The sequence below is a fragment of the Neobacillus sp. DFD-2R genome (genome assembly GCF_057747865.1).
Map to the genome: position 1 here is coordinate 5,020,001 of NZ_CM173228.1, position 57,671 is coordinate 5,077,671.

Here is a 57,671-nt window from a genome sequence, read left to right on the forward strand (position 1 = left end):
CCACGGTTGAGCCGTGGGCTTTCACATCAGACTTAAAGGACCGCCTGCGCGCGCTTTACGCCCAATAATTCCGGACAACGCTTGCCACCTACGTATTACCGCGGCTGCTGGCACGTAGTTAGCCGTGGCTTTCTGGTTAGGTACCGTCAAGGTACCGGCAGTTACTCCGGTACTTGTTCTTCCCTAACAACAGAGCTTTACGACCCGAAGGCCTTCATCGCTCACGCGGCGTTGCTCCGTCAGACTTTCGTCCATTGCGGAAGATTCCCTACTGCTGCCTCCCGTAGGAGTCTGGGCCGTGTCTCAGTCCCAGTGTGGCCGATCACCCTCTCAGGTCGGCTACGCATCGTCGCCTTGGTGAGCCGTTACCTCACCAACTAGCTAATGCGCCGCGGGCCCATCTGTAAGTGACAGCCGAAACCGTCTTTCAGCTTTTCCTCATGTGAGGAAAAGGATTATCCGGTATTAGCTCCGGTTTCCCGAAGTTATCCCAGTCTTACAGGCAGGTTGCCCACGTGTTACTCACCCGTCCGCCGCTAACCTTCAGGAGCAAGCTCCTAAAGATTCGCTCGACTTGCATGTATTAGGCACGCCGCCAGCGTTCGTCCTGAGCCAGGATCAAACTCTCCAAGAAAGTTGATTAGCTCATTTGTTACGTTGGCTTAGCTTCACTTTCTTACGAAAGATCCACTAATAGTTATTGTTTGTTTGCACGATTTTGTTTGTTTAGTTTTCAAAGAACAAAGCTGCTAATTAAAATAGCGACAAAAACTATCATATCACATTGCTTCTTATATATCAACTGAAAATTACTTTCTTTTGAAAAGATATTTTTAACTGATGTACTTTTTGAAGCAACTTTTACATGATAACACCGTTGGTGTTTCAATGCAATATAAAGTTTTTATTTTTTCTCCAAAAGGAGATTTTAAAGACAGAGAATAGCTTCTTTGTCTTTCGCCTGGCAACGTCCTACTCTCACAGGGACAAAGTCCCAACTACCATCGGCGCTGAGAAGCTTAACTTCCGTGTTCGGTATGGGAACGGGTGTGACCTTCTCGCCATTGCTGCCAGACTATTTTCTTTGAGGTTTCATTCCCTCAAAACTGGATAATGCAGAAGAAGTTTGGTAAAAACGAGTTCACCTTGTTCATATAAATATGACTTGGTTAAGTCCTCGAACGATTAGTATCAGTCAGCTCCACACGTCACCGCGCTTCCACCTCTGACCTATCAACCTGATCATCTTTCAGGGTTCTTACTAGCTTGACGCTATGGGAAATCTCATCTTGAGGGGGGCTTCATGCTTAGATGCTTTCAGCACTTATCCCGTCCGCACATAGCTACCCAGCGATGCCTTTGGCAAGACAACTGGTACACCAGCGGTGCGTCCATCCCGGTCCTCTCGTACTAAGGACAGCTCCTCTCAAATTTCCTGCGCCCACGACGGATAGGGACCGAACTGTCTCACGACGTTCTGAACCCAGCTCGCGTACCGCTTTAATGGGCGAACAGCCCAACCCTTGGGACCGACTACAGCCCCAGGATGCGATGAGCCGACATCGAGGTGCCAAACCTCCCCGTCGATGTGGACTCTTGGGGGAGATAAGCCTGTTATCCCCGGGGTAGCTTTTATCCGTTGAGCGATGGCCCTTCCATGCGGAACCACCGGATCACTAAGCCCGACTTTCGTCCCTGCTCGACTTGTAGGTCTCGCAGTCAAGCTCCCTTGTGCCTTTACACTCTACGAATGATTTCCAACCATTCTGAGGGAACCTTTGGGCGCCTCCGTTACTCTTTAGGAGGCGACCGCCCCAGTCAAACTGCCCACCTGACACTGTCTCCCACCCCGATGAGGGGTGCGGGTTAGAATTTCAATACAGCCAGGGTAGTATCCCACCGACGCCTCCACCGAAGCTAGCGCTCCGGCTTCTACGGCTCCTACCTATCCTGTACAAGCTGTACCAAAATTCAATATCAGGCTACAGTAAAGCTCCACGGGGTCTTTCCGTCCTGTCGCGGGTAACCTGCATCTTCACAGGTACTATAATTTCACCGAGTCTCTCGTTGAGACAGTGCCCAGATCGTTACGCCTTTCGTGCGGGTCGGAACTTACCCGACAAGGAATTTCGCTACCTTAGGACCGTTATAGTTACGGCCGCCGTTTACTGGGGCTTCGATTCAGAGCTTCGCTTGCGCTAACCCCTCCTCTTAACCTTCCAGCACCGGGCAGGCGTCAGCCCCTATACTTCGCCTTGCGGCTTCGCAGAGACCTGTGTTTTTGCTAAACAGTCGCCTGGGCCTATTCACTGCGGCTCTTCGAGGCTATTCACCCCAAAGAGCACCCCTTCTCCCGAAGTTACGGGGTCATTTTGCCGAGTTCCTTAACGAGAGTTCTCTCGCTCACCTTAGGATTCTCTCCTCGCCTACCTGTGTCGGTTTGCGGTACGGGCACCTTTTATCTCGCTAGAGGCTTTTCTTGGCAGTGTGGAATCAGGAACTTCGGTACTAAATTTCCCTCGCTGTCACAGCTCAGCCTTCACGCAAGCGGGATTTGCCTCACTTGCAGCCTAACTGCTTAGACGCGCATATCCAACAGCGCGCTTACCCTATCCTCCTGCGTCCCCCCGTTGCTCAAACGATAAAGAGGTGGTACAGGAATATCAACCTGTTGTCCATCGCCTACGCCTTTCGGCCTCGGCTTAGGTCCCGACTAACCCTGAGCGGACGAGCCTTCCTCAGGAAACCTTAGGCATTCGGTGGATGAGATTCTCACTCATCTTTCGCTACTCATACCGGCATTCTCACTTCTAAGCGCTCCACCAGTCCTTACGGTCTGACTTCAACGCCCTTAGAACGCTCTCCTACCACTGACATCGAAGATGTCAATCCACAGCTTCGGTGATACGTTTAGCCCCGGTACATTTTCGGCGCAGAGTCACTCGACCAGTGAGCTATTACGCACTCTTTAAATGGTGGCTGCTTCTAAGCCAACATCCTGGTTGTCTAAGCAACTCCACATCCTTTTCCACTTAACGTATACTTTGGGACCTTAGCTGGTGGTCTGGGCTGTTTCCCTTTTGACTACGGATCTTATCACTCGCAGTCTGACTCCCACGGATAAGTCTTTGGCATTCGGAGTTTGTCTGAATTCGGTAACCCGATGAGGGCCCCTAGTCCAAACAGTGCTCTACCTCCAAGACTCTTACTACGTGAGGCTAGCCCTAAAGCTATTTCGGAGAGAACCAGCTATCTCCAAGTTCGATTGGAATTTCTCCGCTACCCACACCTCATCCCCGCACTTTTCAACGTGCGTGGGTTCGGGCCTCCATCCAGTGTTACCTGGACTTCACCCTGGACATGGGTAGATCACCTGGTTTCGGGTCTACGACCACATACTCATTCGCCCTATTCAGACTCGCTTTCGCTGCGGCTCCGTCTCTTCAACTTAACCTTGCATGTAATCGTAACTCGCCGGTTCATTCTACAAAAGGCACGCCATCACCCATGAACGGGCTCTGACTACTTGTAGGCACACGGTTTCAGGAACTATTTCACTCCCCTTCCGGGGTGCTTTTCACCTTTCCCTCACGGTACTGGTTCACTATCGGTCACTAGGGAGTATTTAGCCTTGGGAGATGGTCCTCCCTGCTTCCGACCGGATTTCACGTGTCCGGCCGTACTCAGGATCCACTCAGGAGGGAACGAAGTTTCAACTACAGGGTTTTTACCTTCTATGACGGACCTTTCCAGATCGCTTCATCTACCCCGTTCCTTTGTAACTCCATGTTGAGTGTCCTACAACCCCAAGAGGCAAGCCTCTTGGTTTGGGCTATGTCCCGTTTCGCTCGCCGCTACTCAGGGAATCGCGTTTGCTTTCTCTTCCTCCGGGTACTTAGATGTTTCAGTTCCCCGGGTATGCCTTCCATACCCTATGTATTCAGGTAAAGATATTGCTCCATTACGAGCAATGGGTTTCCCCATTCGGAAATCTCCGGATCAAAGCTTACTTACAGCTCCCCGAAGCATATCGGTGTTAGTCCCGTCCTTCATCGGCTCCTAGTGCCAAGGCATTCACCGTGCGCCCTTTCTAACTTAACCTAAAAGGTTTAATTCTCTTACATAATAAGAGAGAAAACTAAAATGGCAAGGAAAAATTGAACTGCATTTTTCCCTATAACTCGGTTCTTACTTTGACTTCTTCTTTACGATTATCCAGTTTTCAAAGAACGAATAAAAAAAGCTTCGAGAGATTAATTGCTCTCTCAAAACTAAACAAACAAAGAACGTGTTTCAAACAAACTGTTTTGTCCGGCTCATATGTCCGGCATATATCCTTAGAAAGGAGGTGATCCAGCCGCACCTTCCGATACGGCTACCTTGTTACGACTTCACCCCAATCATCTGTCCCACCTTAGGCGGCTGGCTCCTTACGGTTACCCCACCGACTTCGGGTGTTACAAACTCTCGTGGTGTGACGGGCGGTGTGTACAAGGCCCGGGAACGTATTCACCGCGGCATGCTGATCCGCGATTACTAGCGATTCCGGCTTCATGTAGGCGAGTTGCAGCCTACAATCCGAACTGAGAATGGTTTTATGGGATTGGCTCGACCTTGCGGTTTTGCAGCCCTTTGTACCATCCATTGTAGCACGTGTGTAGCCCAGGTCATAAGGGGCATGATGATTTGACGTCATCCCCACCTTCCTCCGGTTTGTCACCGGCAGTCACCTTAGAGTGCCCAACTGAATGCTGGCAACTAAGATCAAGGGTTGCGCTCGTTGCGGGACTTAACCCAACATCTCACGACACGAGCTGACGACAACCATGCACCACCTGTCACTCTGTCCCCCGAAGGGGAAAGCCCTATCTCTAGGGGTGTCAGAGGATGTCAAGACCTGGTAAGGTTCTTCGCGTTGCTTCGAATTAAACCACATGCTCCACCGCTTGTGCGGGCCCCCGTCAATTCCTTTGAGTTTCAGCCTTGCGGCCGTACTCCCCAGGCGGAGTGCTTAATGCGTTAGCTGCAGCACTAAAGGGCGGAAACCCTCTAACACTTAGCACTCATCGTTTACGGCGTGGACTACCAGGGTATCTAATCCTGTTTGCTCCCCACGCTTTCGCGCCTCAGCGTCAGTTACAGACCAGAAAGTCGCCTTCGCCACTGGTGTTCCTCCACATCTCTACGCATTTCACCGCTACACGTGGAATTCCACTTTCCTCTTCTGCACTCAAGTCCCCCAGTTTCCAATGACCCTCCACGGTTGAGCCGTGGGCTTTCACATCAGACTTAAAGGACCGCCTGCGCGCGCTTTACGCCCAATAATTCCGGACAACGCTTGCCACCTACGTATTACCGCGGCTGCTGGCACGTAGTTAGCCGTGGCTTTCTGGTTAGGTACCGTCAAGGTACCGGCAGTTACTCCGGTACTTGTTCTTCCCTAACAACAGAGCTTTACGACCCGAAGGCCTTCATCGCTCACGCGGCGTTGCTCCGTCAGACTTTCGTCCATTGCGGAAGATTCCCTACTGCTGCCTCCCGTAGGAGTCTGGGCCGTGTCTCAGTCCCAGTGTGGCCGATCACCCTCTCAGGTCGGCTACGCATCGTCGCCTTGGTGAGCCGTTACCTCACCAACTAGCTAATGCGCCGCGGGCCCATCTGTAAGTGACAGCCGAAACCGTCTTTCAGCTTTTCCTCATGTGAGGAAAAGGATTATCCAGTATTAGCTCCGGTTTCCCGAAGTTATCCCAGTCTTACAGGCAGGTTGCCCACGTGTTACTCACCCGTCCGCCGCTAACCTTCAGGAGTAAACTCCTAAAGATTCGCTCGACTTGCATGTATTAGGCACGCCGCCAGCGTTCGTCCTGAGCCAGGATCAAACTCTCCAAGAAAGTTGATTAGCTCATTTGTTACGTTGGCTTAGCTTCACTTTCTTACGTAAGTTCCACTAATAGTTATTGTTTGTTTGCACGATTTTGTTTGTTTAGTTTTCAAAGAACTATTTTTCAAGACAGAATATCAATATATCACTTTGTCTCAGAAATGTCAAATACTTTTTTTAAACTCCTTCGCTTGAAATTAGCGACAAGAAATATAATATCAAAATAAATCATCTTCGTCAACTACTTTAGCAATAAATATCAAAGAAAAAAACTTCTTTTATTAACATCCCTTAGCGGGAATTATTATATTACTATTATATATTTAGGAAGTCAATAACTTTTTGATAAAGAGTTTATTTGACTTCTTTCCATAGATAAATCTAGGGGATTCTTTTTTAAACGCCCTTCAACCCTGATTCCCGGCTTCTACCTCTTCTTTGGTTTATTACGACATTAGGTTTAATAAAATAAATGATCATTGTAGTCGCCAGTAGCCGTTCAACATCTCAAAAAAATGATTTTGATTCGTTTCAGTCAGGGTTACTAAATATGGTGTTTCTCCTTTTTCGTTTAAAACTTTCTCAGCCAGGCCCTCCCCAAACGGTTCACAGAACAACAGCTTTGTGCCGGGTAATTCTATTTTTTTACAACGTGCATTGATTGTTGAATCTATAAACTCCTCACTAGGATAAAGATTAAACAATTTCACCCACGTTTTTAAGGTTTGGTCTAAGTTATGTACAACAAAACCAACGCTCTCAAATTTTGGATTTCCTACGTTGTATGGTCCTATCAATCCTTGTTCTTCTAATTCTGAAAATCTGATCTCATCCGACTTTTCCCATTGGATAAAAAATGGCAAAGAAAGTTCATTTGCTCTATATTCAGAGAAAAGTAGAGACCATCTGATTACTTGTCCATCAGCACGAACTCGTTCACCGGGGAGTGGACCATAAACAGTAAACCCTTCTTCTTTTAACCTTTCAGCTAATTCCTCAATTTGATCTGTTCGAACTGCTATTCTTGCAGGACCTTCCCGATTTTCTTTTGATAACTGTTCAACAATTTGAGTAATCAGCCGATTATCTTCATGTTTTTCAGCAATAAACAAATTTTCAATTCCTAAAAACTCAATATAGCTTAAACCAAAATAAATTAGGGAATTATATGTTCCCCAAGATTCATGACGACCGCCAATGAAACCATGGATTCCTCTTTGTTTTAAAGGAGGAATAACATCCTCCGGCTTTTTAAAGAACCAGACTAGGTGATCAAAAGAAAATTGCATAATATTAATCCTTTCTCGTCTATTTTAGAATAGCATTGAGGGAATATTTCTTTATTTTCATTCCTCTTCTTTAAAATTAATTAGCCATGTTTTCATCCGGTTTCTTGATTACTTTTTAATTGATCGTAAATTTTTATATAGGCGGCCGCTTCTTTTACCATTCCTTTATGTTGATACATTTTACTGATTTTTTGTACAGGTGAAGGGTCCTGTGGCTTAAGTTCCATTTCCCAGTAGAAGCAATCGATGGCTTTATCGAATTGTTTAAATTCTGCATAATAATCCCCCAATTCCATCATCCGATCCGGATCCTCTAACAGTCCTAACATTTTCGTCATTTTGGGAATCACCACTGAATGAGGAAGTAATTTTTGTATAGGTGAAAGTTTTTCAAGAACAGTTTTTAGACTATGCTCTTCCAGCAGTAAAACAGCAAGTTGAAAGATTTTTTGTTCAGATTGTTTGGAATTATCTTTGTGGACTAACTGTTTAAGCATAAAGATGAAATCATCCAGATGAGATACTACAAACCCGGCATTCAAATTCCCCCACAATATATTCAGAATTGCATCATAGGCAGGGGGCAGATCATGGATAAAATTCAATAAATATAAAGCGGCTGTTTCATAACTACCTTTTTGAATCAATTTTTCAATAATTGCCTTGGGCTCAGATAACACTCGATAAGGATTGATTTTAACCTGTATTAAAATTAATATCCATTCTTCCATTGTGACTAACCGTAAAGCAATACCTGTAAACTTTTCAATCGATTCAGCTTTTTGATGCTTTTCTACTTTTTCTAACCAAAGCAATAATAAATTGTCTATACAATCTTGTTTTTCTAAGATTTCTTCTAAAAATATTCGCTTATCCGGATTCGATCTATTTTGAAAGCAATGTAATTCAATAAAAAGAGGATCCTTTTTTTGTATGGAAGGTAAACTTGAGGAATTGTAAAAATCGTGGTAAGTATTGAATTCTTTTGAATTCAGACGCTCATTTGCTGACTTAAATGTAGGTGCAAATTCACTTAAAATTTGAATAACCTGAAATGACTTAATAAAATTTCCGCTTCTTCTATAGTGAAAATAGACCTTGTCAATTATGTTTATAAGATGCTCCTTTTCAAAAAATGTGTCAAGTGTTGTAGCAATATAGGCCATTTCCTTTAGTGAATACTGCATTTGGAGTAGAGAGAGGAGTTTATTTTTATTTGGAATAGTAACGGATTTGTTGGGAATTAATGCGGTTAATATCGGATGAGGAGATTCAACAACAACACCTTCATGAAATGCTTTATTTATAAATGAACCTTCCTCTACATGGCCCAGTTTATCCCCATAAATAAAGGAATTTTTATAGTACACAAGAAAAAATCTATCATTTTCTTCTGTTCGAACATCCACTACTTTGCTCCTTGCAAATATAGCTGCTCGTGTAACAGTACCTTTTAAAATTTTCTTCTTATCTTTTATGGTAATTTCAGTTGGCATTACAAGCTCTTTATACATAAACTTTGCCCCCTATCATAATGGATAAACTGATAAAAATCATCTTTTGATAGCTTTTTTGACTTAATTATACCATAAGTCCGAAAAAAGAGTATTTGCCGGTGCCATACTAAAAGGGTTACTTAGTTGTAATAAAAAGAAGCGGTAACAATTTAAATCATTATCACAAAATCTGAATTTATAATAGTTTATGAACTATTTATGAACAATTAATACTTTGTATAAAATGTCACTGCAAAAGAAAATATTTACCTCTACAATGACATCTGATTCTAAAAATGAAAAGGGTGTTTTAATACATGTCATCTACACGATGGCTCCCTTCCCGCTACAATGCGATTTCACATGCGGATAACGGAGAGCTTATTCTTTATAACAGTTATTCGGGTGCAATTGTTTCATTTTCGATAGAGGAAAAACAAGAAGTGATGTCTGCCTTAAAAAGAGAAGGGATACTAGGAGATTTGTCAGATTTTTTACAACCTTTGGCAGATGCAGGGTTTCTTGTTCCTGAAAATATTGATGAGGAAAAAAGAGCAAGCTTTTTGCATCAATCGCTTCATCGTACGGACACGATGCATCTTGTCCTTATGCCTACGGAAGCGTGTAATTTCCGTTGTACATATTGCTACCAAACGTTTCCCCACGGAAAGATGAAGCTGGAAGTACGTGAAGGCTTAAAGAGATACATAGAGCAAAAAGCAAGTTCCTTACGGCATTTGAACATTAGCTGGTTTGGCGGAGAACCGATGTTAGCTCTTGATGTCATCCAGGACCTAAGTGAATCCATTCTCAAAACTGTGAATCAACATGATATTTCTTATACGGCAGAAATTGTCAACCAATGGATATCTTTTAACATCAGATGCCTTCCGTTCCTTACTAAACCGGAACGTTCGCCGCTATATGATTACGCTCGACGGGATGGCTGATATCCATGATTCACGCCGATTTTTAACAGGTGGCGGGAATACATTTGCTAGAATTATAGAAAACTTAAAAGCTATTCAGCAGATTAATGAAAATTATGAAATTTACATTCGCATTAATTTTGACGAAGCAAACCTAGAAGAAATCCCGAATTTCCTTACATATCTCGGCAGCCTGTTTAGTAATGATCCACGCTTCCAACTATTTTGCCGTCCGGTGGGTCGTTGGGGAGGAGCAAATGATGGCGATTTACCAATCTGCGAGAGTCGTACTGCAGAAACAAAAATTTGGGAATTTTCCGAGTTTGGACTGAACCATGGACTCAATATAAGTTCCATTATTGAATCGGCCTTGATGCCTACAGGATCTGTATGTTATGCTGCCAAACCTCACTCCTTTGCAGTTGGCGCCGATGGACAAATATATAAATGCACCTGTTCTCTTGATGAGGAATTTAACAAGATTGGCACCTTATTTTCAGATGGTTCCATGGAAATTGATTATGACAAAATGGCTCTCTGGGTTACATCTGGAGAAGAAAAAGATTTAGGATGCCAATCCTGCTTTTACCGCCCTTCGTGTCAAGGAAACCATTGTCCATTATATAGATTAAGAACAGGCAAACAACCTTGCTCGTATGAAAAAAGAAAAATAAAACGAGTCTTGCGTTTGATTTATAAACAAAATACTTAAGGGAGGAGTTGAAAAAGATGCGTATTTTGAAACCGGCTATTTCTCCGCAAATAGCAGCTAATTCGGGCAGACTATCTAAATCTGTTCCAGGCAATTTAAAATAAATTTTAAGTTTTATTGCTTTTATATTTAAACAATGAAAATAAAAAAACTGCCTTACTCTCTGAGAGTAACGGCAGCTTTTTATTTTCCGATGAAAAGGAGGCTTTTTTTATAGTATATACTTTTTCAACTTTTCCTTTGTCTCTATATCCGTAAAGCAGGCTTCAACACTATTATCGTAAATTTGTTTATAATCTTCGTAACTAATATTAAACTCGTTAAATACGATGTTACATTCATTCGCCATATTTGTATTAGATACCGTTCTGTTGTCTGTATTAACGGTTACTTTTATTCCATCCTTGTGAAAATGATAGATCGGATGTTCACTAAAATGAGTCACTGCTTTGGTTTGGACGTTACTTGTCGGGCACATTTCAAGAACAACTTGTTTTTCCTTCACTATTTTATATGCTTCAACACAATCCTTTATAAATACTCCGTGTCCTATTCGTTCAGCACCCAAAAGTTCAACTGCCTCTAATACATTTCTTCCGATTCCTGTTTCACCGGCATGTATCGTAACCCTGTAACCATATTCTCTTGCTAAGCGAATTGGTTCTACGAATTTTCTACAAAACCCTTCATCTTCTGATGCGCATAAGTCTATGGCAACCACTCCTTTTCCAAGGAATTTTTTACCCTTTTCTACGACCTCAAAAGCACTATTCGCTGACATCGTTCTCATACATGACAGAATTAAGTTTCCTTTTATATCGTATTGATCTTCTGCATCCTTCAAGCCATCTAAAACACTTTCAATTATTTCTTCAACGTCTAAACCGCTTTTAGTGTGAAGTAATGGAGCAAATCTAACCTCCATATATTTCACATTTTCCAGTGCTGCATCTTCAAAAAGTTCAAAGGTAATTCTTCTTAGACTCTCTTTTGATTGCATAACTAAATTAGGGATAGCGAACTTTTCCAAATATTCATCAAGCGATTCACATTCTAATGGAGCCGTGAGCTCTTTTTGAATCTCTTCGATCTCAAAAGAAGGTATACTGATGCCCTCTTTCTTAGCGATATCTATTATTGTTTCCGGTCTAAGACTACCGTCTAAATGGCAGTGAAGCTCAATTTTAGGTAACGTTGCAAAATTCATAATGGCCTCCTAATATAATGTTTTAAATGAAAAGCAAAAAAAAATTCCTGACTACGAAGAAAATACAAAATTCATGCATCTTCTTCGTAATCAGGAATTATTGGTTCCTGGTAGAGACCTCCAAACCATATCATTGGAGTTATACGAAATTTTTTATTTGATTACTTTTGTTAAAGGATAATAAAATTTATTTTTATTGTCAAGAGGAACACTATTTTATCAAGTTAAGGATTATAGTGTTAACACAGTGAGTACTGCAAAAAAAAAGATGCCCCCGCTTTGAGAGCATTTTTTTCATTGTGTATGAAGCTTCAATTTATTTTGATAACAATGAAAGAACAGTATCCAACACCACATTTACGCCCTTTTCGCAATCTTCCCAAGTGGTTAGTTCTTCTTCACAATGGCTTTTTCCGTTAATACTTGGAACAAATACCATGGCTGAAGGTACATAGCCGGCAATGAATTGAGCATCATGGCCCGCACCGCTAACCATTCGTTTATTTGAATATCCCAGAGATTCCGCTGATTGATCTAACGTTTTTAGAATTCCCTGATCAAACCAAACCGTATCCCGTTCCCATAATTTTGTTGTTTTTACCTCACAGCCCTCGTTTAATCCTAAATACGGGAGTCCTTGGATGAAATCTTTTACGGTGCTTACGACCTCTGTATCTTTATGTCTTGCTTCCAGTGAAAATACAACCTTATTTGGAATGACTGTGTGGATACTCGGATAAACATTTACTCTTCCAATGGTAAAGACTAACTCATTATCTAAAGAACCCAAGCGCCTGCGGATTTCATTTATTAAGTTATTAGCTGCAAAAAGGGCATCTTTTCTCATATTCATCGGGGTTGTTCCCGCATGATCCGATTCACCCGTAATTTCAATTTCATAGCATGCCATCCCTACCACGCATTCAACAACGCCGATAGACAGCGCTTCTTTTTCCAGGATTGGACCTTGTTCAATATGCAATTCCAAATAGGCTGAAGCTTCTTTTAGACGGTTCTCTTCCTTACCATTGTATCCAATGGAATGCAAAGCTTCCTCGAATGTAATTCCCTCCGAATCTTTCTTTTTTAACATGACAGATTTATCAAATTTCCCTGAGAGCACACCGGAAGCCATCATCGAAGGTTCAAATCTCGCCCCCTCTTCATTTGTCCAATTGACAATGGTAATCGGAATTTGAGGCTTAATATGATTCTCCACCAATGTTCGAACTACTTCTAAACCGGCTACGACTCCGAGTACTCCATCAAACCGGCCGCCTTTTTTTACCGTATCCAAATGGGAACCAATGACAAGAGGAGGTTTATTTTCGATACCTTCAAGTGTGGCATACATGCAGCCCATATCATCTACCTTGACTGTTAAGCCTAATTCTTCACAACAAGTACAAAAGTAATCTCTGACTAAACGATCTTCTTCTGATAATGACAACCGCGTTACCCCATTGTTTTCTGTACGGCCGAAGTTTGCAAATCGTTCAAGTTCATCTTTAAGTCTTTCCCCATTAATCAATAACTTTTGTCTTTGCATGAATAAACACTCCTTTTTATTATGGATAGGTATACTCACCAATAGAAATAAATACTTGTAGCATTTAGTTATTTCATCTGTAAGTGATTCCCTGGAGTTAGGGCAAAGAGAGCATGGCTTCGCCAAGAACTGCAAGAGCTATTCGGCCGGGGGTTTAATAGTAACGATCTATAAAGCAGTTCTTGCGTGTATTTATGTAAATATTCAGTTATTATTAATTATATAACAGTACCTACAGCTGTCATTAGACAAAACATCAAATTTTTCTCATAATTTGTTTTATAGTTTGTATGATTGCTAAAATACCCTTTAGGTTGATTATGCTTTTTACCTGCTAATCCTCCATCGACCTCACCCCATAGATAAATCCAGGGGATTCTTTTTTAAACCTTCATCAAAGCCGCCTTCTCAAGCACTTTTTGTGATCCAATGTTATCGTCGAGGAAGTCTGCGGTAACCATTTTTTACTTCTGACAAAGTAAAAGAAAAAACTCCTCAATATCGAGGAGTTAGAGCATTCCTTGGATAAAGGCTGTATTTTCTCCTTTATCTTTTATAAATTCATAGGGCAAAAAAATGTCCATTGCACGTGGACAATAGCAATCATTTGTCCACGAACGGTGCCTGTCACCAAAATCGATCAATCTTTCCAATTTACAAAGCTTTCCTTTATTAGAACCCAGCGAAGTTGATTGGTAGTTTCGACGAGATAATCAGCTTTCTGAAGTGTGCTTCCTACTCCAACTGCAAACATTCCACTTGATTTAATAGCCTCAATTCCAGCAGAAGCATCCTCAATTCCAATCGATCGTTGAGGTGCCGCTCCCAGTCCTTCACATGCCGTAAGGAAAATTTCCGGATCTGGTTTAGATTTGCTGATTTTGGCAGCATCTGCAACAAAATCAAATTCAGCTTCTAAATTTAAAGCTTTTAAAACCGTACCTGCATTTTTCGAAACAGACGCAAGTCCAATCGAAATGCCTTCTGCTTTTATATTTGCTATTAATTCAAGAATGCCAGGTAAAATAGCGGTTGGTGTTAATTCTTTCAAAAAGTGACAATAATGAAGGTTTTTCCTTTCAGCCATTACTACTTTTTCTAATAAAGTAAAGTCGTTTTGCCGATTTCCCTCTTGTAAAATTAACTCAAGGGAATCCATGCGGCTAACACCTTTTAGCCTTTCATTAAAAACCTCGTCGATTGTAATCCCCAGATCCTCCGCCAGTTGTTTCCAAGCTAAGTAATGAAAATGTGCCGTATCCGTGATTACCCCATCAAGATCGAAAACAACCGCATCGATTATCCCTTTTTCCATATTTTATTTCCCCCTTATCGTAGCAAAGATGCAATATTTCGAGCTGTTCTCTCAATATTGGCAAATGCATTACCCATGATCGTGTCGATTGGAAGGATGGCTGGAATGGTAGGAAAAATAGCGTCAATACCATAGTCATAAAGTGCTTCACTGTCAGTGCCGACACTGCCGCAAACGGCGATTACTTTCGCTTGTGGCGGAGCACATGACGCTACACCTACAGGAGCTTTTCCATATATGGTTTGCCCATCTATTTTCCCTTCTCCAACAATAACAATGTCAGCATCCTGACAAACATCCCTTACATTTAATTGGTCCAAGACCAGTTCAATGCCTTTTTTGATTGTTGCGTTTGCAAATAATAATAGCCCCGCACCCATGCCGCCACCTGCACCACTTCCTGGTATGTCCGCAACTGTTTTACCTATACTCTCGCCAGCCATTTGAAAAAACCTTCCCATTGCTTGGTCCACTTCTGCTAAACTGCTTTCAGGAAGCCCTTTTTGTGGACCATACACATAAGTGGCACCGTTTTTACCAGTCAGCGTATTTTCAACATCTGCGGCAATCGTAATTTTCACATCATCTAATTTCTTATTGTAATGGACATCTGAAATTGAAACAGCGTGAAATAAATCTTGACCAGTGCCATTTACCAATCTGCCATTAGGATCAAAAAATTGGTAACCCAGAGCAGAAGCCATTCCCATTCCGCCGTCATTCGTTGCACTGCCGCCAACTCCAATAATGAGCTCGTTTGCGCCACGATGGATGGCATAACTAATCAGCTCTCCTACACCATAAGAAGTGGTTTGAAGCGGATTACGCTGATGAGAGGGAACGAGGTGCAATCCACAAGCCTCTGCCATTTCAATATACGCCTTTTGGCCGTCACCGGAAAAAGCTATTTTTGCCTTAACCGGTTCATTTAATGGTCCCGTTACAGAAATCGTTTCAATCTTTCCACCGCAAGCGGATGCCAATGCCTGAACTGTTCCCTCACCGCCATCAGCTATAGGAAGCAAATGATACTCTGCCTCGGGAAAAAACGTCATGAAACCAGCCTTGATAGCTTTAGCCACTTGATCTGCAGCTAAACTTTCTTTAAATGAATCTGGTGCAATCACAATTTTCATTGTTTTCTCCTTGTATTATAAAGTCACTTCAATTCGGTCAGTTAAGCTGTATTTAATCCCGTTAATTTCAAGTAATAGTTCAGGTCCCGAAACCTTAGAAACTACAATTCTCTCATGCGTTAACTTAAATTCTAAACGACGCCCAAGCAAAGTTAGTGGAAAACCAAGCTCTGACCAATTTTTCGGTAAATTAGGATTGAGGATCAGATGATTATTTTTTAACGCAATATTCGCAAATCCGAATATTGTTGCTAGCCAAATTGCTCCAAGTGATGCAGCATGTAGTCCTTCATCAGATGAATGAGGATTCGAACCCAAATCGATTAAGCAGGCTTCCTGAAAAAAGCGGTAGGCCTCATCATTTTCACCACATCTTGCTGCAACAATGGCATGAATCGCTTTGCTTAGCGAAGAATCATGAATGGTATGCTTTTCATAGTAATCTAAATTTTCTGATACCACACTGTTTGGGAATAAATCCGGAAACAGATATAATAGCATGACAACATCTGCTTGTTTTAAAATTTGCATTTCATTCACTTCTTGGCGAGAATAATCCAATAATATGCCTTGGCTGCCCTGATTTTCTTTATAACGTGTCAAGTCAATTTCCGGCTTACTTAAAAATGTATCGTCCTGCGGAATAATTTGATACTCATTCGGCTGCGGTAAATATAAACGATTAAGGAATACTTGCCCTTGTTCTACCAGATGCTTATCAGCAACACCAAACTTATCCATAAAATAAAGGGCTTGTTCAACATTGTAATATGCCATAAAATTGGTATAGGCATTATTATCAATGTGCTCTGTATACTCATCAGGACCAATGACATTTTTTATTGCAAGCTGCCCATTCTCTTCAACAGCACGGCTAATCCAAAAGCGGGCCGTATCTTTAAGTAAAGCAAGCCCTTCTTGTTTCATAAATTCTTCATCACGTGTCGTTTGATAATATTGTACAACGGTGTAAGCTATATCTGCCACAATGTGATGTTCTGCTAACGCAGAAGCTACTTTTTGCCGTTTACCTGTTTTAATATTGATTGCAGCAAATTCAGGTGTTTCTTCTTCTCCTGAAAAAGCACTTTCCCATGGAAACAATGCTCCCTTATAGCCATTTCGTTCAGCCTTTTCTTTTGCTTGCTGCAAATGTAAATATCGATAGGTTAGTAGTTTCTTGGCCGTTTTTGGTTCTGTAAAAAGATGAAAAGGTGCAAGAAAAATTTCGGTATCCCAAAAAATATGCCCTTTATAACCTTCACCTGTTAATCCTTTTGCACCGATACTAAAACGCTCATCATGAGCAGGTGTCATAATCTCGATATGATAGAGGGCGAAATCCATTGCTGTTTGATCGAATTCGTTTGTAGAGGAAATTTGGACACGTTTTTGCTGCCAAAATTCCTGCCATTTCAGAGCAGACTTTTCGAGTAATGCGTTATATCCGTATGGAGCATTTAATTTTAACTCTTTAATACTAGCTGTTTCCGGGTCTTTTCCATCCTCGCCTTGATCAAGAGAGGTAAATACTGTCGCAATTTTTTCAAGGATAAATGGTGTGTTAATATTAAGGCCCTTCTTGATAGTTGTTTGCAGCTGCCTATTTTTCGCTGCAAAGGAAACGTCACTTTCAATCGAGCAATAACAACTCGCGGCAACAGCAATTGTGTGTCCGGATTCAGTTGTCTTATAAACACCCTGCATCACTTCTTCTTCAAAAACACGTACCTTTTCTTCTATTAAATGTTGTCTACCAAAGTTAGATTGTTGTGCATTGATACCCGTAACGATTTTTATCTTTGCCTTTTTATCTAAGCTGGTTACCGTCATTTTAGATGCTAATAAATGCAAGTTATTTTTAGCTGCGAATCGTTGGAAAACCAATTGAAATCGGGCACCGTCCTTGTTCTTCCAAAAAAGCTCACGTTTTATTTCCCCTGTGGCAAGGTTCAAATGGCGTTCATATGAAAGAATTTCACCATTTAACATGGAGAAGATTTCACCGTCAATTTCGATTCTCATTCCTAATAGGTCAGGTAAATTCACTAAATCAGATGTTTCGTTTTCAGTGGCTTTGTTATAAATCCCCGCCACAAACATACCACGGTTTTGTTCGATATAATCTTCCTCAAACGCGGCACGCACGCCTAGGTAACCATTTCCTAAAGTCATTAAACTAGCAAACTTATTTATATAATGTAAATCAAATTTTTTGTCGTAGATTACTTGTTCGTTTTTCATAAGGACACACTCTCACCTTTTTGAGCAGATTGATATAGAGCCTCTATTAGTTGTTGGATGATGTATCCTTGTTTTCCGTCCGCAACCATTACTTCTTTCCCTAAACACTTGTCAACAAAAGCAGCCATACTTTTTTCATGACGGTTCAAATCTGCAATTTCTCGATTTAAAAGATAGACCAGTTCGCCGCTTTCATCCGTATATATCTGTGCAGGAAAAAGAGTTGCTCCTGCTTGATCCCCACAAAATTCAACGTTCATAATGGACGTTTCTTTTATATTTAAGGCAAATGAAGTTTCTAGTTGTAATAAGCGGCCGCCTTCTAACTCAACAAATCCAAAAAGGGAATCCTCTACTTCAAATTTTGTAGGATCCCATTCTCCAAGTGTCCCCCGGGATTTCTTAGTTCCAATTTTCTGATACATTTTCGCTGTAACCTTCTTTATTTTCGGAAAACCAAGTACATATAATGCAGCATCCAACATATGGACACCTAAATCAATAAGAGGTCCGCCACCTTGTATTTCTTTATTGGTAAAACTTCCCCATCCGGGAATTCCACAACGGCGTAAAGCTTTTACCTTCACAACATAGATTTCTCCTAGAACGCCTTCATCTACATTTTCACGTAAAATTCTCACATCATCTGCAAAACGGTGGTGAAAATCATAGGCGAGTAGACAATCGTTTTTTTCAGCAGCCTCTTGCATTTTCTTTGCATCATCGGCGGAAATAGCAGGAGGCTTCTCACACATGACATCACAGCCAGCTTCCAAAGCTTGCATGACATTTTCAAAATGAAACCGATTAGGAGTGCAAACACTTACTATGTCTGGTTTTTCAATAAAATACATTTCAGCTGCATCTGTATAATAACGAGGGATACCATTACGCTCAGCAAAGTTCTTTGCATTGTCAGAGTTTGGACTCACAACGGCGACAATTTCAATTTCTTCCCGTGTTTGATAGTAAGAAACATGAACTTTTTCTGCTACTTGTCCTGCTCCAATAATTGCAACTCTCTTTTTACTCACGATGATACTTCTCCTCTCAGACTAAAGATTCTTGTAAGTGACGCAATGCTGTAACATATTCTGCTTCCGGATCGTTACCGCGAACACGGCATTCAATTGTTAAGAAACCTTCATATCCATCTTCTTTTAATTGCTTGAAATACTTTTTAAAATCGAGCGATCCGCTGCCAGGTTGATAGCGGTGGTTATCAGCCAGGTGTATATGACCAATTAAGTCCCGATTCTGATGTAAGGCTGTAGAAATGTCATCTTCTTCAATATTCATATGATAAAAATCGGCAATGATTTTGACGTTTTTTAACCCATTTTCTTCTATATATCTTCTCGCATCTGAAAGGGTGTTAATCATATGATCCTGATAGCGGTTCAACGGTTCTAAGAAAATAGTGGTTTCTGTTTCTCCTGCTACTTTATTCAAGTAAATAAGGGATTCACTAACCGCCTTTCGGTCCCCTGCTTGACTCCTTGGAGAAACCATTGGAGGCAAGCGGAAAGTAAACATTCCCCAAGCTGCCGGTACAACAATCCCTTTTCCACCGACTACCTGTAATGCTTCAAGAATTCGTTTTATTTCGGCTAAGCCGTTTAATCTTCGTTCTTCAATAAAGTCCCCTATCCAGCCGCTATAGCCACCGCAAGCTGTCGTGACCAGGATTCCCGTTTCAGCAATTGCTTCTTTTACTTCATCTAAATGATCGACTAAAAATTTGCCGTCAATTTCAAAACCTTCAAAACCCACTTTTTTTAAATATCGTAACTTCTCCTTAATATCTTCCGGAAAAAACGCTTGGTTTTGTGTACCGATTTTCATGGAATCTCCTCCTTTTTACGGATGCAAAGTCAAAATCTCTATTAAACTAAAACGAATGGACTTTAGCTTTCTTTATCCCGTAACTTACAAACATTTTATTATTAGACCGTCCTAAAGTTTTAAACTGTTATTTTTTATATTCAATTCCCATCTTTATACTTAACTCCGGATGTTGATCCACGTAATGCATATAGGCTTCAGCGCTCTCTTCAAATGAAACAATCGGATCAATTATATCTTCACAATTAAGATAGCCGTTCATTAACAATTCCCAGCATGTATCTTCAATCCGTTTACGATTCCAGCGCGGGTAATCAGGATTTGGCTCACTTGCTGCACGAGAGAAAACAATTTTTGCATTGTTGAAATGTGCCTCCCGGCCAAAATTCAATCCTGCAGGAAAAGCTTTGCCAAATGCCACATAAGAAATCGTTCCTCCATATGCAATGCCTTTTAATGCATCTTGAAGAGCTGCGGAATTACCGCTAGTTTCAATAATGGAATCAGCACCCATTTTATTTGTCAGCTTTTTCACTTCAAAACCTACATCACAAGAAGTAGGATTGAAACAAACATCCGCACCATTACGTAGAGCAATTTCACAGCGATGTGCAATTGGATCAACACCAACAACGATGCTTGCACCTGCTTTTTTCGCCAGTTGAATCGCAATTTGGCCAATCGCCCCCAAACCAACAACGACTACATAATCACCCGCACGGACATTTGCATCACGTACTCCACTCAAAGCGAACTGTGCCGGATCATAACAAACAGCGTTTTGCCATTTTGCACCAGCTGGCATTTTACGTAATCGATGGTTACTAATTGCATTTACAAAAACTGTTTCCATTATTGGACCATACGTACAAACAGTTTCTCCTAACTGGTATTGCGTTACTTCACTGCCCATTTCAACAATTTTTCCAACAACCATATTTCCTAGCTGGAATTCTCCAAAAACGATTCCAGGAGTTGCCCCCTCTTCACGAGGCATGAACATGCGCCATTCTTCTGAAAAATTCTCATCCATGAAAGGTGTTAGCCCTCTAAAGTCAATAACTTCGGTACCGTGCTTAGGTGCAGCAAACTCTACATCGATTTTTACTTCATTTGGTTGTACATGACGTTCTTCATATTCTACCAATGCAGCTACTCTTGGTTGTACAGCAACTAGTTTTTTCATCATTCATTACTTCCTCTCATTTTTTGTAGCGATTAACCTTTTACGCCGCCTTCAGTTAAGTTTCCTTTAATAAAATGCTCAGATATGGCATACATGATCACGACTGGCAGTGCTGTTACTAGCGATGCTGCCATCATTCTCCCCCAGATATAATCCGGTGTACTAAACAATGCATTTAAACCAATTGGTAAGGTAAAGTTTGCTGAATCCGATAAGAAAATGGATGCGAACAAATAATCATTCCATGCGATCATAAAAGAATAAACAAATACTGACATAATTCCAGAGATAGATAATGGGATAATAATATGAAAAATGATTTGAATTCGATTTAACCCATCAATCATTGCCGCTTCTTCAAGGTCATTTGGAATCGTATCAAAATAACTTTTTAACATAAAAATTGCTGTCGGCAATGTTTGCACGATCATTGTAATAATCAACGAGGTTTTTGTATCATATAAGCCCATACCAGAAATGATTTTAAATAAAGGTACAACTAGCAAAATGCCAGAAAACATATAAACAGTATAAAAACTAGCATTGATTGTTAAACGTCCCTTGAATTTTAATCTTGATAGGGCATAGGCTCCAAAAATCCCAATAACAACGGATAATATTGAAGCAATAAGTGACACGGTTAAACTATTATTAAAATAGGAAAGAAACGGAAAGATATCCGGATTGAAGATATCCCGATAATGCTCAAATGTCCACTCCTTCGGGAGAAAGGATGGGTTTGTTGCAACCGCCTCTTTTGGGCTTTTAAAGGAGGTCATCAGCATAATGAAAAACGGAAATAAGGAGATGATTAAAATCCCTATAAGAGCTGCATAAAACCCCATTGTCTTCGTTACTTTATTCTTTTTACTACTAGCCATTGCCATTTAAGTTCACCCGCTTTCTTGCTCCCATAATAACCAAGAAGAGAATAATAAACAGAATTACTGAAATGGATGATGCTTTACCTAGATCATTGAAGGCAAAAGCTGTTTGATATAAGTAAATTCCAAGAATATTCACTTTGTTTGTTAAAAGATAAACATCAGTAAACATATAGAACATCCAAATTGAGCGTAATGTTATAACTGTTAGTAAGACAGGCATAATGGCTGGTAATGTTACAATTTTAAATTTATCCCATGCACTTGCTCCATCTATTTCCGCTGCTTCATATAAAGTTGAATCAATTGTTTGAAGAATAGCTAGAAAAGATATGAATGCGTAAGGGAAATATCTCCAAATAGCAAAAAGCACGACTAAAATAAAACTACTAACAGGGTTATCAAACCAAAGAGGTGCTTCTTTGAACAAATGAAGAATGTCTCCTCCTATATAGTTCACAACACCATAGCCGTTATTAAACATATATTTCCAAGCAAAAATCAAGGAAATAGACGGTGTCACATATGACAGAATGATTAATGATCGGGCAGTTTTACGAAATTTGAACGGACGATTAAAGAAAATCGCAATTGCCAAACCCACTCCTGTACTTCCTACGACTGTACAAATCATGTATAAAATAGTTACACCTAATGATTTGTAAAACTCTCCATCCTTAAGAATCTCGATATAATTTTTTAATCCAACAAAAGTGGCACTTAAACGTTGATTAATAGGTTGATCAAAGAAACTGATTTGTATGTTAGATATCATTGGATATGCTACAAGCAATAATAATAAGAAAATGCTTGGAAATAAAAGTGCAATTGCTAATTTCACATCCGATTTTTCTCTCATTTTCGTTTTCATAGTACCTCCCTGTGACATAATATTGTGGAGCCCGATTCAGGATTTTGTTAATATTCCCGAAAATAATAAAGTTGTTTAAAAATATACAAACCATAAATAGTTCGTCAATTCTTTAAAACAACTCTCTACGTCCCTTCATTAATCTCTTTACGGACCTTGAACTTATTAAGTTATTTTTAAATATGGGGTACTACCAAATAGGTAATACCCCGGCTTAACCTATTTCTTTAATACTTTATCAATTGCTTGTTCAGCATTTTTCAGCTCGCTATCGACATTTTTTCCACCAACAGTGACGCTATTCACCATTTTAGGGATTGCACCTGAGCTTGTTATATCTCCCATTTTCAAGAAGTTTTTACTGTCTACTAAACCGAACACTTGAATATCATTAAAAGATGCAGCAATTTCTGAGGAAAGATCCCCAAATGCTTTTATAACTTCGTTCGCTTGATAGTTTGCATTTTCTGTAACCAGTTTGCTTACTGGCTGCGCACCGCCAGGAGACATTAATACCCAAGCTGTCATATTTTCAGGCTTTGACATAAATGTTACTAATTTCTTTGCTGCTTCTTTTTGTTTATCATCCAATCCGGAAGAAATCGTTAATGCAGATACTGTTCCAAAGACAGCCTTTGTTTTTTGAGTTGGAATTGCAAATCCAATATTTTTAGCTTTACCTTCTTCAAATACAGAAGGAAGAATATAAGTAGAATATACCGCCATTGGCACTGTTTGATTCATGAACGCATCTTTAACTTCTGTTGTATCATTAGAACCGGGCATCGTATATTGTGACAATTCCTTATAATAAGTTAAAGCTTCTTTCATTGCTGGTGTATTCATATTTAGGTTTCCATTACCATCTAAAACATTGGCATTATTTGAAAGAGCAAATTGCGAGAATGCTTGCTCAGAGAATCCTCCTTCAACGGTTGGTAAAGCAATTCCATATTTTTTATTCCCTTTATCTGTAAACGCCTTTGCAATTGCAATTACATCATCCCAATTTTTTGGTTCTTGAAGTCCTTTTGCTGCAAGCATTTCTTTGTTGTACCAAATACCTTGAACCCAACCGCTGATTGGAACTCCTGTATAACTATTACCGTTCTCCGTACGCATTAATTTTAAAGCACCATCATAGTAGTTTTTTTCGCCAACTTGATTAATAATTGTTTTTACTGCATCTTGGTCAATAAGTTTATCTTTATCCATAACTTTTGCATAATCTTGTCCTACTTCTAGCACTGCTGGTAATTTTCCTGAATTAGCTAAAGTAACGATCTTTGTATTATAAGAATCCTCTTGTACAGGAACTTGTTTTACTGTAATATCCGGGTTTTCCTTCTCGAATTTTGCCACCAATTTATTGATAACGGCTAAACGTTCTTGTTCAACTGAGGAATGCATGAACTCTATTGTTGTTTTTCCTGCAGCACTTTGTTTGTTTCCGCCGCATGCCGTTAAAGCAAATGCTAATAACAAAATAATGACTAGACTTAAGCCCTTTTTAAACATTCTTTTTTCCCCCTAATTAATTGTTTTTAACCAAACAAATTGATATGGATTTAAAGAAAGAGAGTTATCAATTACGACTTTTTCACCAGAAATAATGTTTTGGAAACTTCCTTTTAAAGTGCAATTAACTGTTTCATTTTTTAAATTGTGTACCACTAACAGGCTTTCATTATTTGAGTTCTTTCGTTTAAAAGCAAATACTTCGTTCCCAAAATCCATGACTTCCATCTCTGCATTTGGATGGAAAAGAGGTTCTGTTTTACGAATTCGGATAATAGTTGTTAATTCATTGAAAATCTTATTTCGCAGTGTCTCAGGATTCGTTAATTCTTCTTCGATTTCTAAGTAATCGTACTTTTGTCGATTGATGGACCGATTCATCCCTGTTTTAGAAACCCCTGCATAATCATTACGAGAACCAAGAATGCTCTGGATATATACAGCTGGCACCCCTGGAAGAGTTAAGAGAATGGAATGGGCAGCTAAAAAGCGTCTTACTCTGATCTCATCGTCATCAGACTGTTTATTTAATGCATCCAGGTAGGTTACATTGATTTCGTATGGGCTTTCACTGCCATCAGGGTTTTTCTTGTAGTTAACCAATGCCCCTTCTTTCTTTAAGTCCTCTACCATCGCTAGGATTTCTTCCTCAGGGATGATACCGCGAATCGGATTTAACCCAATTCCATCATGGGAAGCGAGGAAGTTGAAAAATGTTGTATCAATTCCTGTTGGAGGCAGTTGACTTGCCCACCGGGTAAGAGCGCTCCCATTACTATTGTGAATGGCATTTAGGACTAATGGAGGCAGCGGAAACTGATAAACCATATGGGCCTCATCATTTCCATTTCCGAAATAAGCAACATTATCTTTATGCGGTACATTAGTTTCTGTTATGATGACGGTTCCTTTTGCTGCTTCATCTACAACGTCACGGAATATTTTAACAATCTCATGCGTTTTTTCATGATGAATACATGTGGTTCCAACCTCTTTCCACATAAAGCCTATTGCATCCAATCGGATATATTCTGCCCCTTGCTCGAGATAAAATAGCAGGACTTCAATCATCATTAATAGAACCTGTGGATTACTAAAATTCAAATCGATTTGATCTTCACTAAATGTAGTCCAAATATGCTTTTCTTCACCATTTACCAGAGTGAATTTAGTTAACAAAGGAAGAGCTCTAGGTCTAGTGACAGCACTTATATCAATTGTCGGATCCATTTCAATGAAAAAATTCTGATATTCGGGATTGCCGTTTAAATATTCTTGAAACCATTCACTTTTTGCTGAAATATGATTACAAACATCATCAAACATAATTCTTACGGACTTAGATAAATTCTCAACTTGTTCCCAATTACCGAGCGCCGGATTTACCTCTTTGTAATCAATTACCGAAAAGCCATCGTCTGATGAATATGGATAAAATGGCAAAAGGTGAACGATATCGAATTTATCTGTTAAATATCGGTCATACATTTTCTTGAAAGTTTCTAAGGTAGGATTGTCTTTTTCTTTGAATTGATCACCATATGTAATCAACACAAGATCTTTTTCATCCCAATTTTGTTTTCTCAGCTTAAGAGGTTTCGATTTTGTAATTGCGATACGTTCCTCTATGCTTTCCCAAAGTGATTCAATATCTTGATTTCCATAGATAAATGAAAGTCTTTCTTTGATTTTTTTCATAGATTCCCCCTTGATGGTACCGCTCCCAGTGGGGTAAAAAAATATATTTCCCATTGATTGGTACCGCTCCCATAAGAGTTAAAAAAATATATAATTCTTCAAAAAATTAAATGGTACCGCTCCCACGAAGTAAATATAATATAGAAAACGCTTTCTGTCAATATACAACTATTTTAATTTTTAAAAGAAAACTAGCATTCCAATCTCACATATAAAGGCTGAAAATTATCAAGTTATGTTAATATAAAGCAAAAAATTTATATTGCTACATTTGTCATTCATCCATATAATGTATCGTATATTGCTCCCACCCAAATAAAAATGCGATTCCACTAAATATTTACTCCTTGCAAAAATTAAAATAAGAAATACAAACCGCTCATACTTAATAATTGCTCTAATGATCTTTTGACTAAATTACCAAGATTCGGAAGTGGATTCATATTAATTTATCGCGAAATAGTTTGGCTGTTTGATTAAAATAACAACCTACCATAACTAAGGGGGGAGATATATTGGTCCACACAATTTATGATATTGCACGTGTTGCAAACGTGTCGAAGTCTACTGTATCTCGTGTACTTAATAACCAAAGTAATATTTCTGAGGAAGCACGAGAACGTGTATTAAAAGCAATTGAAGAGTTAAATTACCAGCCAAGCAAATTAGCCCGAGCTCTTTCTTCAGGTTTTGATGCTATTATGGTTGTTTCGCGTTCTGCAAAAACGACCGCAAACAATCCTTTTTTCTCTGAAATACTACACAGAATATCTAAAAATGCTGAAGAAGAAAATTTTGATGTTATTTTACAAACATCAAAAAACAGTAAAGACGAACTAGAAAAATGTATTGCTAAAATAAAGGAAAAAATGATTAAGGGAATAATCATGCTTAGTTCCCCAGCGAATGAGGACTTTTTCAAACAATTAGATGTTTTTAACATTCCAATTGTTGTTATTGGAAAAGTAGATGGAGAATATAAAAATATCTTATCAGTCGATACAAATAACTACCAGGATAGTTACGATCTAACCAAATATTTAATCGATCAAGGGCATAAAGACATTGCATGTTTGCACTCACCTCTTGACTATCATGTTTCCATCGATCGTTTAGAGGGTTATAAAAACTGCTTAAAAGATCATGGTTTACCTTTAAGAAAAGAATGGATCATTAATAGCGGCTATACAGTAGATTCCGCATATGAATCAGCTAACCGTCTGCTTCTTCCTCATAACCGCCCCTCTGCTGTTTTTGCAACAGATGATTTAAAAGTTATGAGCATTTATAAATCAGCATCGAAAAATGGAATTTCAATTCCAAATGAATTATCTATCGTAGGTTACAGTAATTCGAGCATTGCGCCATTTCTGTCTCCATCATTGACTAGTATAGAAATTCCTGTCAAGAGTTTGGGGGATGTTGGGACAAAACTCCTTTTTGCTAAGATCAAAGAACGTAAAAATATGAGTAGTCGAACGATTATTCCTACTGAAAAAATTATTCAGAATTCAGTAGCTAAGAGAGCCCCTTCTGTTAAATAACCTTTACTTTAAAACAATACATTATAAAAGGATTACATTCGGCATTCTTATTTACCGAAACTGTAATCCTTTTTCTTTTTTAACTGATGATATTGCCCATTACACACGGACAAAATGAGCTATTTGTCCACGAACGGTGCCTGTCACCTTTAAGCTTCTACAATATCGTTTTGCTGGTAAACCTCTTCGTTAAATTCTCCTGTTGCTTTGCTTGTCAAGAGCCCTGCTGTCATTGCACCACTGACGTTTAAGGCGGTACGTCCCATGTCGATTAATGGCTCTACTGAGATTAGTAGAGCGACGATGGCAATTGGAAGGTTCATTACTGATAACACGATTAGGGCTGCGAAGGTTGCGCCCCCACCGACACCTGCAACGCCTAAGGAACTAATCGCTACCACTAGTATAAGTGAGATAATAAAGGAGGCACTTGTTGGATCGATGCCTGCAGCAGGGGCGACCATTACCGCTAACATCGCAGGATAAATACCCGCACAACCGTTTTGGCCAATTGTGAGACCAAATGAACCGGCAAAGTTTGCAATGCCTTCCGATACACCCAAATCTTTTGTTTGTGTTTTAATCGTTAACGGTAATGTTCCTGCACTTGTCCGAGAAGTAAAAGCGAAAGTTAATGTCGGTAAACCTTTTTTCACAAATCTAGCAGGGTTAAGGCTTGCAATGGATAAAAGCAATAAATGGACGATAAACATCACAATAAGAGCGACATAAGAGGCAATGACGAACTTCCCTAATTTGACAATCGCTGCATAATCACTTGTCGCTGTTACTCTAGTAATGATAGCAAGAATGCCATATGGTGTTAGACGAAGAATCTGGTTGACAACCCTCATGGTAATCGAATAAACCGTATCAATGATTTTTGCAAAAAATTCTCCTTGCTCAGGGTCCTTCCGTTTTACTCCCAGGTAGGCAATCCCGATAATGGTTGCAAAAATAACGACTGCAATTGTCGATGTTGGGCGGGCACCTGTTAAATCTTGAAACGGATTGCTTGGCAGCAGCTGAAGGATTTGCTGCGGAAGCGTTACATCTTTGACACTAACAACTGCTTGCTGTAATTGTTGATTACGTGCAGCTTCTGCAGAACCTTGATCTAAATGGATACCGTCAAGGCCAAATCCTAGTGCGGAACCAATTCCAATGACAGCCGCAATGGCTGTAGTACCAAGCAGAATTCCGATAACAAGGAAACTGATTTTCCCGATATTTTTGGTCAATTTTAATTTCGTAAAGGCTCCGACGATCGAAATAAAGACAAGCGGCATGACAACCATTTGCAACAGTTTCACATAACCATTACCAACAATGTTAAACCAATCGATTGAACCTGCTGTAACCTCGTGCGTTGTACCATAGATTAAATGAATAATAAATCCAAAAATGATACCTAAACCCAATGCGGTAAAAACTCGCTTTGAAAAGGACAATTGCTTTGTTTGCATCTTGTACAAACCAAAAATGAGCAAAAGTAAAACAGCAATATTCACGATGATCAAAAATGTGTTCATTATATTCCCCCCTTTTGTTATCAATTTATGAAACTTGTATGGGGGTTATTCTAGTCAGTAAGGTTGGGATTGTTAATATTTTGTAAAGCTTCACTTTTTCTTCGAACCTATTTTATTCTTGAAATACAGCGTTAGGTATCAAAGATGAATAGAAAATCTTACGTTTGATTAGTTTTTTATTTTTAAATAGTAAGCCATCAAAAAAAACTATATACCAAGCCTTTAACCACATTTAATCAAACGTTTGATTAGTAAGTTTCACCGTAACCTTCTTAACGGTGGAAAAACAAAAAAAGAGGAGGTTATCCATTTAAAGTTGATAACTCCCTCTCCATTACATTTTTCTCAGTTCTTTGTGTTTCAGGATATCCTTTGAAAAATTATTTTTTTACTTTATTATTATTGGACAATAAGCGTGGCAGCTTGGTAGTTTACAGGCAAATAATCATATTGATCTGTTGCCGAAGTAGTAATTGTTTGGGTATACCAAGTGTAATCTCCAGCTATGGTTGGGGACAGCCATTTAGAAAAAGTAAACGTAATACTTTGGTTTCCTAACAGGTTGGCCGTATCGATATACACATCATTACCTGAAAATTTCAGCTGAATTTTTAAGAGTTATATAGACTGGTTTTATCCGCCCCGAAAGCGTGCTGCCATTGTTTTTTGAATACTGACACGTCTGCCGGTGTTGCCGGGAATGCGATAAACTTTCCAATTAAATCAGGTCCCACTGTTACTGTTTGAGCACCGGCAAGGCATACATCATGTACTTGTTGAACATTTTTAAAGCTGGCCGCCAAAATTTCAGTAGCTATTCCATAGGTTTTGTATAACTCGACGATTTCTTTGACAACCTTTACACCGTTCCCTGTTAAATTATCGATTCGGTTCACATATGGTGCTACATATTTTGCCCCGGCCATTGCGGCGATAAGGGCCTGAAAAGAAGTATAAATTGTGGTTGCAAGTGTAGGAATTTTGTCCGCGGTAAGCAATTTGATTGCCTTAATGCCTTCCTCTGTTACCGTAATCTTTACAATCACATTTCCCGATAGCTGTCGGTTTATATATTTAGATTCCTCCACCATTTCTTCTGCGGTATCCCAATTACTTGAACGAATAGTTCTTTTTCGTCACCGATAATTGCTCTGATTTCTTTGAACAGCTCTAAATAAGGTCGTTTTTCTTTTACAATGATCGATGGATTGGTGGTGACACCTGCAATCGGGTAATACTCATTGTGGTATGCTATTTGATTCACATCTGCAGAATCAATATATAATCTCATCGGCTTGTCCTCCTAAAAAGCAAAATGCTTAACCTATTGTAGATTAAGCATTTTGTTTGGTTTTCTAAAAAAATTCTTATTCACTTACAATCTTTAGTCCGGCACCCAATTCAATTGCAGGTAATTTTTTGTTTTCTAAATACAATGTACCGGGTAATTCCGGAGTTGTTGCACCATCAAAGCGTAAAGTGATATGCCCTAATGTAGTGAGATTACGTTTAACGACATCGCCAACAGAAGTAATTTTGAATTTTTCATTATTGATAATAAGCATTTGCCCTGGTTGAATTTCTCCTTCTACATCGACAACATCAATACCATAACAGAAATCCTTTAAATCTTGCGGTGCTTCATTACCAAACAAAATTAACATTTTTTCTTCCAAGAAACTATCAGCTAAAGAACCTTTACTTCTAATTTGATTTTCATAAATTGTTTTCATATCATTTGGCACCGACTATTGGTTATGCCGCGCCTACCTCCAATTCAAACGTTTTGTATTCTAGTTGCTAGAGAATGTAAGAAGTTTCAAGTTTACATTATACTTAATGATATCCGGCCTTCTTACGCGTATAATCCGAAGCTTGCAAGCCAGGCAACAATGACCCTTGGAACCCCTATTAAGAATCGCGAGTAGAGAACAGATGGTACCCCAACTTCTACTGTTTCAGCCTCTGCTTCTGCAAGTCCTAGTCCTACAGGGATAAAGTCACAGGCATTTTGTGTGTTGATTGCGAACAAGGCAGGTAGAGCTAAGTTTGGAGAGATATTGCCCTTACCAATTTCAACTCCAATAAGTGTACCAATAACCTGGGCAATGACAGCACCTGGTCCAAGTAACGGAGACAAGAATGGTAAGGAACAGATAAAGCCAATTAAAAGTAGACCCCATATATTTCCTGCAAGTGGTGACATCATCTTCGCAAATACATTACCAATTCCTGACCCTTGTATAATCCCAATTAACAAGGATACAAAAGCCATAAAGGGAATAATTGTATTAATCATCGTTTGTACTGCTTCACGGCCGGCTTGATAGAATGTGCTAATTACTTTTCCTGCACCAAGACCGAATTTTGTTATGATGCTTTTATTCTTATTTGTAGCCAAAGTTTGAGAAATCTTTTTATCACTGCTGTACTTGTATTCCCTTTCCTGTTCAGGGAGTTTTTCCGCTGCTGCAGCTACATGCTCATATGCATTATCAACCAGTTGAATTTGATTGACATCAACAGCTGACACATAGATATCTTCGGTAATAAATTTAGCTAATGGGCCACTTTTACCTGTAGGCATAATATTGATGGTTGGAATCCGTTTTTGCGGATAGATTCCGCAGCGTAATGTACCGCCGCAATCAATGATTGCAACCATAATCGTTTCATCAGGAACAGAAGTTTTGAACCCATTTACAGGCTCTGCCCCGGTTAGTTCAGCAATTTTGTCAACGATAGCGGGCTTCGCGCCGCCACCTGTAATATAGACAATTTTATTTTTTTGTGCAGTCGGAATGATTGTTAACGGGCCGCCGAAGCCACCGCTTCCCTTCACAACTTTTATTGAACGATAATCAGTCATCTCATAAACCTCCCGTCTAGTTATGCAATTTTACTTCTGTTTTTAGTTTAATGCCTTGTTGTTTTTCTACCACTTTTGTTGTAAAATCGGTAATCCATCCGGCAAAGAAGTTCATTACCAAACCTACTAGGAGATAACGGACAGCGAGCTCTGCTGTGTTTAAACCAAGCTTTTCGATCCCTGCTGCGATACCAAGAAAGATAAACAATTCCCCCGGGTTTATATGTGGGAATAATCCATTGCTTGTGTGACAGAAATAAGCCCCAGATGCATAGTAGCTTGGCTTATACTTTTCTGGTAAAAACCGCCCTAATGACAACGCCATCGGATTACCCAGCATAAACGATCCAATAAATGGGAGAATTAAATATCTTAGTAGAGGGTTTTTCGCTGATGCCTTTGCCAAGCGATTAATCCTTTTCTCACCAATCAATTGGATCAAGGTATTCATCGCAACCATTAAAAGTAATACAACTGGAACGATTCCTTTCATCCAAGAAATAAAAACGTCTGCACCGGTATGAAATAATTTCATAAAACCTTGGGCAAATATGACGATAAAATCCATAACTCTCACCTCTTAATTTATTTTTTTACAGCGACAACACTTTCTGCTTTCATCATCATGCTCTTAAAGAGGCTATTCTTTTCCGGAATTTCTCCACCGCTCATGATGATCTTATAATTAGTAACGGCATCAAGAATGGCCAATTTTAATAATTTATTGCAATGTGCTACATCTATTTCTTGAAGTGTCTTAATGTTTTTATCCGTAAATCCATGCAAATCCCGGAACTGCGCCATTACTGTAACCCCTTGCATTTTCTTGGCTTTGAGGATTTCCCCGCTATTGGATACAGCAAAAAGGACAATTGTTCCAGCACGGAGCTTTCCAGGCTTCTTACCGATGGCTACTTTTCCTATTTTCCTCAGTTCTGCATACGCTTTCGAAAAATGCTTGATTTGCAAAAAACCTAATGCCATTTGAACCACAAATGCACCTGCAATAAAAATCATGATAATGTAGATTTGCATCGTGTCACTTCCTAACCTAATTTATGACCTGCTTACCTGCTCAAGGTATATTGAAAAATCTTCATATGAAGTTGTTCTAGCTAATTGCTCTACCAATTTTTTGTCAGTAGCAATGCGCATAATTTCATCGTAAATTTTCACTAATAAACTAGAATCAAAATCAGTTTGTTTTGGTATGCCTAACAAAAAGACTAACTTAATTTCTTTTTCGTCTGCAAAGATCTTTTCAGGAAATACCCCTAGCGCCAGCTCTATTTTATTGGATGCCCGGTTAATAGTGTGCGGTAAGGCAATAAATTGATCAAAAACCATTGATCCTTTTTCCGCCCTTTCTTTTAACCGTTCCTTAAAACCTTCATCAAGATAGCCTTTCTCTGTTAAGGCATCTATCATATCATTCACATTTTCGCGATAACTTTTTTTGCTATTTAATACAAAGTATTTTTCTGCACTTGTTAAAAGCTTCACGATGGAATTATGATTTCCAACATCTTTAATCTTGAACTTTTGCAGATAGGTCACTTTTTCGATTTGCCGTGATACACTATTTTCATCAAAGATTTCATTAATCCTAATAAATGGTGAATCAATTTCAAATGCTAGCTTTATGGTTGAAAAAACAATGTCATAATCGGCTAAAAGTTGTTTTGTTACCTCTGTTTCTGAAAAGAGATCAATCTTTGTATTTTGATTAAGAACTCGCTGCAATTGGATCGCGATTAATTTGGCTGTTCCTCTCCCCGTTCCGCAAATTACTGCCACCTGCTGCAAACTTCTAACTTTCACTTCATTTTGGGCGTTAAAAACCCCGAAATAGAAGGCCAAATAACCAAGTTCATCCTCAGAAGCTTTAAGGCCATAATCATTTTCAATCACTTGGCCGGCGATCTCTGCCATTTTATAGGCCACGGGATATTTCTCCTTCACATCACTAAGTAACGGATTTTTCAATCGCAGGTTAAACATCAGCCGGTTGATCATAAAGGTTAAATGGTATTGTAAATCTTGAAAAAATGATTCGTTTTCTTGAATAATGTCTCGATCAAAGCCAACCTGTTCGACAATGGCATTCAAAAGCCTCTTTATATCGTCCGTAATCGTGATATCTGCCATTGTACGATTGTTTGTCGGTGTTCTCCTACCTGCTATCGGCAGCGTAATAAATAGAATTTCGTCCTTAGGAATCGAAATAGGAAGATGACTTTCGATTGCAGCAATTATTTCTAAAGCGATATGATATTCCGGTGTATTAAATAGCTTATTATATTTCTCATTTATCTTGCTAATCCGATGATTTTTTAACAGACGGTCCAGCATAACAATTACGGATTGCATTAACCGATTCTTTGTGGAAGATTCTAAGTCATGTTGATAGGCAATCCGCAATACTTCATCTTTAATATCCTCGTCTAATGGGTATGCACTATACAAATAGTCATACACGTTATCAAGAATAAAGAAGCGTAAATCAAGTTCATTACCACTTAAATACATCCCATTATTTTGCTTACCTCGGATGGATAAATTGTATGTTTCCAGGGCCACTGCCGCTTTTTTTAATTCATTAACCAATGTCGTCCTGCCAATATTCATTTCAAAAGCCAGCTCATCCAGGGTATTCATTTCATCGCTGTTTATTAATCGGTCAATGATAAAGGCGATACGTCGTTGAGGTGAATCCAGCCTGTTTTTTTCTGAATGAATTTTTCCAATCAGGTCATCAAACAATTGCTTATCCTTAATAGCTAAGCAGTAGCCTTTACCCTTATCGTTCTCTAATTCAGCGATTCCACTTAAGTCGCTGTTAAGCTGCTTAATATAGTTGCGGATGGTTCTGGTACTAACCCCAATTGTTGATGCCAAATAATCTAATGAGCAGTAGTTTTTTTTCCCGGTCAATTCGATTATCCGGATTACCCGATCATCCATACTTAAATCAGACATTTTTTCACCACCTTCTTCGATCGAACAATTACCATAAGTAATAAGTATAACGGAAAAATAATCGAGTACGACAAAATATAATTCCAATTTAACATACTATTGAACAATTGTTTTAAAGGCATATTTCTGAGTTCAACAGCATTACTTAACCTCGGGATTTTCCACCCGAGATATTTAACGTAGTGCCGGTTATATAACTTGCTCGGTCTGAAGCAAGGTAAGAAACCAAATCGCCTATTTCCTTCAATTTCCCTTCTCTTCCAAGTGGAATCGATTTACTATAATCAGTCGATAATCCATCAACTGTAACACCTCTTGTGTATGCTAGCGCTTCATTATAGGCATCTGTTCTCAATCCTGTTGTCTCCATAATGCCTGGGGCTACTGCAACCACACGAATATTGAATTTACCTAATTCTTTCGCCCATGCACGAGTGAAAGAGATGATGGCTCCTTTTGTTGCCGAGTAACAGCTTTGACCGGCGGATCCTTCCTGGCCTGCTTCTGAAGCAATATTGATAATAACCCCGTTATTTTGTTTCACCATTTCTCTTGCGGAAGCTTGAGCACAAAGGTAAGGACCTTTTTGATTTACTGCGACCATAAAATCAAAATCCTTCTCGCTTAATTCATACTCAGGCTTTTCACCCAGGTCATCAACTAAAAGTCTAGGCAGGTTAACACCTGCATTATTTACTAGAATATCGACTTTGCCAAACAATTCAATGGTTTTAGCTACCATTTGATCGACGCTATCCTTTTTCGTTACGTCGCAATTCACATAATATGAGCCGTCAGTTTGTTGTCCTTCCTCCACATTTAAATCCGAAACCACCACAGTTGCTCCGTTATTAAGAAATTCCTTTGTAATTAGTGAACCGATACCTGAAGCACCGCCTGTCACAATGGCGATTTTCCCCTCTAATTCAAGCCAAGAGCAAGTCATAGTTATTTCCTCCTTATTTATAAAACGTTTTCAACTTATGTTTTCAGTATAAGGAGGTTTTAAGGTTAAATTAATACAGAGTTTTTCACTTCAAATTGAAAAGGGTTGCATTATTTACAAAAAAAAAGGATTGAGCAATTTTCATTGTTCAATCCTTCTTTTTTGTATTTTGTACATTCCACACGAACAAATTTCAACATTTGTCCACGAACGGTGCCTGTCACCGTAGTTGTCACCGTAGTGATCACTCTATTTCTTCTTAGCATGCTTCCTCATGTCAAATGCGACTGCGACGATGATGATGGCGCCTTTGACGATGAATTGGATGTATGGGCTTACGCCGAGGAAGGCTAGGCCGTAGTTGATGATTTGGAAAATGAGAACCCCTGTAATAACACCAGGTACTGTTCCGATACCGCCTGATAGTGATACACCACCGACCACGCACGCTGCGATGGCGTCTAGTTCGTACATGTTACCGGTGTTGTTGGTGGCACTGCCGACACGACCCGCTTCAAGCGTACCGGAGAAACCGTATAATAACCCGGCAATCATGTAAATGATAATAATGTTTTTCGCGACGTTAACACCTGAAACCTTGGCTGCTTCAGGATTGCCTCCGATAGCGTACATGTTTTTACCTAACTGTGTTTTATTCCAAATTACCCAAATAAGGATGATGGCAACAATAGCATAAAGAACAAGATACGGAATTTGGTATTGACCAATTGGAATACCTTTCTGTGCAAACGTTGTAAAACTTTGGCTCAAACCGCCAATTGGCTGTGCCCCATATGGAGGGCGATCAAAATAAATAGAAGTAAGACCATATACAGTAATCATCATCCCTAAAGTTGCGATAAATGGCGGGACGTGAAGCTTAGAGACGATCACACCATTGATTACTCCAATAAAACCTGTAGCAATCATAGCAATTAAAATTGGGACAATCAGCGGTAATTCATGCAGGTGCGGATACATTTTATACGCATAATCCGAAGCTTGCAAAAGGGAAGCTGAGACTACTGCTGCCAGTCCGACCATCCGGCCTGCCGACAAGTCTGTTCCTGCTGTTATTAAGATTCCGGCCATCCCAAGCGCAATAATAATTCGGGAAGATGATTGACTTAATATATTGATAAAGTTTGTAACAGATAGAAAGTCAGGAGAAGCGATTACGATCCCTATGACCAATAGGATTAAAAAAACATAAATTACATTATCAAAAAGCCATTTCGTTACCTTGCTTTTTTGTGAAGCTGAGTTATTCATTTTGCATCTCCTCCTAATACAAAGCTGCCAATCGCATGATTTCTTCTTGAGACGTTTTTGCCGTTTCCACGATTCCGGCTGCTTTACCATTACTCATAACTAAAATTCGGTCTGTAACACCCAAAAGCTCGGGCATTTCAGAAGAAATCATAATAATTCCCTTTCCGTCAGCTGCCAATTGGTTAATTAGCTGGTAAATCTCAAACTTTGCCCCTACATCAATACCCCTTGTTGGTTCATCGAGCAACAGGATTTCAGGGTTTGTAAGCAGCCAGCGTCCAATGATTACCTTTTGTTGGTTCCCGCCTGACAAACTGCCGATAGATGTTTTTTGGGAAGGTGTTTTGACTTTCATGGAATCAATCACCCATTTTGTGTCATCGTACACTTTGCTATCTGATAAAAATAAGCCTTTTGTTTTATATTGCCGTAGATTTGAAATGATGGAGTTAAAGCTAATGCTCAATTCAGGATAAATACCTGTCGTTCTTCTTTCTTCGGTAACAAGTGCAAATCCATTTTTGATGGCATGCTGAGGAGATGGATTTTGAACGACCTTCCCATTCAGTTCAATCGTCCCCGATTTCAATGCCCTCATCCCAAATAAGGCTTCAACCACTTCTGTTCGCTTTGAGCCAACTAAGCCGGCAATTCCCAATATTTCTCCTTTTTTAAGCTTAAAGTTTACATTTGAAAAAGATCCTTCAGTTTCTGCGGTTAAATCAGAAACCTTTAAAATCACATCTCCAGGCTGATTCATCTTAGTAGGGAATCGTTGTGATAAATCCCGTCCAACCATCAGCTTGATGATTTCATCTGTAGTTAATTCCTTTGCACTTTTAGTCGTAATATACTGACCGTCACGCATGATCGTCACTTCGTCTGAGATTTTTAAAATTTCTTCCATTTTGTGTGAAATATAGATAATGGCTACATTCTCCGTTTGCAGCTTTCGGATAATTTTGAATAAATGGTTTACTTCATTTTCTGTAAGGGAAGAAGTAGGTTCATCCATGACTATGAGTTTTGAATGATACGAAACCGCTTTTGCGATTTCCACCATCTGCATTTCGGAAACAGATAAGGTACTTACCTTACTTTTTGGGTCTATATTAATGTCAAGGCTTTTAAAAATGGCTAACGTGTCCTCGTACATTTTCTTTTCATCGATAAAGATACCCTTTTTCGGATATCGGCCAAGCCAGATATTATCCATAACATTTTGTTGACGTACTTGGTTAAGTTCCTGGTGCACCATGGAAACGCCGTTCTCAAGTGCCTGCTTGGAATTGGCAAATGAAACTTCTTGTCCATTAAAAAGAATTTTGCCTTCGTCCATTGAGTATATGCCGAATAAGCATTTCATTAACGTAGATTTACCTGCGCCATTTTCGCCCATTAAGGCGTGTACTGTCCCTGCTTTAACCTTCAGTGAAACATTTTGTAGAGCAAGCACTCCCGGAAATCTTTTTGTTAGATTAATCATTTCTAGTAAATTAGTCGTACTAGCTTTTGACATAAGCAACCTCCCCGCCAAACCATTTAAAAAATATGAGAGGCACAAGATGTGCATCTCATATTTTAGTAATTTCCGGTTTATTTATAAGCGTCTTTTCCAACTTGGATATTATCTTTTGTTACGATAACATATGGAACACGGACTGCTTTTGCATCATCCAACTTCCAATTTGTTCCTGCTAATACATCCTTGCCATTCGCTGCATTGGTTGCAAGGTCAATCGTTGCTTTTCCTTGGTTTTTCGCGTCATTTAATACTGTTCCAACCATTTTTCCTTTATCAATCATTTCAAGTGCTTCCGGAATCGCGTCAACGCCTACAACCGGCATGAATTTATTTCCAGTAAAGTAGCCTGCTTTGTCAAGAGATGCAATTGCACCTAATGCCATACCGTCATTATTAGCAATAACGAATTCAATTTTGTCATTGTATTTTGCTAACCATGCATCCATTTTTTCTGTTGCTTTTGTAGAATCCCACATCGCTGTATCCATAGCTAATTCTTCAACTTGAATACCTTTTTCTTTAAGCGTGTTAATCACATATTTCGTACGTGCCTCTGCATCCGGGTGTCCCGGTTCACCTTTTAATAGAACATATTGGATTTTGCCGTCATGGTTTTTATCCCATTTATCTTTGTTCGCTGCCCAGGCTTTGGCGATCATTTCACCTTGGAGCACACCTGATTCAGATGAAGTTGTTCCTACATAGTAAGCTTTATCATAGCTTTTTAATACTGCTGCATCCGGCTCTTTGTTAAAGAAGATAACAGGAATATTCTTTGGTTTCGCTTTATCGAGAATCGTTTGAGCAGCTTTTGGATCTACTAGGTTAATAGCTAAGGATTTTGCTCCTTTAGCAATTAGCGTATCTACTTGCTCAATCTGTTTAGATTCGTCATTTTGAGAGTCATTCAACATAAGGTTTACTTTTCCTTTTGCTGAATCTTCCATTGACCGACGCACATAGGACATAAAGTTATCATCAAATTTGTAAATCGTTGCACCAACAGCAGGAAGGCTTCCTCCGCCACTATCTTTTGAAGAACTTGAATTACTGCTGGTTGTGCTGCTGCAAGCTGTAGCTAATAGAATACTAGAAGCGACTGTTAAGGATAGCATTAACCCTTTTTTCTTTTTTAACATTTCATCATTCTCCTTTTTCTATTTACTAAAATTTTGGAACCAGTTTCAGAAAAGTTTTTACCTCCCTGTCGTGTAACCCCTTACATTTATGTTAGCACGGGCGGAATTTTTCACATAGTTCAAACCAATAGCATTAAATTGTGATTTTCTAGATTATTTTGCAAACGATTACAATTAAAAGCGGAAGCGCCTTTCTCAGGGGCTTATGACCCCGATCCCCTATGCGCTGGAGCTAGACAGTTATCAAATTTCATTTCAAAAAAAAAAGGCCAATCCGCTAAGCTAAGCGATTTGGCCTTTTAAATATAGTTCATCCATCTATTATTAAGTTGCCTTACGAAACTCTGTTGGCGATAGTCCTGTAAGCTTTTTAAACACCCGGCTAAAATAATTTGGATCGTTGTAGCCGATGGAAAAGCAGATTTCTTTCAAGCTCTTGGCCTGGTCCTCCATTTGAGCTTTTGCATGCTTTATCCTGATTTCCGTCAAGTAATCAATAAATGTCATACCAAAACGGTCTTTAAATAATTTGCTGAAGTAAAACGGACTTAGCTCAACATATTCGGCTACTGATTCCAATGTAATCGAATCGGCATAATGATTTTCAATATACTCTTTTGCCTTGTGCAGCATTCCTTTGGCGTGGTTATTTCTCCAGATCTGTACCTGTTGGACGACCTGCATTAAATGAGCTTTGCCCGTTTCTAATATAGAAGTAATACCGTCAGACTCATCGAAAGCAGGTGTTCGTTCATACTGAACGCCTAATTCATGGAGCATCCTTGAGATAAGAACAAATAATTCATCGAATGATTTTTTCACAAAATGAGCGTCAATATTCTTGTTAGCTGCCTGCCCTGTAATAAACGACTCGATTAAAAACAATACCTGATTGACATCCCCCTTACGAACCGCATCTAACAGCTTTTTCTCGACTTCAAGGATACTCGATTTTGTGGGGTGTGTTATTTCCGCAGCCACTTGCCCTTGCTTCACGCCAAATAAAAACTTCTGCTTTGGAGTCATAGAGAGTTTCTGAAGGGCCAATACTGCTTCATGATAGGATTTGTTCAGCTCATGTGCATGGTTATAGGGGTGACCCACTCCAACCCTTAAATCAGCATGGAATGTCTCTTTTTGGAAAAGGGTATTTATATTCTCGATGATCGTCTGTGCATATGATTTAAAATGGACTTTTTCTGCCGTTTTTTTGCATAGGAACAACACTGGGACTTGAGCGTCAGTTATCGGCCCAATCATAATTTCTTGCTTTTTAACAGTAGCTTTAAGAGTATCCTTAAGCCAAGCGTACCAATCAAGTTTGTCACTTGTGGATAGTTCAGAGTTCCCTTTAGGCTGCATGGAAAAAAGCATAATATAACCTGAAGTAATTTCTACACCAAGCAACTGGCCCCATTCTTCAAAGGTAATATCTTGAACTTGATTGATCAGCAAGGAATAAACCCATTCTTTTTGGGCGATAGAAACAGCTCGATTTAAGTTTTCCTTTAAGCTTTGCTGCTCCTCAAGCTGTTTCCGCTCCTCCTTGATCTCGAAGGAAACACGCCCGACAGCCTCGAGAATATCTTGTTTTCTGCTTGGTTTTAAAATGTATTCCTTGACCCCCTGCTGCATAACTTCCTTGGCATATTCAAAAGTATTAAAGGCAGAAACCATAATAATTCTGATCGAGGAATCGATTTGTTTAATCTCTTTCACGGCTTGAACTCCGTCAATTCCAGGCATTTTAATATCCATAAAAATGATATCCGGCCGATGTTCCTTAGCCATCTCAATCGCCTTTCTTCCATTGGCCGCCTCCCCAATGATCATTACGTCCTTGATTCCATTTGTGATTATTTTTGCTAATCCTTTTCGCTCGAGGACTTCATCATCAACAATTAGAATTTTAAGCAAGCTCTCTCCCTCCTTCCGCCATGTTGGGGATAATCAATCTAAAACTAGTCCCTTTTTCCAATTCTGATTCAATTTCCACAATGTCGCTCCGATGGTAAAAAAGCTGCAGTCTCTTTATTACATTTTTCACACCAATGCCAGTGGAATGGCCATTTGACTTTTCCGGTTCAAACACTTCCTCTGTTTCAATTCCAGACGCATATTCCTGCAATTTTTTTTTAGTGATGGCATCCATTCCGAGTCCGTTATCATTCACTTCCACATAAATCCATCCCTTTTGCCGGTAAATATTCAGGCTGATGACGGCATTTTCCTCATAGGACTCGACCCCATGAATGAAGGCATTTTCAACTAACGGCTGAAGAATTAAACTAGGGATTTCAATATCCAAACAATCATCCTCAATGTCAGTAATGAACTGAATCCGCTCTCCAAATCTTGTTTGTTGGATAAAAAAATACTCTTTCACGACCCTTACTTCATCTCTTAATGTTGACGCTTTATTTAAATCACCGAGATTGTAACGAAGTAATGCCGCAACAGATTCAATTAAACTCGATGTATGTTCAGCATCCTCCAAATAGGCCATTTTTGAAACGGTATTTAAGGTGTTAAATAGAAAATGGGGATTGATCTGATTTTGCAAACTCCTTAACTCTAATTCTTTTAAAAGCTTATCCAATTCTGATTTTTGTTTGATTTCTGTTACCAATTGCCTGATATTCGTGCGCATTTGGTTAAAGGTTTCCGTTAATAGCTTTAATTCATCATTTGTCGTAATTTTAATATCTTCTCCCGATAAATTTCCCTTGGCAATCTGTTTTGCTGCTGCCGACAACCGGCTAATTGGCTTTGTAATCCCGCCGGAAATCCATAACGCCAGCAAGGTACTAAGGAAAAAAGTAGCCGCAAATAGGGAGATGGACATTAATTTATAATAATGGTTTTGCAATTCGATTTGACTATAAAATTTTTGATAGTCGGTCAGTTTATTATTTAACAGTGAAAGTGTACTTTCTTGGAGGAATGAGGCTATTTTTAATACTTCATTATAATGATTTGAATAAAGATTAATATCGTCTTTCTGAAAGGATTGAATCGCCGCATCGCATTCCTCCAAAAAACTATCAATCATGTTCTTATAATTAACAATTGTAATATCATTGGTGTTTATTTCTTCATAAAGTTTTTGTTGATCCGCGACCAGCTTTAATCTTTCCTTGTCATATTCTTCAAGATACCGTTCTTCCTTATCTAAAATATACGCATGGAGCTTTTCGGTAATAAGATTGGTTCTTTGCGAGATATCATTAAGCAACAGGAAGCGTTGAAAGCTATTATCGTATTCAACCATCAGTTTTTCACTGCTGTTGTAAAAAAAGATTCCGATCGATGTTAGCAAAACAACGAGTACCATAAAGTAAATAAGCAGCTTGGATCTTATCCGGAGTAACTTCATTGGCTCACCTGCTTTCCACCTTTAGGTAACAAAAGTAAATCTCCTATTCTCATAATCTCTGTTTTCGTATGAACAATTGGAGTAACCTTTTTCCCCTCCATAAGCGAAACCATCATTTTTACAGCTCCGTATCCCATCTCATATGGCTGCTGGACAACAGTTGCCTTAATGATTCCCTGGCGAATGTAGGAAATCGTTTCAGGAAGTGTATCGAATCCAATAATATAAACTTTATCTTGTTTTTGAGACTTTTTAACCACTTGTGCAATACCGATCCCATCGAGTGCACTTGTCCCGAAAAAAGCATTAACCTCAGGATGATCCTGAAGGATTTGGTAGGCTTTTTCTGCCGCTTTTACCCTGCTAATTCCGGATTCCTGCACCGTAATAATACGAATCCTTTTTTCATTTTTCACTGCATCCTGAAAACCCTTTACCCGTTGGATCTGATGGTTGGCATAAAAATTGCCTGTAATAATGGCGACATTCGTTTTTCCAAATGTATCTGCAACAAGCGCCCTTCCAGCCAAATATCCGGAATAATAATTATCCGTTCCAATGTAAGCGATCCGTTTACTTGTTTGTGCGTCTGTATCAACGGTAATGACAGGGATTCCCTTCCCTATGACTTTGTTAATTAACGGTGTAAATTGCTCATCACTTAACCCCTGTGTGAAAATCCCATCCACTTTGGAGGCAGCTGACATCTCAATTGTTTTTAAGTGGTCATCAATATTCGCCTGCTTTGGCCCCGCATATTCAAGCATGACACCATATTTTTCAGCAGCTTCTTTTGCCCCCTTTTCAACAAGCCTCCAATATTCATTATCAAGTTCCTCAGTAACGAGTACAAAGTGATAGCGGTAGTTCTCTACGGTTCTTTTATCAGCCGGCAGGTTATGGTTAAAAACCTTATATCCATAGAAAATTGCGAACGAGCAGCTTACAAGAAAAAGAAGAGTCCCGACTGTATATGCCATGATGGATAATTTGCTCATAATACATCTCCTATCCCTTGAGGTTGAAAAATAGGTAAATCCTGATTAATTCAAAGCAACTCTTAATTTTCTAATTATTAGATAGTACCAATTTACCATGAAAGCGTTTTATGTGTAAATTGTCGAAAAAAGAAAAATCACGAAAAAAGATCGTTAGTCTTATTCTTCTGCTACGGGACTGAGCCGGACTGTCTTAATTAGGTAGCAAATTAAATTTCCTTTACAATTTTACTTTCAAAGGGTTTTATTACTGTTCCATTTAATTGTTTTTCTTCACTTGTGTGATTCATAATAAAATAGTAATTTTCACCCTTATCGGAACGTCGGTAGACCTCCAGCCCCTGCTCGGTGGAGAGGTGCCAAATATTTTTATTTTTTAAGATATTCTCTGCCAGACTGTTCAAACTTTCTTCATCCGCACCGCATCCTACATAGTAAACAGACCCCTGACCATAAAGGTTTCTCGTAATCGCAGCCGTTTGGCCAAACAACTCATCCTCATAGCGATACAACACTTCTGCAGTCGTTGGCTCGACAAGATCTCTCCAAACGGTTGCATGTCCAACCTTCGCGATCCCCTCTTCCTTCAAAGACTTAATCGTGACAGGATAAAATAATGATTCACTGTCATGGATTTCAATTCCTGTCAATTCTTTTACATATCCGGGGGACGTCAATTGGAAATGAATATTATTATGTTTATCCTTGATTCCTGTTCGGAAAGAGAAAACCACTGTTCCCCCTTTTTTAGCAAATGCCTCAAAGCGTTCCGCCAAATCCTTTTCAATCATCTGTAGACAAGGAACTATCACAATGTCATAAGAGGAAAAATCCCTTGTCACCGGGATGACGTCGATTTGAACATTAAAAGAATAAAATGGTTTATAAAGTCTTAGAAGCTCTGCTTTGAAATCAAAATCTTTGTTTTGCGGCTGAAATCTCCAGGACCAGATATTATCATAATCATATAGAATGGCGACCCGCGGCTGAATGGAGGATTGAATCATTTTTTCATGCGGGCGAATCTCGCTAAACAGCTGCTGAACCTCACGATATTTTCTCCCTGTTGAATTATCATGATCAATGATTCCGTAACAAAATTGCTCTGCCCCTTTGTTCATTCCCCGCCAGCGGAAATACAGCATGTTGGTGCAACCATGCGCAAATGCCTGATAGCTCCACATTTTTGCCTCGTTAGGCCTTGGCAAATAACCAATCACATTATGGCCCTGCATGCCCATTATTTCTTCAACAATCCAGAAGTGCCGGTTTTTTAAACCGCGGTTAAAATCCAGGCTCATGGCTGTTTCCGCCGGATGTACAGGTTTTTCTAAGCCGCCCCAAACCGGATAATTATCATAAGAAACGAAATCCATATCACCGACATTTTCTTCATGGTCAAACCATTTTGAAAAAAATCCGCCCGAGACGTTCGTCGTTACCTGTTGATAGCTTCCTTTATGGGCGCGAACGATATCCGTCATTTCTTTTGCAAAAGAATTTAGAGAATAAGAACGGAAGCGGGCCCAATCAAGCAGTAAGCTTGGATTATGCTGTGTAATCGTTTTCTTCGGAATGGGAATTTCCTGAAATTCGTTATAGGTTTGGCCCCAGAAAATCGTTCCATACTTCTCGTTTAAAGCACTAATATCTTTGTATATTCGGGAAAGGAACTCCCGGAACCTTTCATGACATTTGCTGCAATGGCACATGTCACTGCCTTCGTGACCAAATTCATTATCGATTTGCCAGGCGATAATCGTTTCTTCCTTTTGATAATGCTCTACTAGTTTACGGGTGATGGCGCCCGCGTATAGTCGGTATGTATCTGAATTAAAGCAATACTGTCTACGGCCGCCAAAGCCGCGAACAGTTCCATCTTCGTATTCACTCAGGATAGAGGGATGCTTTTTTGCCAACCAGGCCGGAAAGGTAGCCGTAGGCGTTCCAAACATTATCTTCATATCAAATTGCTTTGCTTTTTCAATAACCATGTCAAAAAAGGAGAAATTGAATTTCCCTTCTTCCTTCTCCATCAGATGCCAAGCAAATTCTCCTATTCGAATCATATTGGCACCCATTTTTTTCATTCTTTTAAAATCTTCATCAATCATTTCAATTGGCCAATGCTCAGGATAGTAATCAACACCAAGAAACATTATTCTAATCCTCCTATTTTCTTTAGATTTGATAAACTTAGTAAATTCCGATTCTTCTATAGAAAATAGTACTATCATTTATGTAAATCTATCTACAAGAAAACGGAACTATTACAAAAATACCCCTGCGAACTGCCACATCTACGGTAATTCCTCCATTTTTTTATGCTGTACCGCAATAGGTGTTATTCTCAAAGCGCTTTACCGCTTAAAAAAAATTGACTTTATTCGCCTAGTGCTTTAATGCAATAATTGATTTCAACTAATGCAGTTGTGACAAACGGTGTAGAGATTGCACCGAATAACTTTGTTCCTCCGGGGAGCCCCTATTGATACACAAAGTAAGGCCAATTCCCTTACGGATGTACCAACAGATAGTAAAGAATTTGCCCATGAAGTCCAGTGAGTAAACCGGGAATTCTCCGCTTCTTATCATTTACTTTTCGGAAAAGGCCGTTGTTCCTGTGGATTTGCCTATGCTTAAACTTAAAGTAGGATTAAAACCAGTGGAAAGAAGAGGCACCGCTTTTAGGGTGAAACTTTTAAAGCTTCTTGACCCGAAACGCGTTTCATAAAAAATGCTACTATTGTAACAACCCTGTTGGCGTTATCAGGAGGCTGAGTGTAACAACAAGGCTTTATGAACAAAGTTGACAGGAACCACCCCTATACCGGATGGTTCCTGTCACTTCGTTTGCTACGATCTTCAGCAATTCACGTTCTCAGAATGATTAACAAAATCAATTTCAAATCCCAGGTCTTCTAACATTTGATGGTCTTTTGAACTTTCTTGACCTTCTGTAGTTAAGTAATCTCCAACGAAAATGGAATTAGCCGGATAAAGCCCCAGTGCCTGTAAACTGCGCAGGTTCACTTCTCTTCCACCTGAAATCCTGATTTCTTTTGTAGGGTTAATATAGCGCATCAGGCAGAGCACCTTTAAGCAATATCTCGGGTTAAATTCATTGACCCCTTCAAGCAAGGTACCGTCAATGGCGTGTAGAAAATTGACCGGAATGGAATCGGCATCTAACATTTTCAGGCTTCTTGACATATCTATTACATCCTGCTTTGTTTCTTTCGGAATCAGTTTTGGTTGTCTAAACGCTTAATTATGGAATCGACAAATTTTCGGCAACGTTTCAGATCCTGCAGCTGTGGCGTTAGTTCTATTTTTAGAGTAACAGCTAATTGGGTTTGGACAAAAAGCATGTCCCTGAATTTGTCGACTGCCCCGCAAAAGTTGGGATAGAATTGGTCTCCCGTTCCGACCACGCCTGTTACGACATTTTTTACCTCTTGAACTTCAAATGCATTGTACAAGGGTTGCATTTCATCTGGGATATCTCCGTCCCCCCAAGTGTAGGTTCCAATAACAACTGCATCATATCGTGCCAGTTTTTCCAAAGGGAAATCGGCGACCCGTATAGCAGTGACTTCCATATTATACATTCGCAACAATTCTTTTAGGATATAGATAAGTTCCTCCGTATTCCCCGTTATCGATGAGTAGACGAGAGCAATTTTCATCGCTATAGCTCATCGAACCCATTTGACTGAGTTACCTTTGAATAAGTTCGCGATTTTTGCTCGAAGAAATCCGACTTGGTTCCGTTCAGCATTTCATCGCTAAACACATGAATCCATGGCATCGGGTTTTCCCGATCGACAGGGAACAAATTTTTCAAACCAAGCTGCCGAAAGCGTTTGTTGGCCAGATATTCTACATACCCATCGAATTCTTCCAAGTCAATTCCTTTAATATCTTTTAAAATAAAATGAGCCCACTCTTTTTCAAGATCCACCGCCTGACTAATCGTCCGATAGATATAGTCAATGTTTTCCTCTGTATTAAGCTCAGAGTTTTCTGTTAACAAAATCCGAATAAACTGGGCAATGAAGTACGCATGCTGCATCTCATCGCGCTGGATATAACTGATCATCGTGCTCGTCTTCAGCATTTTTTGCTGGCGGGCAAGATGATAGAAAAAGGCAAACCCGGCATAAAAATAAATCCCCTCAAGATTGATCGAATTCACTGCTAATTTAAATAGATTTAACGGTGTTGGATTCCTCCTGAAACCTTCATAGGCGTCTAAAATGAGTTGATTCCGTTTCCGGACGATCGGGTCATTTTTCGCTTGGTCGAATCGTTTCTTCTGTTCATCCAATGGTACGAGTGAACTCAAAATATACGAATAGGATTCATTGTGAACCGCTTCCTGTTGTGCAATGACCGCAAATATCGCCTTAAAGCTTGAATCCGTCACATAATCCATCACCTGAGTCATCGTTGGTGTTTGCAGACTATCAAGAGAGGCCAATTGGGTATTCAAGCGCAGGAAAACATCTTGCTCAACCGGACTAAGATACTCCCATTGCTTGAGATCATCCTGCATATTAATCTCCTGTGCCTTCCAAAAATTTGATAACAGTGTTTGATAAAGGTCATACATCTGTGGATAGGCAATATCATTCCAATTCAACAGCCCGGAGGATTCTCCGTTAATGACACCTGTTGATTTATTTGGGAATTCCGGGTTAAGAAGTTTTATTTTTACTAGCGTTGCGTTTTTATTCATAAAATGGTTCCTCCCTAAAATTTAGCTATGGCAAGCTTCGCATTCGTTAATTTCTTCTTGGGATGTGCTCCTGACATAGTAAGTCGTTTTCATCCCCTGTCTCCATGCTTCAAGATGAAGATTTAGCAATTCCTTTGCTTTAATCGTATGGCGGACATACAGGTTAAAACTGATCGACTGGTCAATATGGCGCTGCCGTGCCGCGTTTTGCCGAATGCTCCATTGCTGGTCCAGTTCATGGCGCGACCGTCGGTAATATGGGTACGTCACATGATCCAAATCAGGAGCAGTTACCTTAAACTTAAAGTTTTTCTTTTCCTCTGCATATTCCACCGAATAAATTGGATCAATTCCATCTGTTGAACCGCCAATCTTAGCCGTCGATGAGTTTGGGGCTATCGCCATTAGCCAACCGTTACGCATTCCGTGGTTCCCTACCTCTTCTTTCAAACTGATCCAACGGTTAGAAAGGTATTTTTTCCGCTCAAAATACACACCTGTTTCCCATTCCGACCCTTTGAAATGGAGATAAGAACCTTTTTCCTTAGCCAGTTCCATTGAAGCTCTGATGGTGTGATACGCAATTTCTTCATAAAGCTCATCTGCAAAGCTTACCGCTTCCTCAGACTCCCAGTGAATTTTTTGAAGCGCAAGAAGATGGTGCCAGCCATACGTTCCAAGTCCGATGGCCCGAAATTTTTTATTTGTTATTTGGGCCTGTCCCACAGAAATCGTATTTAAATCAATCACATTATCGAGCATTCTTACCTGAATCCGAATCACGCGTTCTAACACATTAGCAGGCACTGCTTTTGCCAGATTAATTGAAGAAAGATTACAAACGACGAAATTACCCGGTTTACGAACGATGACGATGTTTCCGTCGGCATCTTCATACTCCTTGATGATCGTCGTCGCCGACATATTTTGGGCAATTTCTGTACATAAATTACTGCAATAAACGGCCGTTCGACCTTCCGCTAACAAATGCTTATTCGGATTTTGCCGGTTTACTTCGTCCCGATAGAACATATAAGGCGTCCCTGTTTCTAACTGTGCCACCATGATTCGTGCCATAATATCCATCGCCCTGTAGGTCTTTCGCGGCAGAAGCGGGTTACGGACTGCTTCTTCGTATTTTTCTGTAAAATATAACTGTCCTTTTTCATCGTAAAAATCCTCTAAGCCAAGCGGATTGCCTTGGTCATCTTTCCAGCCCATGATCTGTTTTACCTGATGGGGGCAAAACGTGTGCCACTCGCCAATACTTCTTCCGTCAGCATCGACTTCCTGAAGCTTTTTCATAAAAAGATCGGGAATTGCGACACCTGTGAAAATATCGTGTGCTTTGCGGCGCTCGTCCCCATTATTGGTTTTTAAATCGAGGAAGCCGTTCATGATATCCTTGTGAAAAATATCGAGGTATACTGCGACGGCTCCTTGCCGCTGTCCAAGCTGGTCGACACTGACGGCTGTATCATTAATTAACCGTATCCAAGGGACAACTCCCGAAGAATTTCCTTTAAATTTTTTAATATCAGACCCAAGGGCGCGGACTTTTCCAAAATAAATGCCAATCCCCCCGCCATCCTTACTTAATCTGGCAATATCCCAATTATTTAAATATATGCCATCAAGTGAATCATCAACGGTATCAATAAAGCAGGACGATAACTGGCCAAAGCTTTTTCCTGCATTTGATAATGTTGGAGTGGCGACCGTCATATAAAGATTACTTAATGCCCAATAAGCTTCTTTTACAAGCTTGACGCGTTTTGACGGCTGTTCATTTTGCATCATTGTCATCGCTATGATCATAAATCGTTCTTGAGGAAGCTCATATAAATTCCCGTCATGGTCCTTTGCTAGATACCTATCGGCGAGTAAGAATAACCCGATGTAATTAAATAAGTAATCCCGCTCTTGGTTGATTTCTTTCCCAAGCAGGGTAATTTCTTCAGTGGTGTAGGAATCTTGTAGATTGGTTGAGTAGATCCCTTTTGCTGTTAAGGATTGAATCAGTTCATTGAAATCACCATAGTTTAAGGACCGGGAATAGCCTCTGTTTCCGGCAGCCTCGGTATATAACTCATTGAGATACAAACGGGCAGCGACAAACGTCCAGTCAGGCTGATCCATGGCAATTTGGTTTAATGCATACAATAATGCCTGTTGGTTAGGATCACTATCTGAATTCAGGGCTCTTATTTTTCGTATCAGCTCATCCGCATCGAGTTTAAATTGTTCCGTAGATTGATAGATAGCTTCTAAGACATCATATAGTTCTGATTGAATTTGGGTTTTCATGCAAAAATTCCTCCCTTTTTTAACAAAAAAAAAAAATCCGCCCAATAGAACTTGAGCGGATAAAACGATAACAGTATAAGGTATGGGAAAACCCATCAATTCCTTAATTGCCATCGTTCATCTTCCCAATCCCCGAAGAAGTGAAACATCTCAAGTTATGACAGGTCTCCTGACTTATGCATCATCCTACTCTGAGCCCTTCCCGTATAAGTACCTATTCTCATAAGCTTCCTTATATAGTGGTCTTGCTCATTTCGTCTGCATTTACAGTTGCGGGGGCAGTTCCGGGTTCTCACCGGATTCCCTTTTAAGCCTAATGGCATCCTAACTCAAGGCAAACACAATATATAGTTGTATTCTATTTGATTAAAAACAATATCTAGTACTATTAAATAGTAAAGTAACCATTATATTTTTTCAAGTATTTTTACCCCTAAAAAAACTGACTCGTTATACCGAATCAGTTTTTGACCGTCTTACCTATTATCATCTTAATCATTCCCTCAACCAAAGACGGGACTTCCTCAAAGGCACTTTTAATATGAAGGCGTTCGGTTCGCTTGTGGGCATCCTTGCCAAATGGCCCGACATTTAAAACAGGTGCCTTCAATTTTTTCATCGCATCGAACGGAATACTATAGCTTTCACCCCAAACAGGAGTATTCGCTTTGAATACCGTCCAGCCTTCTCCATCCTCTTGGTAATTCACATAGCTTAAGTCACAGATTCCATTGAAATAATGAATTTGTTGTATCGGCAAGCCAAATTCATGAAGGCCCTGCTGTTTTAAATAATCCACACATTGTGAAACAAGTTTATCATCAGATGAATTGACCGGCGGATAATATGGCGGTGCAAAAAGCAAGACGATTGATGGGGCAAGCTCTTGGCATTGAATCATGAGAGCATCGGCAAGCCGTAACGATTTTTCACGGTCATCCCATTCGTTGTTTGCCTGAATTGCTCTTTTGGTCCCTTCGATAAATTCTTTGCCCAACTTTTTTCTTGCGTACGCTAATAACTCATCATATTGCACTACTTTTACTTCGCCAACCGGTTTCACGGACTGCTCGTCACAGACCTTCTTATATTCCAGATTGCATTTCCGAACGGCATCTGCAGCGTTTTTTTCAAAAATCTCCATAATTTCCGCTGCGCTCCTCTTCATTAAAAACACATTATAAAGAGCAGCAGAACGGTATGGTGTTTGTGCAGAGTATCCTACTTTTAAATCTTTTTGCTGAAGGGTTACCGGGAGCGGGGTTGTCTCCCCTAACACCGTTTCTTGGAAACTTGAATTCCACTCCATTCTCCGGGTCAAAAAAGAAGCGATATAAGGTGCTGAGATTCCACTAAGCGGCTCGCCAACATGTGTTTCTTTCCCGTAAAAAAGGGCTGATGGCATAATCTTGCCGATTGTTCCCGAATATACATAAAATTTAAGGTCGCCGGGTTCTTGGGTAAATACAGGCTCCCCGTTCAAAAAGAGTTTGTACTTGAGACCGTATTTTTCCCTGGTTTCCACTAATTTCGTGACTGCCGCTCTCATTCCGGTGGAGTTAACCTCCTCATCAGGAACAGTCAGCAAAAGGAGATTCAGCGGCCACTGCTCTACTGCGGCTTTTTCGATTAAGCTCATATGCATGACGAGCCCCATCTTCATATCCATCGTGCCCCGGCCGAATAAATATTCACCGGATTTTAAATCCCGCTGAACATCTTCCGGTAACTCTTCGATTCTTCCATGAAGCAATTTTGTCAGTTCCTCCGGTTGATAAGCAAATGCCTCAAGATCACCATATTCTTCGGTATTTACCGTATCAAAATGACTGATGAGGACGATGGTTTCTTTCGCTTCGGGATGTTTATATAATGCGGTTAAAAATTTGCGGCCAAGATCGGCATCATGAAGCCCCAAGTAGTTAGGATTCTCCTGAAAAAATGCCAACTCCTGAAGCTTAGCTTGCAATCTAAAAGGAAATTCACGCTCCCCGTCTGTTAAGGTCATGCTTTTCCAGCTCACCACTTCGCACAATAACTCCCTAATAGCTTTCGGTGTTCCCCAATTTAGCTGAATCATTACAGTGACTCCCTTTTATTTGATGAATTGTTGGACATACACTTTAATAATATGTTTCCGAAATTCTATTAACAAGTTTTAAAAATTTTACTCTAAAAAACGAACTAAATAATCTGCCAAAATACAAACTCTTTACACTCTTTTAACACTGGGTTTAGAAAAGATTCTCATTTCTTTAATACAATGATAGTAACTAAATCTATTGGAGGGATTGGATGAAGATTACCGTTGCCGGAGCAGGATATGTAGGATTGGTCACTAGTGCTTGTTTAGCTGAAATAGGCCATCAAGTGACATGCATAGACATTCAAAAAGAGAAAATTGACATGCTTCAAAACGGACGCTCACCAATTTATGAGCCTGGGCTTGAATCTCTTTTGGAAAAAAATCTAGGTAATGGAAAGCTGCACTTTACAGTGAATCCTCTTCAAGCCTATTCAGATGCGGAAATCATTTTTATTGCAGTCGGAACACCCGAAAATGCGGATGGATCAGTTGATCTAAAATACATCCATGTGGTTTCACACACAATCGCTCATTATATCAAAAATGATGTGATTGTCAGTACAAAAAGCACGGTTCCAGTCGGTACGAACGATCTAATTGACGAAATCATTCACAGCCGCAAACCTCCAAATCTCCGAGTAGAAGTGGTAGCCAATCCGGAATTTCTCCGGGAAGGCTCTGCGGTCATTGATTTTTTTCAGGGAGACCGGATCGTGATTGGCACCGACAATCCTGAAGCTGCTTCCACTATGGAACAACTTTATCTTCCATTGAAAATCCCGATAATGAAAACGGATATCAAAAGTGCAGAAATGATTAAATATGCTTCCAATGCATTTTTAGCCACAAAGATTAGCTTTATTAATGAAATTGCCAACCTTTGTGAAAAAATTGGCGCTAATATTGAAGAAGTCGCCTATGGAATTGGTCAGGATAAACGGATTGGCCATCATTTTCTTAAAGCAGGGATAGGATATGGCGGCTCTTGTTTTCCTAAAGATACAAAAGCACTTGTACAGCTTGCCGGAAATTTGGAGCATCCATTTGAATTACTCGATGCGGTAATACAAGTGAACAGTCGACAACGTTCACATCTTGTTTTTAAAGCAAAGGAAACGATAGGTTCGTTAAAAGATAAAAAAGTGGCTCTGCTCGGTCTTGCATTCAAACCGGATACCGATGATGTTCGAGGGTCCGCCTCTTTAACGATTGTCAAAGAATTGCTCAATGAAGGCGCCCTGGTCAGGGCTTATGATCCAATTGCTATTCCAAATGCAGAAAGGCTCTTAGGGGACACAATTGAGTACGCTTACGATATTCGCTTTGCGCTTCAAGATGCCGATCTCGCGATTATTGCCACAGAGTGGGAACAAATCAAGCATGTCCCCTTGGAGGTATATCGGACTTTTATGAAAATCCCGATTGTGATCGATGGGCGCAATTGTTATCCACTCGAAAAGATTCAAAAGTATCCAATTACTTATATTTCAATAGGACGGCCTGCCGTTAATAAAGCTCGACATTATGATGAACTCCGAATGAATAATTTTTAAAGGGGAAGCGACTATGATAAGGATGATAAATGTATTTTATGGCTTCGAATGCCGATTATTGCAGAAGGTAAATCGCCATTTTGATAAAAAGCTGTTAAATCTTTTTTTCCGCTCAGTCACACACTTAGGAGGAGCAAGATTTACGATTGCTGTCACTTTCCTTCTCCTTTTCTTATCGCCAAGGGGTGCCATAAGATTGACTGTAATTTCCAGTGCCCTTGCTTTAACGGCCAGTCATATTCCTGTCCATTTTGTTAAGCAGCTTTTTCCAAGAAAAAGACCCTATTTAATACTGGAAAAAACGAAGTTCCCGGCAAATCCATTACAGGACCATTCATTTCCTTCGGGCCATACAACGGCGATTTTTTCCGTTGTGGTGCCATATGTTTTATTCATTCCGCAGCTTTCTTATGTCTTGATACCTTTAGGGCTTTTTGTTGGGTTATCCAGAATATACTTGGGTCTTCACTATCCTTCAGACGTAATCGCCGGCACAATTCTTGGAACATGTACCGGTATGCTATGCTTTTATATTTTATGTATTTGAAAAATAAAAGTTAGGAGGGAAGATATGAAAATAGCGATTTTCACTGATACCTTTTACCCGGATATCAACGGGGTGGCCCGCACTCTTAAACGTTTTAGCCATTATTTAGATGCGCAGAACATCTCCTTTAAAATTTTTGCACCGGATTCTTTTTCGAGCGATACTGAGTCCGGTCATATTCACCGTTTCAAAAGCCTTTCCTTTTTTTTATATCCTGAATGCCGCCTCGCTTTTCCGAACCTAAACAATATCAAATCAGAATTACAAAATTTCACTCCGGATTTGATTCACGTTGCTACGCCGTTTAACATCGGTCTTTGCGGCGTGTATTTTGCCAAAAAATTAAATATCCCGCTCGTCGGCTCCTATCACACCGATTTCGATCATTATTTACAATACTACGATCTTCAATTTCTTTCTAAAATCCTCTGGAAATACATGAAATGGTTCCATCGTTCCTGTGAAAAATTATTCGTTCCCTCCAATGAAACATTAGAACAACTTAAACAGCGCGGATTTGCTAATCTGGAGGTTTGGTCAAGAGGGGTTGATTGCCGGACTTTTCACCCTTTTTATGATAAAGAAGCTGTTCGAAAGCAATACGGAGTTTCAAAAAAACACATCCTAACCTATGTTGGCAGATTAGCACCTGAAAAAGATATTCACACTCTCCTTGCTGTTGCAAAATCCATGCCGCCTGAAATGAATGAAAACATTCACTGGTTAGTAATTGGCGATGGTCCTTTACGTGAACAACTTCAAAAAGAAGCACCACTAAACATGAGTTTTACAGGATACTTAAAAGAAGATCAATTAGCAGAAGTTTATTCGGCATCAGATCTATTCGTTTTCCCATCAGCTTCTGAAACGTTTGGCAATGTAATCCTTGAAGCTCTGGCCAGTGGCATACCTGTCATTGGCGCTAATGCAGGAGGAGTTAAAAATATAGTTAAACCCGGGGTGAATGGGTACCTGTGCGAACCGGGTAATGTACAGGAATTTGCAGGGGCCATCCTAAAGCTGCTAAGCAATGAAAGCTTACGAAAGCAAATGGGCTGGGAAGGAAGAAATTATGCTTTAGCGCAAAAATGGGATAGAATTTTTGAAACTTTACTTTGGCATTATACTGCCGTTATCGAAGAGCTTGAATTAGAAAAATATGCATGACTGCCAAGTCACATTCCTTGAGCCTTAATAAAGAGAAAACGACTACCTTACTTTTTCTTGGTAGTCGTTTTCTCTTTCTTTTTCTTTTTCTTTGCCGGCACTTTCAGGCCCATTTTGCATACAAATAGAAAATAATGCTTCCTAGGAGGATCTGAACATGCATTGGTTAACAATATTGCTAATAGGTGTCGCTGCAAACCTTGACAACTTAGGGATCAGTGTCTCATATGGATTAAAATCAACACGTATCCCCTTTGTTTCCAATATAGTTATTGCTGTCATTTCCATGCTCTGTGCCTATATTTCCATTACGGCAGGTGAATATATATCACAATTTATCTCGTTAACAATTGCTAACTACGCAGGCGGTTTGTTAATTATTTTTCTTGGAGGAAAATGTATTGTTGAATCGCTCTTCCCTAAACCTTTACCTGAGCCTGTGCCAGAGCCTGAGCCGGTTCCTGTTAAGGTTGATTCTAACTTTACAAAGGTTATTTCTCAACCGGCTTTAGCTGATATTAATGAGGATAAAGTGATTTCCTTTAAGGAATCATGTTTATTAGGCCTTGCACTAGCAATGAATTGTTTAGCGATGGGTTTAGGAGCCGGTTTCACTGGAATTTCTCCAATTTTAACAACAATCGCAATCGGTGTTTTCTCCCTAATTTCCATCTTTTTCGGGATAAAAATCGGCAGCAAAATCAGTGACAACCGAATAGGAAAATACTCCAACATCATCGCCGGAGTCATCCTTATCCTTATCGGTATATATGAAATCATTGTTTAAAACCTATGGTGCCCGACACCATCAAAAGACACCTGTCCGCAGAACACGGACATTCGTTGAAGGGTGCCAAGTCCGTGAAGTTGATGGCAAAAAAAATTCCTAAGGATATCCTAGGAATTTTTTTTTATCTTTTATTTATGACGGCAATTTTTGCAGACTTTAATTGTTTGGTTTGTTTCCGTTTTATGTGGATACAATAGCTTAATTCTTGTCCTTCCGCACAAAGGGCAGGTTCCTCTTCCATTTGAAGGCAAGTAGCTAATGGTTTTTCCACGATTCCTCTTTGCCATTTCCATCCATCCTTATTCATATAATTCCTGTTTCTCTATCTAATGATGGACGCCAATAAATATTGATAGGCAAATGATTCTTTTTTTTAACATTGTGCTCCGGTCCACAGCGCTTTATCTCTTCAGTCTCCTGCACGCTAATAAATCGTGTGCCATAAGATATTATCAAGAGCCCTAAAAAATAGTTTAATAATTCCATCATTATTTTCATATATATTAAATAGGACAGGAAAGATGTGGTGCTTCCTTATGA

At 39.6% G+C, this 57,671-nt stretch carries 44 protein-coding genes, 4 rRNA genes, 1 pseudogene and 2 riboswitches (2 of these 51 running past the window's edge); of the genes and pseudogenes, 8 read left to right on the forward strand and 41 right to left on the reverse strand.

The genetic code is table 11. The annotated features are described in order from the left end of the window. The 6 genes from AC3ANV_RS25230 to AC3ANV_RS25255 all read right to left on the reverse strand — a co-directional run. Positions 1-634, reverse strand: a 16S ribosomal RNA gene (locus AC3ANV_RS25230); it reaches 916 nt to the left of the window's first position. A 325-nt stretch (positions 635-959) separates the two neighbouring features. Next, a 5S ribosomal RNA gene (gene rrf / locus AC3ANV_RS25235) occupies positions 960-1,075 on the reverse strand. Between the two features lie 90 nt (positions 1,076-1,165). Continuing rightward, positions 1,166-4,101 (reverse strand): 23S ribosomal RNA (locus tag AC3ANV_RS25240). Positions 4,102-4,341: 240 nt separating this feature from the next. Further along, positions 4,342-5,891: ribosomal RNA gene (locus AC3ANV_RS25245) — 16S ribosomal RNA — on the reverse strand. Together the 16S, 23S and 5S rRNA genes form the textbook arrangement of a ribosomal RNA operon. 466 nt (positions 5,892-6,357) lie before the next feature. Continuing rightward, positions 6,358-7,170: a VOC family protein gene (locus tag AC3ANV_RS25250; protein ID WP_488311326.1), complete on the reverse strand. Its 813-nt coding sequence runs from the start codon at positions 7,168-7,170 to the stop codon at positions 6,358-6,360. A gap of 92 nt (positions 7,171-7,262) precedes the next feature. Further along, complete coding sequence (locus AC3ANV_RS25255; RefSeq protein WP_488311327.1) at positions 7,263-8,684, reverse strand: tetratricopeptide repeat protein; 1,422 nt, start codon at positions 8,682-8,684, stop codon at positions 7,263-7,265. A 299-nt stretch (positions 8,685-8,983) separates the two neighbouring features. Here AC3ANV_RS25255 and AC3ANV_RS25260 point away from each other — a divergent pair, with 299 nt between their 5' ends. Continuing rightward, positions 8,984-9,616, forward strand: coding sequence for a radical SAM protein (locus AC3ANV_RS25260; RefSeq protein WP_488311328.1), 633 nt, complete (start codon positions 8,984-8,986; stop codon positions 9,614-9,616). Beyond that, a complete protein-coding gene (locus AC3ANV_RS25265) occupies positions 9,609-10,307 on the forward strand; it encodes a radical SAM protein (protein WP_488311329.1) in 699 nt (232 codons plus the stop codon). Before AC3ANV_RS25260 ends, AC3ANV_RS25265 begins: the two co-directional genes overlap by 8 nt. A gap of 211 nt (positions 10,308-10,518) precedes the next feature. On the opposite strand, the gene add is transcribed toward AC3ANV_RS25265, so the two are convergent. The 12 genes from add to AC3ANV_RS25325 form a co-directional block, all read right to left on the reverse strand. Then, complete coding sequence (gene add / locus AC3ANV_RS25270) at positions 10,519-11,514, reverse strand: adenosine deaminase (protein ID WP_488311330.1); 996 nt, start codon at positions 11,512-11,514, stop codon at positions 10,519-10,521. Positions 11,515-11,581: 67 nt separating this feature from the next. Next, positions 11,582-11,681, reverse strand: a riboswitch (purine riboswitch). A 149-nt stretch (positions 11,682-11,830) separates the two neighbouring features. Continuing rightward, the gene (locus AC3ANV_RS25275; protein ID WP_488311331.1) at positions 11,831-13,063 is read right to left on the reverse strand and encodes an allantoate amidohydrolase; all 1,233 of its coding nucleotides are present in this window, start codon (positions 13,061-13,063) and stop codon (positions 11,831-11,833) included. 640 nt (positions 13,064-13,703) lie between these two features. Continuing rightward, entirely contained in the window at positions 13,704-14,378 is a 675-nt protein-coding gene (gene pgmB / locus AC3ANV_RS25280) for a beta-phosphoglucomutase (RefSeq protein WP_488311332.1), read from the reverse strand. A 14-nt stretch (positions 14,379-14,392) separates the two neighbouring features. Then, a complete protein-coding gene (locus AC3ANV_RS25285; RefSeq protein WP_488311333.1) occupies positions 14,393-15,514 on the reverse strand; it encodes a glycerate kinase in 1,122 nt (373 codons plus the stop codon). Between the two features lie 15 nt (positions 15,515-15,529). Beyond that, complete coding sequence (locus AC3ANV_RS25290; RefSeq protein ID WP_488311334.1) at positions 15,530-17,758, reverse strand: glycoside hydrolase family 65 protein; 2,229 nt, start codon at positions 17,756-17,758, stop codon at positions 15,530-15,532. Further along, a complete protein-coding gene (locus tag AC3ANV_RS25295) occupies positions 17,755-18,792 on the reverse strand; it encodes a Gfo/Idh/MocA family protein (protein ID WP_488311335.1) in 1,038 nt (345 codons plus the stop codon). The genes AC3ANV_RS25290 and AC3ANV_RS25295 overlap by 4 nt, the downstream gene beginning before the upstream one ends. A gap of 16 nt (positions 18,793-18,808) precedes the next feature. Continuing rightward, on the reverse strand, positions 18,809-19,603 hold the full coding sequence (locus AC3ANV_RS25300; RefSeq protein WP_488311336.1) for a sugar phosphate isomerase/epimerase family protein: 795 nt from the start codon (positions 19,601-19,603) through the stop codon (positions 18,809-18,811). 127 nt (positions 19,604-19,730) lie between these two features. Then, complete coding sequence (locus AC3ANV_RS25305) at positions 19,731-20,789, reverse strand: zinc-dependent alcohol dehydrogenase (protein WP_488314335.1); 1,059 nt, start codon at positions 20,787-20,789, stop codon at positions 19,731-19,733. A gap of 32 nt (positions 20,790-20,821) precedes the next feature. Further along, positions 20,822-21,670, reverse strand: a complete 849-nt coding sequence (locus AC3ANV_RS25310; protein WP_488314336.1) for a carbohydrate ABC transporter permease — start codon at positions 21,668-21,670, stop codon at positions 20,822-20,824. Then, positions 21,663-22,544: a carbohydrate ABC transporter permease gene (locus tag AC3ANV_RS25315; RefSeq protein WP_488311337.1), complete on the reverse strand. Its 882-nt coding sequence runs from the start codon at positions 22,542-22,544 to the stop codon at positions 21,663-21,665. The genes AC3ANV_RS25310 and AC3ANV_RS25315 overlap by 8 nt, the downstream gene beginning before the upstream one ends. Positions 22,545-22,763: 219 nt before the next feature. Then, a complete protein-coding gene (locus tag AC3ANV_RS25320; protein ID WP_488311338.1) occupies positions 22,764-24,062 on the reverse strand; it encodes an ABC transporter substrate-binding protein in 1,299 nt (432 codons plus the stop codon). A 12-nt stretch (positions 24,063-24,074) separates the two neighbouring features. After that, the gene (locus AC3ANV_RS25325; protein WP_488311339.1) at positions 24,075-25,760 is read right to left on the reverse strand and encodes an alpha-amylase family glycosyl hydrolase; all 1,686 of its coding nucleotides are present in this window, start codon (positions 25,758-25,760) and stop codon (positions 24,075-24,077) included. A gap of 515 nt (positions 25,761-26,275) precedes the next feature. Between AC3ANV_RS25325 and AC3ANV_RS25330 the strand changes: the two genes are divergently transcribed. Further along, positions 26,276-27,304: a LacI family DNA-binding transcriptional regulator gene (locus tag AC3ANV_RS25330; RefSeq protein ID WP_488311340.1), complete on the forward strand. Its 1,029-nt coding sequence runs from the start codon at positions 26,276-26,278 to the stop codon at positions 27,302-27,304. A gap of 149 nt (positions 27,305-27,453) precedes the next feature. On the opposite strand, the gene AC3ANV_RS25335 is transcribed toward AC3ANV_RS25330, so the two are convergent. The 22 genes and pseudogenes from AC3ANV_RS25335 to AC3ANV_RS25440 form a co-directional block, all read right to left on the reverse strand. After that, positions 27,454-28,836, reverse strand: coding sequence for an L-cystine transporter (locus tag AC3ANV_RS25335; protein ID WP_488311341.1), 1,383 nt, complete (start codon positions 28,834-28,836; stop codon positions 27,454-27,456). 399 nt (positions 28,837-29,235) lie between these two features. Continuing rightward, positions 29,236-29,418, reverse strand: coding sequence for a hypothetical protein (locus AC3ANV_RS25340; RefSeq protein WP_488311342.1), 183 nt, complete (start codon positions 29,416-29,418; stop codon positions 29,236-29,238). A 29-nt stretch (positions 29,419-29,447) separates the two neighbouring features. After that, positions 29,448-29,927, reverse strand: a complete 480-nt coding sequence (locus AC3ANV_RS25345; RefSeq protein WP_488311343.1) for a transaldolase family protein — start codon at positions 29,925-29,927, stop codon at positions 29,448-29,450. Next, on the reverse strand, positions 29,903-30,127 hold the full coding sequence (locus AC3ANV_RS25350) for a transaldolase family protein (protein WP_488311344.1): 225 nt from the start codon (positions 30,125-30,127) through the stop codon (positions 29,903-29,905). Before AC3ANV_RS25350 ends, AC3ANV_RS25345 begins: the two co-directional genes overlap by 25 nt. Before the next feature lie 76 nt (positions 30,128-30,203). Continuing rightward, positions 30,204-30,569, reverse strand: coding sequence for a PTS glucitol/sorbitol transporter subunit IIA (locus AC3ANV_RS25355; RefSeq protein WP_488311345.1), 366 nt, complete (start codon positions 30,567-30,569; stop codon positions 30,204-30,206). A gap of 122 nt (positions 30,570-30,691) precedes the next feature. Then, positions 30,692-31,705 carry a PTS glucitol/sorbitol transporter subunit IIB gene (gene srlE, locus AC3ANV_RS25360; protein WP_488311346.1) on the reverse strand — a complete coding sequence of 338 codons (1,014 nt, stop codon included), beginning with the start codon at positions 31,703-31,705 and terminating at the stop codon, positions 30,692-30,694. Between the two features lie 16 nt (positions 31,706-31,721). Beyond that, entirely contained in the window at positions 31,722-32,273 is a 552-nt protein-coding gene (srlA, locus tag AC3ANV_RS25365) for a PTS glucitol/sorbitol transporter subunit IIC (RefSeq protein ID WP_488311347.1), read from the reverse strand. A gap of 17 nt (positions 32,274-32,290) precedes the next feature. Further along, entirely contained in the window at positions 32,291-32,740 is a 450-nt protein-coding gene (locus AC3ANV_RS25370; RefSeq protein WP_488311348.1) for a transcriptional regulator GutM, read from the reverse strand. A 21-nt stretch (positions 32,741-32,761) separates the two neighbouring features. After that, complete coding sequence (locus AC3ANV_RS25375) at positions 32,762-34,684, reverse strand: BglG family transcription antiterminator (RefSeq protein ID WP_488311349.1); 1,923 nt, start codon at positions 34,682-34,684, stop codon at positions 32,762-32,764. A 145-nt stretch (positions 34,685-34,829) separates the two neighbouring features. Beyond that, the gene (locus AC3ANV_RS25380; RefSeq protein WP_488311350.1) at positions 34,830-35,630 is read right to left on the reverse strand and encodes an SDR family oxidoreductase; all 801 of its coding nucleotides are present in this window, start codon (positions 35,628-35,630) and stop codon (positions 34,830-34,832) included. 249 nt (positions 35,631-35,879) lie between these two features. Beyond that, positions 35,880-36,902 (reverse strand): galactose/methyl galactoside ABC transporter permease MglC, encoded by a 1,023-nt coding sequence (gene mglC, locus AC3ANV_RS25385; RefSeq protein ID WP_488311351.1) that lies wholly within the window; start codon positions 36,900-36,902, stop codon positions 35,880-35,882. Positions 36,903-36,915: 13 nt separating this feature from the next. Then, positions 36,916-38,421 carry a galactose/methyl galactoside ABC transporter ATP-binding protein MglA gene (gene mglA, locus AC3ANV_RS25390; RefSeq protein ID WP_488311352.1) on the reverse strand — a complete coding sequence of 502 codons (1,506 nt, stop codon included), beginning with the start codon at positions 38,419-38,421 and terminating at the stop codon, positions 36,916-36,918. A 77-nt stretch (positions 38,422-38,498) separates the two neighbouring features. After that, on the reverse strand, positions 38,499-39,566 hold the full coding sequence (gene mglB / locus AC3ANV_RS25395; RefSeq protein ID WP_488311353.1) for a galactose/glucose ABC transporter substrate-binding protein MglB: 1,068 nt from the start codon (positions 39,564-39,566) through the stop codon (positions 38,499-38,501). Between the two features lie 324 nt (positions 39,567-39,890). Then, a complete protein-coding gene (locus AC3ANV_RS25400; RefSeq protein WP_488311354.1) occupies positions 39,891-41,483 on the reverse strand; it encodes a response regulator in 1,593 nt (530 codons plus the stop codon). Continuing rightward, the gene (locus tag AC3ANV_RS25405) at positions 41,476-42,942 is read right to left on the reverse strand and encodes a sensor histidine kinase (RefSeq protein WP_488311355.1); all 1,467 of its coding nucleotides are present in this window, start codon (positions 42,940-42,942) and stop codon (positions 41,476-41,478) included. Before AC3ANV_RS25405 ends, AC3ANV_RS25400 begins: the two co-directional genes overlap by 8 nt. Continuing rightward, on the reverse strand, positions 42,939-43,940 hold the full coding sequence (locus AC3ANV_RS25410; protein WP_488311356.1) for a sugar-binding protein: 1,002 nt from the start codon (positions 43,938-43,940) through the stop codon (positions 42,939-42,941). Before AC3ANV_RS25410 ends, AC3ANV_RS25405 begins: the two co-directional genes overlap by 4 nt. Positions 43,941-44,149: 209 nt before the next feature. Next, the gene (locus AC3ANV_RS25415) at positions 44,150-46,099 is read right to left on the reverse strand and encodes a beta-galactosidase (RefSeq protein ID WP_488311357.1); all 1,950 of its coding nucleotides are present in this window, start codon (positions 46,097-46,099) and stop codon (positions 44,150-44,152) included. Positions 46,100-46,805: 706 nt separating this feature from the next. Beyond that, positions 46,806-47,180, reverse strand: a pseudogene (locus tag AC3ANV_RS25420) (biotin synthase BioB); the annotation flags it as partial. Between the two features lie 5 nt (positions 47,181-47,185). Next, positions 47,186-47,629, reverse strand: a complete 444-nt coding sequence (locus tag AC3ANV_RS25425) for a flavodoxin domain-containing protein (RefSeq protein WP_488311358.1) — start codon at positions 47,627-47,629, stop codon at positions 47,186-47,188. Positions 47,630-47,631: 2 nt separating this feature from the next. Beyond that, on the reverse strand, positions 47,632-48,681 hold the full coding sequence (locus AC3ANV_RS25430; RefSeq protein ID WP_488311359.1) for a ribonucleotide-diphosphate reductase subunit beta: 1,050 nt from the start codon (positions 48,679-48,681) through the stop codon (positions 47,632-47,634). A 21-nt stretch (positions 48,682-48,702) separates the two neighbouring features. Beyond that, on the reverse strand, positions 48,703-50,988 hold the full coding sequence (locus tag AC3ANV_RS25435) for a ribonucleoside-diphosphate reductase subunit alpha (RefSeq protein WP_488311360.1): 2,286 nt from the start codon (positions 50,986-50,988) through the stop codon (positions 48,703-48,705). Between the two features lie 142 nt (positions 50,989-51,130). Next, positions 51,131-51,330: riboswitch (cobalamin riboswitch) on the reverse strand. Positions 51,331-51,448: 118 nt separating this feature from the next. After that, positions 51,449-53,068 carry a M20/M25/M40 family metallo-hydrolase gene (locus AC3ANV_RS25440; protein ID WP_488311361.1) on the reverse strand — a complete coding sequence of 540 codons (1,620 nt, stop codon included), beginning with the start codon at positions 53,066-53,068 and terminating at the stop codon, positions 51,449-51,451. Positions 53,069-53,283: 215 nt separating this feature from the next. On the opposite strand from AC3ANV_RS25440, the gene AC3ANV_RS25445 reads away from it, so the two are divergent. The 4 genes from AC3ANV_RS25445 to ytaF all read left to right on the forward strand — a co-directional run bounded on the left by AC3ANV_RS25445 (position 53,284) and on the right by ytaF (position 57,128). After that, positions 53,284-54,627 carry a UDP-glucose dehydrogenase family protein gene (locus AC3ANV_RS25445; protein ID WP_488311362.1) on the forward strand — a complete coding sequence of 448 codons (1,344 nt, stop codon included), beginning with the start codon at positions 53,284-53,286 and terminating at the stop codon, positions 54,625-54,627. Positions 54,628-54,640: 13 nt separating this feature from the next. Continuing rightward, positions 54,641-55,174: a phosphatase PAP2 family protein gene (locus AC3ANV_RS25450; protein ID WP_488311363.1), complete on the forward strand. Its 534-nt coding sequence runs from the start codon at positions 54,641-54,643 to the stop codon at positions 55,172-55,174. 24 nt (positions 55,175-55,198) lie between these two features. After that, on the forward strand, positions 55,199-56,341 hold the full coding sequence (locus AC3ANV_RS25455; RefSeq protein ID WP_488311364.1) for a glycosyltransferase family 4 protein: 1,143 nt from the start codon (positions 55,199-55,201) through the stop codon (positions 56,339-56,341). A 157-nt stretch (positions 56,342-56,498) separates the two neighbouring features. Continuing rightward, positions 56,499-57,128 (forward strand): sporulation membrane protein YtaF, encoded by a 630-nt coding sequence (gene ytaF / locus AC3ANV_RS25460; protein WP_488311365.1) that lies wholly within the window; start codon positions 56,499-56,501, stop codon positions 57,126-57,128. A gap of 124 nt (positions 57,129-57,252) precedes the next feature. Here the strand turns inward: ytaF and AC3ANV_RS25465 are convergent, their stop codons facing one another. Next, the gene (locus AC3ANV_RS25465; protein WP_488311366.1) at positions 57,253-57,438 is read right to left on the reverse strand and encodes a hypothetical protein; all 186 of its coding nucleotides are present in this window, start codon (positions 57,436-57,438) and stop codon (positions 57,253-57,255) included. Positions 57,439-57,667: 229 nt separating this feature from the next. Between AC3ANV_RS25465 and AC3ANV_RS25470 the strand changes: the two genes are divergently transcribed. After that, a protein-coding gene (locus tag AC3ANV_RS25470) for a ribonuclease H-like YkuK family protein (RefSeq protein WP_488311367.1) crosses the window boundary here: on the forward strand, positions 57,668-57,671 show its start. It continues 533 nt past the right edge of the window; the window shows 4 of its 537 coding nt (coding positions 1-4); it begins with the start codon at positions 57,668-57,670; the stop codon falls past the right edge of the window.

Coding starts and splice junctions, on each gene's coding strand:
- AC3ANV_RS25250 (WP_488311326.1), bottom strand. CDS start 7,170: ATGCAATTTTCTTTTGATCACCTAGTCTGGTTCTTTAAAAAGCCGGAG.
- AC3ANV_RS25255 (WP_488311327.1), bottom strand. CDS start 8,684: ATGTATAAAGAGCTTGTAATGCCAACTGAAATTACCATAAAAGATAAG.
- AC3ANV_RS25260 (WP_488311328.1), top strand. CDS start 8,984: ATGTCATCTACACGATGGCTCCCTTCCCGCTACAATGCGATTTCACAT.
- AC3ANV_RS25265 (WP_488311329.1), top strand. CDS start 9,609: ATGGCTGATATCCATGATTCACGCCGATTTTTAACAGGTGGCGGGAAT.
- add (WP_488311330.1), bottom strand. CDS start 11,514: ATGAATTTTGCAACGTTACCTAAAATTGAGCTTCACTGCCATTTAGAC.
- AC3ANV_RS25275 (WP_488311331.1), bottom strand. CDS start 13,063: ATGCAAAGACAAAAGTTATTGATTAATGGGGAAAGACTTAAAGATGAA.
- pgmB (WP_488311332.1), bottom strand. CDS start 14,378: ATGGAAAAAGGGATAATCGATGCGGTTGTTTTCGATCTTGATGGGGTA.
- AC3ANV_RS25285 (WP_488311333.1), bottom strand. CDS start 15,514: ATGAAAATTGTGATTGCACCAGATTCATTTAAAGAAAGTTTAGCTGCA.
- AC3ANV_RS25290 (WP_488311334.1), bottom strand. CDS start 17,758: ATGAAAAACGAACAAGTAATCTACGACAAAAAATTTGATTTACATTAT.
- AC3ANV_RS25300 (WP_488311336.1), bottom strand. CDS start 19,603: ATGAAAATCGGTACACAAAACCAAGCGTTTTTTCCGGAAGATATTAAG.
- AC3ANV_RS25305 (WP_488314335.1), bottom strand. CDS start 20,789: ATGAAAAAACTAGTTGCTGTACAACCAAGAGTAGCTGCATTGGTAGAA.
- AC3ANV_RS25310 (WP_488314336.1), bottom strand. CDS start 21,670: ATGGCTAGTAGTAAAAAGAATAAAGTAACGAAGACAATGGGGTTTTAT.
- AC3ANV_RS25315 (WP_488311337.1), bottom strand. CDS start 22,544: ATGAAAACGAAAATGAGAGAAAAATCGGATGTGAAATTAGCAATTGCA.
- AC3ANV_RS25320 (WP_488311338.1), bottom strand. CDS start 24,062: ATGTTTAAAAAGGGCTTAAGTCTAGTCATTATTTTGTTATTAGCATTT.
- AC3ANV_RS25325 (WP_488311339.1), bottom strand. CDS start 25,760: ATGAAAAAAATCAAAGAAAGACTTTCATTTATCTATGGAAATCAAGAT.
- AC3ANV_RS25335 (WP_488311341.1), bottom strand. CDS start 28,836: ATGAACACATTTTTGATCATCGTGAATATTGCTGTTTTACTTTTGCTC.
- AC3ANV_RS25345 (WP_488311343.1), bottom strand. CDS start 29,927: ATGGTGGAGGAATCTAAATATATAAACCGACAGCTATCGGGAAATGTG.
- AC3ANV_RS25350 (WP_488311344.1), bottom strand. CDS start 30,127: ATGAGATTATATATTGATTCTGCAGATGTGAATCAAATAGCATACCAC.
- AC3ANV_RS25355 (WP_488311345.1), bottom strand. CDS start 30,569: ATGAAAACAATTTATGAAAATCAAATTAGAAGTAAAGGTTCTTTAGCT.
- srlE (WP_488311346.1), bottom strand. CDS start 31,705: ATGACTGATTATCGTTCAATAAAAGTTGTGAAGGGAAGCGGTGGCTTC.
- srlA (WP_488311347.1), bottom strand. CDS start 32,273: ATGGATTTTATCGTCATATTTGCCCAAGGTTTTATGAAATTATTTCAT.
- AC3ANV_RS25370 (WP_488311348.1), bottom strand. CDS start 32,740: ATGCAAATCTACATTATCATGATTTTTATTGCAGGTGCATTTGTGGTT.
- AC3ANV_RS25375 (WP_488311349.1), bottom strand. CDS start 34,684: ATGTCTGATTTAAGTATGGATGATCGGGTAATCCGGATAATCGAATTG.
- AC3ANV_RS25380 (WP_488311350.1), bottom strand. CDS start 35,630: ATGACTTGCTCTTGGCTTGAATTAGAGGGGAAAATCGCCATTGTGACA.
- mglC (WP_488311351.1), bottom strand. CDS start 36,902: ATGAATAACTCAGCTTCACAAAAAAGCAAGGTAACGAAATGGCTTTTT.
- mglA (WP_488311352.1), bottom strand. CDS start 38,421: ATGTCAAAAGCTAGTACGACTAATTTACTAGAAATGATTAATCTAACA.
- mglB (WP_488311353.1), bottom strand. CDS start 39,566: ATGTTAAAAAAGAAAAAAGGGTTAATGCTATCCTTAACAGTCGCTTCT.
- AC3ANV_RS25405 (WP_488311355.1), bottom strand. CDS start 42,942: ATGAAGTTACTCCGGATAAGATCCAAGCTGCTTATTTACTTTATGGTA.
- AC3ANV_RS25410 (WP_488311356.1), bottom strand. CDS start 43,940: ATGAGCAAATTATCCATCATGGCATATACAGTCGGGACTCTTCTTTTT.
- AC3ANV_RS25415 (WP_488311357.1), bottom strand. CDS start 46,099: ATGTTTCTTGGTGTTGATTACTATCCTGAGCATTGGCCAATTGAAATG.
- AC3ANV_RS25425 (WP_488311358.1), bottom strand. CDS start 47,629: ATGAAAATTGCTCTCGTCTACTCATCGATAACGGGGAATACGGAGGAA.
- AC3ANV_RS25430 (WP_488311359.1), bottom strand. CDS start 48,681: ATGAATAAAAACGCAACGCTAGTAAAAATAAAACTTCTTAACCCGGAA.
- AC3ANV_RS25435 (WP_488311360.1), bottom strand. CDS start 50,988: ATGAAAACCCAAATTCAATCAGAACTATATGATGTCTTAGAAGCTATC.
- AC3ANV_RS25440 (WP_488311361.1), bottom strand. CDS start 53,068: ATGATTCAGCTAAATTGGGGAACACCGAAAGCTATTAGGGAGTTATTG.
- AC3ANV_RS25445 (WP_488311362.1), top strand. CDS start 53,284: ATGAAGATTACCGTTGCCGGAGCAGGATATGTAGGATTGGTCACTAGT.
- AC3ANV_RS25450 (WP_488311363.1), top strand. CDS start 54,641: ATGATAAGGATGATAAATGTATTTTATGGCTTCGAATGCCGATTATTG.
- AC3ANV_RS25455 (WP_488311364.1), top strand. CDS start 55,199: ATGAAAATAGCGATTTTCACTGATACCTTTTACCCGGATATCAACGGG.
- ytaF (WP_488311365.1), top strand. CDS start 56,499: ATGCATTGGTTAACAATATTGCTAATAGGTGTCGCTGCAAACCTTGAC.
- AC3ANV_RS25465 (WP_488311366.1), bottom strand. CDS start 57,438: ATGAATAAGGATGGATGGAAATGGCAAAGAGGAATCGTGGAAAAACCA.